At 71.4% G+C, this 54833-nt stretch carries 58 protein-coding genes (1 of these 58 only partly in view); 22 read left to right on the plus strand and 36 right to left on the minus strand.

Annotation, left to right across the window (positions count from 1 at the left end):
• Positions 1-113: 113 nt before the first annotated feature.
• The 5 genes from ACFY5B_RS34115 to ACFY5B_RS34135 all read right to left on the minus strand — a co-directional run bounded on the left by ACFY5B_RS34115 (position 114) and on the right by ACFY5B_RS34135 (position 7131).
• Entirely contained in the window at positions 114-2132 is a 2019-nt protein-coding gene (locus ACFY5B_RS34115) for a HelD family protein (protein ID WP_389977289.1), read from the minus strand.
• 49 nt (positions 2133-2181) lie between these two features.
• Positions 2182-2796, minus strand: coding sequence for a TetR family transcriptional regulator (locus ACFY5B_RS34120; protein ID WP_389977292.1), 615 nt, complete (start codon positions 2794-2796; stop codon positions 2182-2184).
• A 269-nt stretch (positions 2797-3065) separates the two neighbouring features.
• The gene (locus ACFY5B_RS34125) at positions 3066-5255 is read right to left on the minus strand and encodes a phosphotransferase family protein (RefSeq protein ID WP_389977295.1); all 2190 of its coding nucleotides are present in this window, start codon (positions 5253-5255) and stop codon (positions 3066-3068) included.
• 281 nt (positions 5256-5536) lie between these two features.
• A complete protein-coding gene (locus ACFY5B_RS34130; protein WP_389977298.1) occupies positions 5537-6250 on the minus strand; it encodes an HAD family hydrolase in 714 nt (237 codons plus the stop codon).
• 29 nt (positions 6251-6279) lie between these two features.
• A complete protein-coding gene (locus tag ACFY5B_RS34135) occupies positions 6280-7131 on the minus strand; it encodes a winged helix-turn-helix domain-containing protein (RefSeq protein ID WP_389977489.1) in 852 nt (283 codons plus the stop codon).
• A gap of 185 nt (positions 7132-7316) precedes the next feature.
• Between ACFY5B_RS34135 and ACFY5B_RS34140 the strand changes: the two genes are divergently transcribed.
• Positions 7317-7505: a hypothetical protein gene (locus tag ACFY5B_RS34140; RefSeq protein WP_344466441.1), complete on the plus strand. Its 189-nt coding sequence runs from the start codon at positions 7317-7319 to the stop codon at positions 7503-7505.
• 36 nt (positions 7506-7541) lie between these two features.
• Here the strand turns inward: ACFY5B_RS34140 and ACFY5B_RS34145 are convergent, their stop codons facing one another.
• The 3 genes from ACFY5B_RS34145 to ACFY5B_RS34155 all read right to left on the minus strand — a co-directional run bounded on the left by ACFY5B_RS34145 (position 7542) and on the right by ACFY5B_RS34155 (position 10731).
• Positions 7542-8444 (minus strand): winged helix-turn-helix domain-containing protein, encoded by a 903-nt coding sequence (locus tag ACFY5B_RS34145; RefSeq protein ID WP_389977301.1) that lies wholly within the window; start codon positions 8442-8444, stop codon positions 7542-7544.
• Between the two features lie 264 nt (positions 8445-8708).
• Positions 8709-9962, minus strand: coding sequence for a GNAT family N-acetyltransferase (locus ACFY5B_RS34150; RefSeq protein WP_389977492.1), 1254 nt, complete (start codon positions 9960-9962; stop codon positions 8709-8711).
• A 136-nt stretch (positions 9963-10098) separates the two neighbouring features.
• The gene (locus ACFY5B_RS34155; RefSeq protein ID WP_389977304.1) at positions 10099-10731 is read right to left on the minus strand and encodes an aerial mycelium formation protein; all 633 of its coding nucleotides are present in this window, start codon (positions 10729-10731) and stop codon (positions 10099-10101) included.
• A gap of 211 nt (positions 10732-10942) precedes the next feature.
• Here ACFY5B_RS34155 and dtd point away from each other — a divergent pair, with 211 nt between their 5' ends.
• Positions 10943-11368, plus strand: a complete 426-nt coding sequence (gene dtd / locus ACFY5B_RS34160; protein ID WP_389977307.1) for a D-aminoacyl-tRNA deacylase — start codon at positions 10943-10945, stop codon at positions 11366-11368.
• Positions 11369-11387: 19 nt separating this feature from the next.
• Here dtd and ACFY5B_RS34165 read toward each other — a convergent pair whose 3' ends face one another.
• From ACFY5B_RS34165 to ACFY5B_RS34190, 6 genes are all read right to left on the minus strand, one after another.
• On the minus strand, positions 11388-12353 hold the full coding sequence (locus tag ACFY5B_RS34165) for a YgfZ/GcvT domain-containing protein (RefSeq protein WP_389977310.1): 966 nt from the start codon (positions 12351-12353) through the stop codon (positions 11388-11390).
• 10 nt (positions 12354-12363) lie between these two features.
• Positions 12364-12801, minus strand: coding sequence for a Fur family transcriptional regulator (locus tag ACFY5B_RS34170; RefSeq protein ID WP_389977313.1), 438 nt, complete (start codon positions 12799-12801; stop codon positions 12364-12366).
• A 51-nt stretch (positions 12802-12852) separates the two neighbouring features.
• A complete protein-coding gene (locus ACFY5B_RS34175) occupies positions 12853-13428 on the minus strand; it encodes an FABP family protein (protein ID WP_389977316.1) in 576 nt (191 codons plus the stop codon).
• 218 nt (positions 13429-13646) lie between these two features.
• Complete coding sequence (locus ACFY5B_RS34180; RefSeq protein WP_389977319.1) at positions 13647-14501, minus strand: hypothetical protein; 855 nt, start codon at positions 14499-14501, stop codon at positions 13647-13649.
• Positions 14498-15325, minus strand: coding sequence for a hypothetical protein (locus ACFY5B_RS34185; protein ID WP_389977322.1), 828 nt, complete (start codon positions 15323-15325; stop codon positions 14498-14500). Before ACFY5B_RS34185 ends, ACFY5B_RS34180 begins: the two co-directional genes overlap by 4 nt.
• A complete protein-coding gene (locus ACFY5B_RS34190; protein ID WP_389977325.1) occupies positions 15322-16053 on the minus strand; it encodes a hypothetical protein in 732 nt (243 codons plus the stop codon). The genes ACFY5B_RS34185 and ACFY5B_RS34190 overlap by 4 nt, the downstream gene beginning before the upstream one ends.
• 124 nt (positions 16054-16177) lie before the next feature.
• Here ACFY5B_RS34190 and ACFY5B_RS34195 point away from each other — a divergent pair, with 124 nt between their 5' ends.
• On the plus strand, positions 16178-16540 hold the full coding sequence (locus ACFY5B_RS34195) for a DsrE family protein (RefSeq protein WP_344466453.1): 363 nt from the start codon (positions 16178-16180) through the stop codon (positions 16538-16540).
• Here the strand turns inward: ACFY5B_RS34195 and ACFY5B_RS34200 are convergent.
• From ACFY5B_RS34200 to ACFY5B_RS34240, 9 genes are all read right to left on the minus strand, one after another.
• Positions 16534-16911, minus strand: coding sequence for a VOC family protein (locus ACFY5B_RS34200; protein ID WP_389977328.1), 378 nt, complete (start codon positions 16909-16911; stop codon positions 16534-16536). The two genes, ACFY5B_RS34195 and ACFY5B_RS34200, sit on opposite strands and share 7 nt — an antisense overlap.
• 37 nt (positions 16912-16948) lie before the next feature.
• Complete coding sequence (locus ACFY5B_RS34205; RefSeq protein ID WP_381459646.1) at positions 16949-17209, minus strand: DUF3099 domain-containing protein; 261 nt, start codon at positions 17207-17209, stop codon at positions 16949-16951.
• Between the two features lie 86 nt (positions 17210-17295).
• A complete protein-coding gene (locus tag ACFY5B_RS34210) occupies positions 17296-17583 on the minus strand; it encodes a DUF1416 domain-containing protein (RefSeq protein ID WP_003991226.1) in 288 nt (95 codons plus the stop codon).
• Between the two features lie 39 nt (positions 17584-17622).
• Complete coding sequence (locus tag ACFY5B_RS34215; protein ID WP_361310641.1) at positions 17623-18468, minus strand: sulfurtransferase; 846 nt, start codon at positions 18466-18468, stop codon at positions 17623-17625.
• A 137-nt stretch (positions 18469-18605) separates the two neighbouring features.
• A complete protein-coding gene (locus ACFY5B_RS34220; RefSeq protein WP_350310325.1) occupies positions 18606-18686 on the minus strand; it encodes a putative leader peptide in 81 nt (26 codons plus the stop codon).
• A gap of 203 nt (positions 18687-18889) precedes the next feature.
• Positions 18890-19627, minus strand: coding sequence for a DUF2993 domain-containing protein (locus ACFY5B_RS34225; protein WP_389977332.1), 738 nt, complete (start codon positions 19625-19627; stop codon positions 18890-18892).
• A gap of 139 nt (positions 19628-19766) precedes the next feature.
• On the minus strand, positions 19767-20828 hold the full coding sequence (locus tag ACFY5B_RS34230; RefSeq protein ID WP_389977335.1) for a hypothetical protein: 1062 nt from the start codon (positions 20826-20828) through the stop codon (positions 19767-19769).
• A gap of 2 nt (positions 20829-20830) precedes the next feature.
• Complete coding sequence (locus ACFY5B_RS34235) at positions 20831-21085, minus strand: MoaD/ThiS family protein (protein ID WP_107456736.1); 255 nt, start codon at positions 21083-21085, stop codon at positions 20831-20833.
• Positions 21086-21123: 38 nt separating this feature from the next.
• On the minus strand, positions 21124-21975 hold the full coding sequence (locus ACFY5B_RS34240) for an alpha/beta hydrolase (RefSeq protein ID WP_389977339.1): 852 nt from the start codon (positions 21973-21975) through the stop codon (positions 21124-21126).
• A gap of 172 nt (positions 21976-22147) precedes the next feature.
• Between ACFY5B_RS34240 and ACFY5B_RS34245 the strand changes: the two genes are divergently transcribed.
• The 6 genes from ACFY5B_RS34245 (at position 22148) to ACFY5B_RS34270 (ending at position 27742) form a co-directional block, all read left to right on the plus strand.
• Positions 22148-22936, plus strand: a complete 789-nt coding sequence (locus ACFY5B_RS34245; protein WP_389977342.1) for a winged-helix domain-containing protein — start codon at positions 22148-22150, stop codon at positions 22934-22936.
• 127 nt (positions 22937-23063) lie between these two features.
• Positions 23064-24086: a LacI family DNA-binding transcriptional regulator gene (locus ACFY5B_RS34250; RefSeq protein ID WP_389977345.1), complete on the plus strand. Its 1023-nt coding sequence runs from the start codon at positions 23064-23066 to the stop codon at positions 24084-24086.
• A 110-nt stretch (positions 24087-24196) separates the two neighbouring features.
• The gene (locus tag ACFY5B_RS34255; RefSeq protein ID WP_389977348.1) at positions 24197-25216 is read left to right on the plus strand and encodes a S1C family serine protease; all 1020 of its coding nucleotides are present in this window, start codon (positions 24197-24199) and stop codon (positions 25214-25216) included.
• 31 nt (positions 25217-25247) lie between these two features.
• Positions 25248-25433 (plus strand): hypothetical protein, encoded by a 186-nt coding sequence (locus ACFY5B_RS34260; RefSeq protein WP_389977351.1) that lies wholly within the window; start codon positions 25248-25250, stop codon positions 25431-25433.
• A 93-nt stretch (positions 25434-25526) separates the two neighbouring features.
• Positions 25527-26264 (plus strand): response regulator transcription factor, encoded by a 738-nt coding sequence (locus tag ACFY5B_RS34265; RefSeq protein ID WP_389977354.1) that lies wholly within the window; start codon positions 25527-25529, stop codon positions 26262-26264.
• Positions 26261-27742: an ATP-binding protein gene (locus tag ACFY5B_RS34270; RefSeq protein WP_389977357.1), complete on the plus strand. Its 1482-nt coding sequence runs from the start codon at positions 26261-26263 to the stop codon at positions 27740-27742. The genes ACFY5B_RS34265 and ACFY5B_RS34270 overlap by 4 nt, the downstream gene beginning before the upstream one ends.
• Here ACFY5B_RS34270 and ACFY5B_RS34275 read toward each other — a convergent pair.
• The 3 genes from ACFY5B_RS34275 to ACFY5B_RS34285 are packed head-to-tail and all read right to left on the minus strand — an operon-like array spanning position 27732 to position 28510.
• A complete protein-coding gene (locus ACFY5B_RS34275) occupies positions 27732-27782 on the minus strand; it encodes a hypothetical protein (protein ID WP_389977495.1) in 51 nt (16 codons plus the stop codon). The two genes, ACFY5B_RS34270 and ACFY5B_RS34275, sit on opposite strands and share 11 nt — an antisense overlap.
• A 45-nt stretch (positions 27783-27827) precedes the next feature.
• The gene (locus tag ACFY5B_RS34280; RefSeq protein WP_389977360.1) at positions 27828-28226 is read right to left on the minus strand and encodes a hypothetical protein; all 399 of its coding nucleotides are present in this window, start codon (positions 28224-28226) and stop codon (positions 27828-27830) included.
• Positions 28223-28510: a hypothetical protein gene (locus tag ACFY5B_RS34285; RefSeq protein WP_389977363.1), complete on the minus strand. Its 288-nt coding sequence runs from the start codon at positions 28508-28510 to the stop codon at positions 28223-28225. Before ACFY5B_RS34285 ends, ACFY5B_RS34280 begins: the two co-directional genes overlap by 4 nt.
• 140 nt (positions 28511-28650) lie before the next feature.
• On the opposite strand from ACFY5B_RS34285, the gene ACFY5B_RS34290 reads away from it, so the two are divergent.
• On the plus strand, positions 28651-30717 hold the full coding sequence (locus ACFY5B_RS34290; RefSeq protein WP_389977366.1) for a pectinesterase family protein: 2067 nt from the start codon (positions 28651-28653) through the stop codon (positions 30715-30717).
• A gap of 67 nt (positions 30718-30784) precedes the next feature.
• On the opposite strand, the gene ACFY5B_RS34295 is transcribed toward ACFY5B_RS34290, so the two are convergent.
• The 3 genes from ACFY5B_RS34295 to ACFY5B_RS34305 all read right to left on the minus strand — a co-directional run bounded on the left by ACFY5B_RS34295 (position 30785) and on the right by ACFY5B_RS34305 (position 35137).
• On the minus strand, positions 30785-31822 hold the full coding sequence (locus ACFY5B_RS34295) for a glycoside hydrolase family 5 protein (protein WP_389977369.1): 1038 nt from the start codon (positions 31820-31822) through the stop codon (positions 30785-30787).
• Between the two features lie 203 nt (positions 31823-32025).
• Positions 32026-33261 carry a DUF2993 domain-containing protein gene (locus ACFY5B_RS34300; protein WP_389977372.1) on the minus strand — a complete coding sequence of 412 codons (1236 nt, stop codon included), beginning with the start codon at positions 33259-33261 and terminating at the stop codon, positions 32026-32028.
• Between the two features lie 58 nt (positions 33262-33319).
• Complete coding sequence (locus tag ACFY5B_RS34305; RefSeq protein ID WP_389977375.1) at positions 33320-35137, minus strand: bifunctional metallophosphatase/5'-nucleotidase; 1818 nt, start codon at positions 35135-35137, stop codon at positions 33320-33322.
• Positions 35138-35282: 145 nt separating this feature from the next.
• On the opposite strand from ACFY5B_RS34305, the gene mshD reads away from it, so the two are divergent.
• Entirely contained in the window at positions 35283-36209 is a 927-nt protein-coding gene (gene mshD, locus ACFY5B_RS34310; protein WP_389977378.1) for a mycothiol synthase, read from the plus strand.
• 136 nt (positions 36210-36345) lie between these two features.
• On the opposite strand, the gene ACFY5B_RS34315 is transcribed toward mshD, so the two are convergent.
• The 6 genes from ACFY5B_RS34315 to ACFY5B_RS34340 all read right to left on the minus strand — a co-directional run bounded on the left by ACFY5B_RS34315 (position 36346) and on the right by ACFY5B_RS34340 (position 41761).
• Positions 36346-37287, minus strand: a complete 942-nt coding sequence (locus ACFY5B_RS34315) for a LysR family transcriptional regulator (RefSeq protein WP_389977381.1) — start codon at positions 37285-37287, stop codon at positions 36346-36348.
• 107 nt (positions 37288-37394) lie between these two features.
• Positions 37395-38021, minus strand: coding sequence for an ABC transporter (locus ACFY5B_RS34320; protein ID WP_389977384.1), 627 nt, complete (start codon positions 38019-38021; stop codon positions 37395-37397).
• The gene (locus tag ACFY5B_RS34325; protein ID WP_389977386.1) at positions 38012-39523 is read right to left on the minus strand and encodes an ABC transporter permease; all 1512 of its coding nucleotides are present in this window, start codon (positions 39521-39523) and stop codon (positions 38012-38014) included. Before ACFY5B_RS34325 ends, ACFY5B_RS34320 begins: the two co-directional genes overlap by 10 nt.
• Positions 39520-40380: an ABC transporter ATP-binding protein gene (locus ACFY5B_RS34330; protein ID WP_389977389.1), complete on the minus strand. Its 861-nt coding sequence runs from the start codon at positions 40378-40380 to the stop codon at positions 39520-39522. The genes ACFY5B_RS34325 and ACFY5B_RS34330 overlap by 4 nt, the downstream gene beginning before the upstream one ends.
• Positions 40377-41213 (minus strand): zf-HC2 domain-containing protein, encoded by an 837-nt coding sequence (locus tag ACFY5B_RS34335; protein WP_389977392.1) that lies wholly within the window; start codon positions 41211-41213, stop codon positions 40377-40379. Before ACFY5B_RS34335 ends, ACFY5B_RS34330 begins: the two co-directional genes overlap by 4 nt.
• Complete coding sequence (locus tag ACFY5B_RS34340) at positions 41210-41761, minus strand: RNA polymerase sigma factor (RefSeq protein WP_351628267.1); 552 nt, start codon at positions 41759-41761, stop codon at positions 41210-41212. Before ACFY5B_RS34340 ends, ACFY5B_RS34335 begins: the two co-directional genes overlap by 4 nt.
• 110 nt (positions 41762-41871) lie before the next feature.
• Here ACFY5B_RS34340 and ACFY5B_RS34345 point away from each other — a divergent pair, with 110 nt between their 5' ends.
• From ACFY5B_RS34345 to pstB, 11 genes are all read left to right on the plus strand, one after another.
• Positions 41872-42264 carry a GntR family transcriptional regulator gene (locus ACFY5B_RS34345; RefSeq protein WP_104787686.1) on the plus strand — a complete coding sequence of 131 codons (393 nt, stop codon included), beginning with the start codon at positions 41872-41874 and terminating at the stop codon, positions 42262-42264.
• Positions 42261-43145: an ABC transporter ATP-binding protein gene (locus ACFY5B_RS34350; protein ID WP_389977397.1), complete on the plus strand. Its 885-nt coding sequence runs from the start codon at positions 42261-42263 to the stop codon at positions 43143-43145. The genes ACFY5B_RS34345 and ACFY5B_RS34350 overlap by 4 nt, the downstream gene beginning before the upstream one ends.
• On the plus strand, positions 43142-44149 hold the full coding sequence (locus ACFY5B_RS34355) for an ABC transporter permease (protein ID WP_389977400.1): 1008 nt from the start codon (positions 43142-43144) through the stop codon (positions 44147-44149). Before ACFY5B_RS34350 ends, ACFY5B_RS34355 begins: the two co-directional genes overlap by 4 nt.
• The gene (locus tag ACFY5B_RS34360) at positions 44146-45072 is read left to right on the plus strand and encodes a hypothetical protein (RefSeq protein WP_389977403.1); all 927 of its coding nucleotides are present in this window, start codon (positions 44146-44148) and stop codon (positions 45070-45072) included. Before ACFY5B_RS34355 ends, ACFY5B_RS34360 begins: the two co-directional genes overlap by 4 nt.
• Before the next feature lie 273 nt (positions 45073-45345).
• On the plus strand, positions 45346-47712 hold the full coding sequence (locus tag ACFY5B_RS34365; RefSeq protein WP_389977406.1) for an RNA degradosome polyphosphate kinase: 2367 nt from the start codon (positions 45346-45348) through the stop codon (positions 47710-47712).
• A complete protein-coding gene (locus ACFY5B_RS34370) occupies positions 47693-48820 on the plus strand; it encodes a CHAD domain-containing protein (protein ID WP_389977409.1) in 1128 nt (375 codons plus the stop codon). Before ACFY5B_RS34365 ends, ACFY5B_RS34370 begins: the two co-directional genes overlap by 20 nt.
• 32 nt (positions 48821-48852) lie before the next feature.
• Complete coding sequence (locus tag ACFY5B_RS34375) at positions 48853-49287, plus strand: NUDIX hydrolase (RefSeq protein ID WP_389977412.1); 435 nt, start codon at positions 48853-48855, stop codon at positions 49285-49287.
• A 244-nt stretch (positions 49288-49531) separates the two neighbouring features.
• On the plus strand, positions 49532-50659 hold the full coding sequence (gene pstS / locus ACFY5B_RS34380) for a phosphate ABC transporter substrate-binding protein PstS (RefSeq protein WP_389977416.1): 1128 nt from the start codon (positions 49532-49534) through the stop codon (positions 50657-50659).
• A gap of 103 nt (positions 50660-50762) precedes the next feature.
• Entirely contained in the window at positions 50763-51764 is a 1002-nt protein-coding gene (gene pstC, locus ACFY5B_RS34385) for a phosphate ABC transporter permease subunit PstC (RefSeq protein WP_389977419.1), read from the plus strand.
• Positions 51761-52822 (plus strand): phosphate ABC transporter permease PstA, encoded by a 1062-nt coding sequence (pstA, locus tag ACFY5B_RS34390; protein WP_389977422.1) that lies wholly within the window; start codon positions 51761-51763, stop codon positions 52820-52822. The genes pstC and pstA overlap by 4 nt, the downstream gene beginning before the upstream one ends.
• A 70-nt stretch (positions 52823-52892) precedes the next feature.
• Positions 52893-53669, plus strand: a complete 777-nt coding sequence (gene pstB / locus ACFY5B_RS34395; RefSeq protein WP_031105672.1) for a phosphate ABC transporter ATP-binding protein PstB — start codon at positions 52893-52895, stop codon at positions 53667-53669.
• A 278-nt stretch (positions 53670-53947) separates the two neighbouring features.
• Here pstB and ACFY5B_RS34400 read toward each other — a convergent pair whose 3' ends face one another.
• A protein-coding gene (locus ACFY5B_RS34400; RefSeq protein WP_389977426.1) for an anion permease crosses the window boundary here: on the minus strand, positions 53948-54833 show its 3' portion. Its footprint extends 113 nt past the window's final position; the window shows 886 of its 999 coding nt (coding positions 114-999); its start codon lies off the right edge, out of view; the stop codon is at positions 53948-53950.

Here is a 54833-nt window from a genome sequence, read left to right on the forward strand (position 1 = left end):
GTCGAACGAGTGCAGAGTACAAGCCGTCCACGACAGCAGCTCAGCTCCTGACGTCACGGATCCCCAACCCGGTGAACGTATACGGTCACAGCACCGGCCGCCGGAAAAGTCCCCTAGAACGGCAGTGGCCTCCCCCGCACCACCTCCAGCCGTGACACCGCCCGGGTCAGCACCACGTACAGCCGGTGCAGCCCCCGTTCCTCCGCCTCGGCGATCGCCGCCGGCTCGACGGCCACGACCTGGTCGTACTCCAGGCCCTTGACCACGCCCGCGCCCACCAGCGCGACCCGCGCGCCGAGTTCGTCCGGGCCCGCCGCCTCGATACCGGCGGCGTCCAGTGCCGCCCGCACCCGGGGGACGTCCGCGTCGGCCGCGACGACCCCGACCGAGCCCTCCCGCCCGAGTGCCTCCCGTACGGCCGCCACGACCGCCCCGGCCACGCCGTCCGCCGTCGTCTCCCGCATCCGCAACTCCCCGTCCCCGCGCAGCGAACGGGCGGCCGGCACGTCCACCTCCAGCCGCTCCAGCAGCCGGTTGGCCAGCCCGACGACCGCCCGCGGCACCCGGAACCCGGTGGTCAGGGCGACCACGGCCGCGTCCGGTTTCCCCAGGTGCGTGAGGACCGTACGCCACGACCGCGCCGCCCACGGTGTCGTGCCCTGCGCCAGATCGCCCAGTACCGTCAGCGAGCCGAAGCGGGCCCGGCGGGCGATGGCCCGGCACTCCATCGGGGACAGGTCCTGCGCCTCGTCGACGACGACGTGCCCGTACCCCTCCGGGTGCTCGATCAGCCCCGCCACTTCGTCGAGCAGCACCAGATCGGCGGCCGACCAGCGTGCCGACTTCCAGGACCGGGGCGGCCGCTCCCACAGCAGCGACCGCTGCTCACCGGCGTCGAGAAGCCCCTCGGCAGCCGCCGCCAACGCACCCTCGTCACCGAGCAGTCCGGCCACGACCTCCTCGGGCCGCACCCGCGGCCACACGGCGTCGACGTACGCCGACACCGGCCGCGCCCGCTCGATCCGCCGCACCCAGGCGTTGGTGGGCGGCCCGGCCCGTCGCTCGGCCTGCTCGCGCAGACACCGCACGATCCGCGCCCGCACCCGCTCCCGCCCGACCCCGTACGGCGGCTCCTCCTGCCGCACCCGGTCCACGATCTCCGCCAGCACCCCCGCCGGGACCCGCCACCGGTACGACCCGTCCGGCACGGCGAGCGACGCCCCGCCGCCGTCGGCGCGCACCCGCGCGTACAGCGCCCGCCGCAGCACCTCCGCCATCCGCGCGTCGTGCTTCACGACCGCGGCCGGCTCCTCGTCCACGCCCCGGACCGGGCACCGGGCGATCTCCTCCCCCAGGGTCGACTGCCGCACACCGGTCTCCCCGAGGGCCGGCAGCACCTCGGCGATGTACGACAGGAAGGTGCGGTTGGGTCCGAGGATCAGCAGCCCGCCGCGCCGGATGCGCTGCGGGTGCGTGTAGAGCAGATACGCGGCCCGGTGCAGCCCGACGGCGGTCTTGCCGGTGCCCGGCGCGCCCTGCACACACACCGACACCGCCAGGTCCGCCCGTACGAGGTCGTCCTGCTCGGGCTGGATCGTCGCGGCGATGTCCCGCATGGGCCCGACCCGGGGCCGTTCGATCTCCCGGGTGACGATCTCGCTGTCGCGGGTCTCCCCACGCTCCAGGTGTTCGTCCTCCAGGCCGGTGAGGTCCGCGGAGTCGCCCCGGCTGCCGGGCGCCCAGCCGAACCGCCGCCGCACGGCGACGCCCTGCGGGTCGCGGGCCGAGGCCTGGTAGAAGGCGCGCGAGACGGGCGCACGCCAGTCGACGACGAGGGGCGGTTCGGCCGGGTGCTCGGAGATCCGCAGCCGCCCGATGTGCAACGGCCCGTCCCCGCTCTCCAGGGCTCCGAAGAACAACGGCCCCTCGGGCAGTTCCCGCAACGCCTTCGCATGGCTGCGCAGCCGGTACCCGAGGACTTCGGCGTCGGCCCCGGACGCGGACACGTCCTCCCCGATGACGACCTGTTCACCGGCGCCCTCGACCATCCCAGCGAGGGCGGCCCGGCAGCGCTCGTGACGGGCGCGTTCGGTGGCGAGGGCGTGCTGGAGGGCGGGCTCGGTCGAGGTCATCCACCGAGCGTACGCGAAAACATAACCGAGTTAAATAAATTACCGAGTTTCAGCGTGAGAGGTGCGACGGCAGCCCGGCCGCGAGCCGGCCGAACGCCCGCTCCGCCGCCGCCACCGCGTCCGGCCGCACGTCCGCCACCCGCTCGCCCGCCGCGATCCGCCGCCAGTTCTCCAGGGCGAGCACCCGCAGCACGGCCATGATCTGCCCGGCCGCCAGCCGCGCGTCCAGATCACCCCCGAGCACGTCGGCGAGCGCGGCCTCCGACCGCTCCTGGTGCGCGTGCGCCCGGGCGACCAGGGAGGGCGTCCCGTAGAGCAGGGCGTGGAAGGCGAGCACGTCGGGATGGTCGTTGAGCCCGGTCACCGGATCCCCCCGCTCCAGCCCGTCCACGAAGTGCCGCCGCAACGCCTCCACAGGCGCGGACCCGGCCTCCGCCACCACCCGGGCGGCCTCCCCCTCGTGGTCGGCGATCCGGTACAGCACCAGATCCTCCTTGGCCGGGAAGTACCGGAAGAGCGTCGGCTTGGAGATCTCGGCCGCCGCCGCCACCTCCGCGACGGACACCGCGTCGAACCCCTTCTCCAGGAAGAGCCGCACCGCGATGTCCGACACGGTCTCGTACATCCGCTGCTTCTTGCGCTCGCGCAGACCGGGGGTGCTCATGCCTGGGAGCCTACGCAGTGCCGGGGAGCTGTCACACAGGCCTAGGGCCTGTCGTTTGGATCATGCCGGCGTCGCGGGGGGGGGCGTGGCACGCACATCTGCCGCGTTGTCGTCGGTTGTCAACTCCCCCACGCTCGGCTGCGCTCGCGCGGGAGGGACCCCCATCGCGTTGACGCCCTCCTCCGCCTTGCATCTGCACGCACCACGCCCCGCTCGGGTCGGCCGAGAGGCGCTGTCACTCCTGGCCGACCCGATCCAAACGACAGGCCCTAGGCGAAGGCGCGGGCGAGGTACGGGTTCGCCGTGGAGCGTGTGGGGAGGCCGAGGGAGGCGGTGGCGGCGGCGAGGGTCACCGCGTAGGAGTCCACCGCTCGCCGGACGTTCGGGGCGTCCCGGCTCGCTCCGGTCACGATGCGGTCCAGGTCGACATAGGCGGAGCGCACGATCTCCAGCCAGCGGTACACCTGCCAGTCCCGGCGCCAGTCGTGGGTGTACTCGGCCGGCAGCCGGCGTTCCCAGCGGCGGAACATCCGCTCCCTGATCTCCGGCCGGGTCGGCGTGAGGTGCATGTGCCGGACGAGGTCGTAGAGGGGGTCGCCGACGACGGCCATCTCCCAGTCGATGATGGTCAGCGCCAGGTGGTCGTCACGGCGTACGAGGTTCCAGGGGTTCAGGTCCCCGTGCAGCAGCGCGGGCTCGCGCTCGCTCACCTCGTGCCGGGACAGGATCAACCGCAGGCGGTCCGCGTCGGGCAGCCCGAGATGCCGCGCCAATTGCTGCGACTCCTTCGGCAGATCACGCACCAGCGCGACGAGCTGCTCCCGCAGCCAGCGGTGGAACCGGCCGTCGCCGGCCGTCGGATCGACCTGTTGGTACCGCACGCGCGTCAGGGCGCACAGCTGGTCCACCAGGCTGTCGGCCTCGTGCGGCAGCAGGCCGTGGACGGGGTGGTCGGGGGGCCGGCCGACGTCCCGCGGCCCGACGTAGGTGTGGAAGGCGACGGTCTCGCCATGCGACGTCTCGCCGAGTGCGAGCACCCTCGGAGCCGCCACCTCGGCGGAAGAGTCCTCGATCGCCCTGAGCACGGCGTGCTCGCTGAGGAAGCCACGCTCCCGCCTGCACACCTCGGACAGCTTCCGCCGGACGACCACGGGTGAGTCGACGCCCGGCACCGTCACCACCGTGTTCAGGTGGGCGGTCCCCTTGAACACCCTGCCCGCGGGAGCGGCTCCCTCCGCCAGCAGGGCCCCCCGCACCGCGGTGGGCGGGAAGTCCGGGCGCTCCGGAACGCGCCGGTCGGGCCTCCACTCGAACGCCTTCGCGATCCAGGCCCGGCCGCTGAGGTCCCCGTTCATGCGCGACGCCAGCCACCGGAAGAGGGCCCGCCCGATCTCGCCCTGGCGCGGCAGGCGCGTGAGGCGCAGCGGTTCCGCCGCCGCCTCGAGGGCCCGGCGCACCTCCGCGGTCGCCTCGTCCAGGCTCGTCTGCGTGAACGATTCCTCCAACGACCGGGCGGCCCTCATCACGTCCGGGAAGACGGACTGGGCCCGCTCGAAGGCAAGGTAGTGCCGGAGGTCCTTGGCCAGGCCGTTGACGGCGGCCGGACGGACGTCCTGCATGGCACCGGCCCACGCGTCGACCACTTCACCCCACTGGTCGGCCGGATACCGCATACGGATGAGGTGCGTCGCGAGGTCGTGCAGCGGGTCGCCGTAGGTGGCGAGCTCCCAGTCGACACAGACGAGGGGCGGGTCACCCGCGTACGACACGATCACGTTGTCTCGGTGCAGGTCGGCGTGGAGCAGGCTGTAGGGCCGCCGGGCCATCGCGGGAACCCGTCCGCCCAGCTCGGCGAGCGCGTCCTCCGGAATGCCGAGCGCGGCGAACAGACCGCCGAAGGCCGCCCAGTTGGGCCGTTTGATCTGCCGGTCGGCCAGGTGGACCAGCGTCTGGAGGAAGCCCTGACTGTCCGTGCCGTTGCGGGGCCAGACGGGCGGGAGGGCGGGCAGCGCGCCACGCCGTACGTGTGTCATCCGGGCGAGCAGACCAGCCAGGGCCTGGATGAGCAGGGTGTCGACGGGCTTGCCGTTTCCGCAGACGCTGGAGAGCGGAACGCCTTCCACAAAGCTGTGGACGGCGAACCCGTCCAGCTCGACCAGGCACTCGGGCGCGTGCGGCAGGACTCCCCGGACGGCATTGAGGATCTCCGCCTCGTTCTGCCAGGTCCGGATGACGACGGGCAGCGCGTCCGGACGCCGGATGCGGACGGTCACCGACGTCCCGGCTTCCCGCCCGATCAGGCGGGCCATGTCCTCCGTGAGCGGTAGGACGTAGTTCCGGTTGTGGTGGCCGCTGGTCGCCTGCCCCAGCTCGGCGGCCTGTTTCACGAAGGCCCGGCAGATGGCGTCGTGCGAGGCGCGCTCCCCGTGAAGAGGACGGGGAAGAGGGGGTGCGCCCACTGGCCGCTCCGGAAGTACGAGAAGGGGGGACGGTAAGGCAAACCGTAAGTTCGCGGCCGGTGCCGCGCATGGCGGAGTGAGCCGATACGGGCGGTTTTGCCACCCATCTGCATGAGGTGGCGCGCACCAGTTCGATGGCGGGCCGGTTGGCCCTTTCACATACGAACGAGGACGAGCGTTTGACTCAATCGCTGCACGGTGCGGGAATGCTACACCCAGCCGCCCCTCGTCCCTCTCCAGCCTCCTTGGCGCCTTTCGCCTCTCAGGGCAGTCGGACTCACCTAAGAGCGCAGCAGGCTCAACAGCGGCTCCAGGGACTCCAGCACCACGTCGGCCCCGGCCGCCCTCAGGAGCTTGGCCTTCCTTCCGTTGCGCGCGTAGCCCAGGAAGGGCACCCCGGCCCGTCCGGCCGCCTCGTGGTCGGAGGGCGTGTCTCCTATCATCAGGGCATCGCCCGGTGCCGCCCCCATCGCGTTCAGCGCCCGGTTCAGGCAGTGCGGATCGGGTTTCAGGTGACGGAGTTCCCGGGTCCGGCCGTAGATGTGGGGAGCGAAGCAGGCGACGAGACCGCGGCCCGCGAGGTACGTGCGGACCACGCGTGGGGAGTTGTTCGTGGTGATCGCCAGGCGGGAGCCCACGGCCGTCCAGGTGCGGATCAGCGGGTCCGCGTACGCGGTCGGCCACGCCGAGGAAGCGGCCCGCAGCTCCTCCTGGGTGAGACGTTCCTCCAGCTCGGCGACCAGGTCGCTGCCGGGGTGCCGGCGGTCCACAGCCCGCAGGACCACCTGCGGGTCGAGGGACTCACGCTCGGCATCGGTCAGCAGACCGTGCAGGCCCCGGCTCTCGAGCCAGGAGACCAGGTCGGTCGCCACCTGCTCCGCCGAGTGCCCGGCGAACAGGCGGCAGATGGGCCCGTCGAAGTCCCAGAGCACGACGCGCGCACGTCTGGCCAGCTCGCGAAGTTCGTACGGATCGTTCTCGGTCTCGATTGTCACCGCATCAGTCTGCGCCGCATCAGGAGTCACTAGGAGAGTGTCAGGTCCGTCGTGATGGTTTCCCAGAGGGCGTTGAACCACTTCTGGGATTCCTTCACGAACGCCGCGTCCCGTCGGCCCGTCCGCTGCACGAACGAGAAGAGCAGGGACTGGGAGCCGAGGACGTCGTACATGTCCAGGGTCTGACTGCCCCATTCCTCCTCGCGCCTGGTCAGCATGTAGTAGCCGATCAGGGCTTCCTCCTCGTTGAGGAGATACAGCTTCACCGGCGGGGTGAAGGGCAGCGCCCGGAACGTGACGTGCACGTCGATGCCGTGCGTCGAGCGCAGCGCCCGCAGATTGTGCTGGAGGACCTGCCCCTGGGCGTTGCGCATGGCCAGCCAGCGCTGGTGGACCGGGTTGTCGTCGCCGTGGGCCTCGACCGGTACGGGGAACGCCAGCTCGATGTCCCGGGACGGGACCAGGATGCGGACGTCGATCGACTCGGGGTGGATGCGGCCCTCGTGGATCAGGCGCAGCGGCTCGCCGATGGCGACCATCAGCGTCTCCGCCGTGTGGCAGACCACGTCGACGCGGACGCGCGGGGCCGAGAACGCCTCGGTCAGCCGCGGGGCCAGGCCCACCATGGTCGGCTGCGGTTCGCCACGGGCGGGCGCCGGGGCGGCGATCCGCGGCGGGCTGCCCTTGCTGACGTCGGTGAGGAGACCGTCCTCCTGGAGGACCCGCAACGCCTGGCGGACCGCGCCGCGCTCCACGCCGAACCGCTCCGCGAGTTCGGCCTGGGTGGGCAGGCGGTCTCCCGGCCTGAGCTCGCCGGCCCGGATGCGTTCCCGCAGGCTGTCGGCGATCTCCTGGGGCGATGACCTTCTGCTGCCGTTCACTGCCACGTTCTCCGCCACGCTCTCCTGATCACGACCAAACGCTACAACTCTGATCCATCTGGCGGGAGTTGCTTGAGAGTTGTTTATAACTAGGGGCCAAGTGGGGACAACTTAATCAGAGTTGGTTGCCAACTTCTCGAAGTTGGCGGAAGTTTTGCTTCCGGACTTCCGAAGGGGGAACACCGATGCCCGCCCTCGCTCTCCTCTCCGCCGCCTTCGTCGTCGCCTTCGAACAGCTCGTCCAGTGGAAGTACGGTCCGGCCGGCCTCGTCGGCCTGATCCTTCTCACCGTCGGCGTCAAGGCCAAGAGCCCGGCCGTCAGCTCCGCGGGAGCCGTCGTGCTCGCGCTGCTGATCACGGGCCCCGCCCGATGAGACACCGCACCACCCCGGAACGACCCGTGGGGGACGTCAGCTCGTGAGCACCAACTCCGAACTGATCGTCTCCCACAGTGCGTTGAACCACAGGTGCGACTGCTCCACGAACGTCGTGTCGCGCAGCCCGGCGCCCTGCCGGAAGGCGAACAGCATGGACTGGGTGCCCTGGGCGTCGTACAGCGCCGGCTGCTCGTGATCGGTCTCGGCCTCCCGACGCGTCAGCGTGTAGTACGCGAACAGCGCCTCCGTGCCGTTGAGCAGGTACAGCTTCACCGGCGGGGTGAAAGGCAGCGCCCGGAACGTGACGTGCACGTCGATGCCGTGGGTGGCGCGCAGGGCCAGCAGGTTGTGCTGGAGGACCTGCCCCTGGGCGTTGCGCATCGCCAGCCACCGCTCGTGCACCCAGTCGTCACCGCGCCCCTCGACCGGCACCGGGAAGGCCAGGTCGATGTCCCGGCTCGGCAGCAGCACCCGGACGTCGACCTTGGCCGGTTTCAGCCGTCCGGCGTGGATCTGCCGCAGCGGTTCACCGATGGCGAGCGTGAGGGAGATGGACGTCAGGCACACGGCGTCGATCTCGACGTGCTCCGCCGCGAACGCCTTGGCTATCCGGGGGGCGAGGGCCACCGTCGTGGGCCGCGGCGGCGCTTGCGGGCCGGTCAGCGCACCGACGGGGTCTGGCGCGACGGTCGCCGGACTGCCCTTGGACACATTGGTGAGCAACCGCTCGGACTGCAGGATCCGCAGGGCCTGCCGCACGGCGCCGCGCTCGACGCCGAACTCGTGAGCCAGCTGAGCCTGGGTGGGCATGCGCTCACCGGGGCGCAGCGCCCCCGACCTGATCCGGGCGCGCAGCTCGTCGGCCACCTGGTGATGTGTTCTCTGTGGCCGTCCTGACCTCTTCCGTCCGTTGACGGAGTCATGTTCCGGGTCCACAACCGAACAGTATAACTTCCCGCCATCTTTGGGCAGTTCAGGGAAAGGTGGTTATGAGCCGCTTCCAGGCGGAGATAACTACAGAGAAGTTGGTAGCCAACTTGGGGAACATGGTCAGACCTTCTAGGGGTTGGCCCCCGCTCAGGGACTCCCTTCCGGAGGGGAGCCGGGAGTCCCGCCCGGCCGGCACGGCCGCACGACAACCACAACTGAACAGCTCGCTACGGATGCGGGTCCCCAGCACACCGGCAGGAAGGGAGCGGCTCAGAACATGTCCGGGCACCAAGGCCGCCTGGACGTACGCAGCAGGGCGTCGGCCTTCCGGGCGGCGCCCACTCGTTCTTCGTGCACCCGACCCAGCGCCGCCAGCCGCACCGCCGACTCGTCCCCGAGCCACAGCGCCGCCAACTCGCCCAGCCCCAGCTCCAAGTCCGCACCCTCGGTGGTCGGCGTGCAGGACGCCCCCTCGGGCGAGGCCTCCAGCCGGTAGCGCCCGCCGGTCAGCCCGTCCACACCGGCGACCTCCAGCACCAGGGCTCCCTGGCCCTCGTACGTCCGCGCCTCGAGCGCCCGCTCGACGTCCAGGATCCGCACCCACAGCCAGTCCGCGAGCGAGGTGATGCGGGCCGCCCTCGGGTCGGGCAGGAGATGCGGGAGCAGGTCGTCGGGCGCCCGCCAGCCGCTCTTCACCTTCACGACCCAGTCGACGGAGCAGACGAACTCCCACAGCGCGCGTTCGGCGACCGGTGTCGTGCCGATCAGCCACCGCACGGTCGCCGTGTTCAACGGCTGCTTGCCGTCGCCCCAGTTGTCGTCCACCTCGTAGGCGGCCATGCCCTCGACCTCGCCGGACGCCGAGCGGTACACGGCGTAGAAGGGCTCCTTCCACGACGGCTCCCAGCGCAGGACGCCGGTGTTCGCCTTCCACCACGTCTCGTCACGGTCGACGGCGCCGGGCAGGCCGCGGCGCAGCCGCTCGTGCAGTTCGGGGCCGAGCTTGCGGACGTCCTCGCCCTCCGCCAGATCGATCCGGCCGCCGTCCGCCGGGCCCGCCCAACGGGCGTCGAGACCCGCGCGCGGCACGTCCACCGTCCACTCCGCCATCCAGGTCGCCGGCCCGAAGCCGTAGCGGCCGTAGATCGGGTACTCGGCGGCGATCAGCGTCGCGACGACATCCCCGCGGTCCTTCGCGGCCGCCAGGTCCTTCGCCATCATCCGGCTGAGCAGTCCGCGGCGCCGGTGGGTGGCGGTGACGGTGACGCCCGAGATCGCGTCGGCCGGCACAGCGGCCCCGCCGACGGCCGTGAGCTCCTGGTCGAAGGAGCGGAAGGTCGCCACGCACCTGCCGTGGTCGAAGGCCCCGAGGTAACGACCCTCGACGAACCGTCCGCGCCGGCTCTCGACCTCCTCCTCGGTGAGGGCGGACGCCCGCAGGAAGCCGGTGTTCACGGCCCGCAGCCAGTCGGCGAACTCGCCTTCGGTGATCGGGCGTATGTCGATGTCGTCGGCACGGGACATGGGGGTCATGACTTCACGCTAGGCACGGGACCGGTCGGTGTCGCGTGAATATCCGACCGGCCCTCCCCTCGGCCCCGGAGCTCGGCCCCGCAGCTCAGCCGCGCAGCTCAGCCCTTGGGCTCGGCCCCGAAACGGCTCACACCAGCAGGTCGTCGACCTGCGCCTCCCCCTCGCGGTAGCGGCGCGCGATCTCCGCGCTGCACTCGTCGGCCTTGCGCTGGAGCCGCTGACGGCGCCGGGAGACCTGCTGCTCGTGCCGCTCGAGCCGCCCCATCGCCGTGTTCAGCTCCAGGTCCGTGCGCGCACCCAGGTCGGACAGCTGGACCTCGGCCAGCATCTCCGCGGCCAGCCGCCGGTACTCCTCGCCCTGCGGGGTGCCCAGGGTGACGTGGCGGGCCGAGGAGCGGTGCCGGGCCGGGGCGTCCCGCAGGATCTCCGCCAGCCGCTCCACCACCGAGGTCTCCTCGGTCGCGGTGACGGAGGCGGCGTCCGCCGGGGCACGCCGGGTCACCTCGGCGCGCAGGATGTCGATACGCCCTTGGAGCAGCCGCCGCAGATAGCTGAGGTCGGCCTCGTCACGCTGGGCATCGCGGCGCAGCGTGCGCAGCTCGGGCAGGCTCAGCGCGGGCAGCTCCGGATCGGAGGTGTCCGAGGGCAGCCGGGGGCTGTCCGTGCGCTGTGTGGGCGGCCGGTGGTACTCCGACGCGCCGATCCCCGTGTACGTCGACCGGAAAGCCGCCTGCTGCTGTCCGGTGCTTGATGTGCTCATGTGCCTCAACCGTCCCCTCGACCGGTGTGTGCAAGCATCGTGCCACCCCAAGTGGCCGCTATGGGAACGAGTGCCCCCGATAGACCCCAGATGGGCGGTATAGCAGCAAAATACGGCCGTGCAGGGGCTGTTGGCGCCCACGCAAACCACCCTTTCGGGCCATGCGCCGACCGGCCGCGGCGCCGATGTCACCGCCCTGCATGATGGACGTATGCGAGCTGTGGTGCAGAGGGTGGACGGCGCGAGCGTCGTCGTGGACGGCGAGACGGTGGGCGCGATCGAGGGCGAGGGACTGTGCGTCCTCGTCGGCGTCACCCACGAGGACACCAAGGAGAAGGCGGCCCAGCTGGCCCGCAAGCTCTGGTCGATCCGCATGCTGCACGACGAGAAGTCGTGCAGCGACAACGACGCACCGCTCCTGGTGATCAGCCAGTTCACCCTCTACGGCGACGCCCGCAAGGGCCGCCGCCCCACCTGGAACGCCGCCGCCCCCGGCGACGTGGCCGAACCGCTGGTCGACGAGGTCGTCGCCCAACTGCGCTCCCTGGGAGCGACGGTGGCCACGGGCCGCTTCGGAGCGGCGATGAGGGTATCGCTGACGAACGACGGCCCGTTCACCGTGCAGATCGAAATCTGACCCGAAAGATCTACAAGTCCTACGGCTCGACGACGACTTCCTGAGCCGCGGCGGTGTCCCCGGCCACCAGCGGGGCGTCCACCGGCACGTTCCGCTTCACCAAGGCGAGGGCGACCGGCCCGAGCTCGTGGTGGCGCGCGGAGGTCGTGATGAAGCCGATCTTCCGGCCGTCGGGCCCGTCCTCCGCGAGGCGGAGCTCGGTGCCGGCCACCGGCAGGTGGACCTCGCTGCCGTCCAGGTGCAGGAAGACCAGCCGACGCGGCGGCTTGCCCAGGTTCTGCACCCGGGCGACCGTCTCCTGCCCCCGGTAGCAGCCCTTCTGCAGGTGCACCGCCGAGGCGATCCAGCCCAGCTCGTGCGGAATGGTGCGGTGGTCGGTCTCGAAACCGAGCCGGGGCCGGTGCTGCTCCACGCGCAGCGCCTCGTGGGCGAGGATCCCGGCGGGCGGCCCGGCCTGCGCCGCGTAGGCCTCCAGGTCGGCGCGCGGCAGGAACAGGTCCCGGCCGTGCGGTGTCTCCCGCACGACGACGCCCTCGGGGACCTCGGCGATGGAGCCGGCCGGGAGGTGCACGACCGCGGTGTCCGCCGTGCGGTCGGCGACCTCGACCTTGTAGAAGAACTTCATCGACTCCAGGTAGGCGATCAGCGCCTCCTGGGTGCCCGGCTCCACATGGGCCCAGACCGTCCCGCCGTCGTCGACGAGGTAGAGCGCGTGCTCGATGTGGCCGTTCGCGGAGAGGATCAGCGCCTCGGTCGCCCGGCCCGCCGGCAGGTCGCTGACGTGCTGCGTGAGCAGCAGGTGCAGCCAGGCCAGCCGGTCCTCGCCGGTGACGGCGACGACCCCCCGGTGCGAGAGGTCCACGAATCCGGCGCCGTCGGCGAGGGCGCGCTGCTCACGGAACAGGTCGCCGTAGTGGGCGGCGACGCCTTCGTCCACGCCCTCGGCGGGGACGGCGCCGGGCAGGGTCAGCAGGGGGCTCTTCATATCCGTAAGCCTACGACTCGGTAGTTGAAGCCTTGAGCGTGCATTCCTCACACCGGCCGAAGATCGCGAAGTGCTTCATGTCGGTGTCGAACCCGAAGGTCTGCCGCAGCTTGTCGGTGAACTCCGCGGCCACCGAGACGTCCGCCTCGATCACGTTCTGGCAGTCCCGGCAGACCAGGTGGATGTGGTGGTGCCGGTCCGCGAGGTGGTACGTCGGCGCCCCGTGCCCCAGGTGCGCGTGACTGACCAGGCCGAGCTCCTCCAGGAGCTCCAGTGTCCGGTACACCGTGGAAATGTTGACCCCCGACGCCGTCTTCCTCACTTCCACGAGGATGTCGTCGGGGGTCGCGTGCTCCAGGGTGTCCACGGCTTCGAGCACGAGTTGCCGCTGCGGGGTCAGCCGGTAGCCGCGCTGCCGCAGATCACTCTTCCAGTCGGTGCTCACCACACCCAAGAGTCTAGGACCACTCGCACAGGACTGGTCGAGGAAGGCGTGCGGCTACTTGAAGAAGGCGATGCCGTCGTCCGGCATGTCGTCGGGCAGGGCCTTGGCCCAGCGCTCGACCTCCTCCGGGGTGACGACCTTCTTCAGGTGGGCGGACATGTACGGGCGCAGCTCGACCTCGGGGGTCTGCTTCTCGCCGACCCACATCAGGTCGCTCTTGACGTAGCCGTACAGCCGCTTGCCGCCGGTGTAGGGCTGGGAGGCGGCCGTGCGGGCCACCGCGTCCGTCACGAGGTCGATCTGGGGCTTCTTGTCGGCCAGCTCGCCGTACCAGATCTCGATGACGCCGTCGTCGCGGGTCATCGTCACCTCGACCTTGCGGCCGGCGTCGATCCGCCAGTAGCCGTGCTCGGACTCCAGGGGACGGACCTTGTTGCCGTCCTTGTCCAGCACCCAGCTGTGCGACTGGTACTCCAGGAAGTCCCGGCCGTCGTGGGTGAAGGTGACCTCCTGCCCGAAGTTGCACTTCTCGGAGCCGGGGAAGTCGTGCACGCCGGCGCCCGCCCAGTTGCCGAGCAGGAAGGCGAGCGGGACGAGGTCCTTGTGAAGGTCGGACGGGATCTCGATCATGGGAACTTCCTAGACGTGGGTCAGCGCTGGCCCTGGTACAGCTTCTTCACGGTCAGTCCGGCGAAGGCGAGGACGCCGACGGCGACCAGGACCAACAGGATTTCGAAGAAGATCTCCACGGGGTGCTCCTTGAGCGGGGGTGCGAACGGTTGCACAGGGCCGAGCCCAGCTTACGCGGCCGGTATCCGGGCCTCTTGGTGAGGTACGACCGTGCGACGTCAGCCGAGCAGCCGGCTCTGCAGCGTCACCGTCTGCTGGAAGGGCACGGCCCGCGCGCCGCCCTTCCGGGACTGCACGACCAGCGCGAGGGTGTCGCCGGCGGCGAGGTAGGCGTGGCGGACCTGCTCGCCGCCGTGCGGCCTGGCCTCGTCGTAGACCACGCGCTGAACGTCCCTCACCAGGGCCTCCTGGGGGAACGTCTTGTCGTTGGCTGAGATCGCGGCGCCGCGCAGCGGGAACTTCGGCGCGCTGAAGGGGGCGAGATAGGGCCCCAGCAGCGCGTCCACGACCGCCGCGGTGTCGAACTGGAGCAGATAGATCCGCGTACGCGTACCGTCCGGCATGCTCCAGCCGCGAGCGGCGATGTGCCGCAGCCCATGATCGGTGAGGTGCCGCCCGAGTTCCGCGCGGTCGTCCTTCGCGGCGTATTCCGCCAGGAAGTCCTTCCGCGCCAGCCAGCCGTCCGTGCCCCGCAGTGTCCTGTCGTCCTGGGCGTCGGCGGGAGCGGGCAGAAGCAGGGCCCGCAGGTCGGCGTGGTGCGTGCCGGCCCTGTTGGCCTCGGCGAAGGGGCCCGGGCTGCCGGAGGGCAGCGGCGGCCTGGTGAGCGCCGGGTACTCCCAGCGCCCGTCCGAATCCGTCGCGAGCCCGGGTACGTCGGTCCGCTCCAGCCTCGTGAGGCCGTACGCCGTGGCCGCGCCGACCGCCGCGAAGACGGCCACGGCGGTCGTCCAGCGCAGGGCGGCCCGCAGAGCTCCGCGGCCCTTGTGGTCCTGACCCCTGTGCACAGGCGCCGGGGGCGCCTCCGGCACCACCTGCTCCGCGGGCCGTACGGCGGTCCGCTGCTCCTCGGTCATATCGCCTTCCCCGGCTCGGTGATGCGGTCGAGCTGCTCGCGGAACAGCGCCGCGGCCCCCTTGGTGTCAAGTGGCTTCGCACCGTCCGCGAGGGTGGTGACCAGGACGTTCCCGACATGCGCGAAGCAGAGCATCGTCTCCAGCTCCTCGTCGTCGTCCTTCGGCGGCAGGAAGCAGGAGGCGTCCTTGTGGCCCTTGATCTTCGGGCCCGGACGGAAGACGTCCAAGGAGCCGAGGAACGCGCTGCGCACCCGCGAGGCTTCCCGGACGGCGTCCCGGTTCTCCATCCGGGACAGCTGCACGCGCACGGCGACGGCCCCGTCGGTGAAGCCGTCGGAGAGCTTGGTCGTGCTGAGGTAGCTGCGCATGGCGACGCCGGTGATGCGCTGCTGGTCGACGGCCTTCTCCAGTCGTTTGCGCTGAGTGCGAGGCAGGCCGCTCAGTGCCTCCTTGCGCAAGGCCGTGGCCTCCTGCCCGCTCAGCGCGGTGTCCGGCCCGTACTTGCCGAGATCGGGGCCCGGCCCCCAGCCGTCGGTCCCGTACGGCACGAGCATGCCGGCGAGCCCCGAGGGGGCGGCCTTCTTCTCCGTCTCCGGCTCGCTCCTGGCCTCGGGGGAGGCCCAGACCGGCGCGCCCGCGTCACGGTCGGCGCCGTTCACGGCCACGACGGTGTACCCCACGCCGCAGACGACGGCGCCCGCCAGCAGCACGGCGGCAGCGGCGGCCCGGGCACGGCGTGCGGGCTTCTCGGGGACCCGGGGGACGGGCTGGGACACGGTCCCCGCCTCCACCGGCTCGACCGGCTCCACGTGGTTGTCACTCACAGCCGCTCCATCTGCCGCTCGGCCAGGTCCATGATCCTCGCCTTGGAGATCGGCTTGGTGTCAATGATCCACATCTCCAGGCCGATGTCGCCGCGCCAGGCGTGTGCCTCGGCGGTGTACACGAGCGGGTAACCGGGCTTGCTCTCGGGCCGCGTATGGACGTAGGCACGCCCGTTTCCGGAGCCGGGGATCGCCCAGCTGTCGGCGCCTCCCTCGTCCTCGACCCAGTACTGGGTGTTCTTCACGTTCTCGGCGGCGGCGAGCGTCTCCTCCTGCCGGAACTGCACCAGGCGAATCTCCACCTCTTGGGTACGGCCGACCAGCCAGCCGGTGACGGCCGCGCGCCGGAACTCGTCGCCGACGAGCTCTCCGAACATCTCGCCCGGCTTGTCGTAGAACTCCGCGTAGTCCGCCAGGCCCAGCCAGCCGTCCTCACCCATCAGGTGGGTGGCGTCCCGCGTCCCGCGCGGCTTCTCCAGCAGCAGCTTGCGCAGGTCGCCGTCGGTCTTCACCCGCCGGTCACGCGCGGCAGACAGCGGCTCGGGCCCCTCTCCCCTCGCCTGTGCGACCACCTGCTGCGCGAGCGAGGGCAGCTTCGTGGGCGCGCGGTGCGCCTGTACGAGGTAGCCGGCGCAACCGCCGGCGATCAGCCCCAGCACGGCGGCGCCACCGATCAGCACGGCCGTACGCCGCCGCCGACGCGGCCCGGGCCGGGGCGCGGCGTCCACTTCTTCGTCTGCTTCCAAAACGTCCCCCCACACACAGCACGTGAGTCGCGCATTCCGTATGCGCGCGCACAGGAGACCCTCGGTCGACGCCCACGGTTGCACGGGCGTTGATTACGATTCGACCATGGCGAAGAAGCTGGTGATCAAGGTGACGGCGGGGGCCGACGCCCCCGAGCGGTGCTCCCAGGCGTTCACGGTGGCGGCGGTGGCCGTCGCCAGCGGCGTCGACGTCTCCCTGTGGCTGACCGGCGAGTCCGCCTGGTTCGCCCTGCCCGGCCGGGCCGCCGAGTTCGAGCTGCCGCACGCGGCTCCCCTGCCCGACCTGCTGGACTCCCTCCTCGCGGGTGGCCGCGTCACCCTGTGCACGCAGTGCGCGGCCCGCCGCGACATCACGGAGCAGGACGTCATCAAGGGTGTCCGTATCGCGGGCGCGCAGGTCTTCGTCCAGGAGGCCATGGCGGACGGGACCCAGGCGCTCGTCTACTGAGGCGTTTCCGTATAGAGGCAGAACGGGTGGCCCGCCGGGTCCAGCAGCACCCGGACGTCGTCCTGCGGCTGGAACTCCGCGAGCCGCGCGCCCTCGGTGACGGCCCGCGCGGTCTCCCGCTCCAGGTCGTCGACCTCGATGTCGAGGTGGATCATCATCTGCGGACGGTCCGGCTCGCTCGGCCAGACCGGCGGCCGGTAGTGGGGTTCCGTCTGGAAGGCCAGCCCCGTGCCGCCGCCGGGTGGGCGGATGTGCACCCAGTCGGGGCCGTCCTCGTCCCGCCAGACGCCCCAGCCGGGCAGCAGCCGCAGATAGAACCGCGCGAGCTCCCGGGCGTTCGGGGCGTCCAGAACCGCCGCTGTCAGTCTCATGGGGCCGGGATACCCCGAGCGGGCGGGAAGACGCCGCTCAGTGCGGTCGCTTCTTGCCGTCCAGCTCGTCCCACCACTCGTCGGACTCGGGATCCCCGGAGGGATCGTCCCACCACCGGTCCTCGGGCCCGCGCCGGTTCGCGACCATGGCCGCGACGGGCGGGATGACCATGGCGACGACGCACATCCCGACGGCGACGGGGACGGACCACAGCCGCACGACACCCCAGGCCAGCACGAAGAGGCCGATGCAGAGGCCCATCATCGCGAAGTAGGTGTGACGCCGGCGTGCGTACATACGTCCAGCGTAGGTCCGGGCAGGCCGAAGGGCCGCACCCCAGGCGTCCAACCCGGGGGGTGCGGCCCTTCGCGATCCGGTCGCCGTCAGACGGCGATCGCGACCTCCGCCAGGCCGCCCTGCTGGGCGACGACCGTGCGGTCGGCGGTGGCGCCGGGCACGAGGGCACGGACGGTCCAGGTGCCCTCGGCCGCGTAGAAGCGGAACTGTCCGGTCGCCGAGGTCGGCACCTCGGCCGTGAACTCGCCGGTCGAGTCCAGCAGACGGACGTAGCCCACCACGGGCTCGCCGTCCTTGGTCACCTGACCCTGGATGGTGGTCTCACCGGGCTTGATCGTCGAGGCGTCGGGGCCGCCGGCCTTCGCACCGCACATGTCGTACTCCTGAAGTCTGGAAAGGTCGGTGGGGGTTGGTTACTTGTTGGCGCCGAGCTCGATCGGCACGCCCACGAGGGAGCCGTACTCGGTCCAGGAACCGTCGTAGTTCTTGACGTTCTCCACACCGAGGAGCTCGTGCAGCACGAACCAGGTCAGCGCGGAGCGCTCACCGATGCGGCAGTAGGCGATGGTGTCCTTGGCCAGGTCGACGCTCTCCTCGGCGTAGAGCTCCTTGAGCTCCTCGTCCGACTTGAAGGTGCCGTCGTCGTTGGCGTTCTTGGACCACGGGATGTTGCGGGCGCTCGGCACGTGGCCGGGGCGCTGCGACTGCTCCTGCGGCAGGTGGGCCGGGGCGAGCAGCTTGCCGGAGAACTCGTCGGGCGAACGCACGTCGACGAGGTTCTGCGAACCGATGGCGGCCACGACGTCGTCGCGGAAGGCGCGGATGGACGTGTCCTGGGCCTTGGCCTTGTAGTCCGTCTTCGGACGCTCGGGCACCTCGTCGCCGGCGACCAGCTCGCGGGCGTCGAGCTCCCACTTCTTGCGGCCGCCGTCGAGGAGCTTGACGCTCTCGTGGCCGTAGAGCTTGAAGTACCAGTAGGCGTACGAGGCGAACCAGTTGTTGTTGCCGCCGTAGAGGACCACGGTGTGGTCGTTGCCGATGCCCTTGTCGGACAGGAGCTTCTCGAAGCCCTCCTGGTCGACGAAGTCACGGCGGACCGGGTCCTGCAGGTCCTGCGTCCAGTCGATCCGGATGGCGTTGCGGATGTGGTTCTTCTCGTAGGCGGACGTGTCCTCGTCCACCTCGACGATGGCGATGGTCGGGTCGTCCAGGTGCTCCTGGAGCCAGTCGGCGTCAACCAGGACGTCGTTGCGGCTCATGCTTCTTCTCCTCCGGGGCAGTTACGGCGGGGCGTGCGAGGTCTGCAGGGCGCGCCCTTGAGGCAGGGCGGCGCACGGGTGCCCGTGATGCGGGGCTGCGGGGATGCGCGCGCCGGCGCGACTGCCGACGCGATCGCTCAGAAGGTGCGACAGAGCATGGCGGCGACGCGGCACAGGTCTACTGCCCGCCGCTTCGTGAGGTCCGCCTGTCGCTTCATAGCGTCGATCGTAGGGACGGTCGGGCGGGCATGTCACCGGTGTGTCGCATGCTGAGACGAGATAATCCGCAATGTGGGACCCGAGAGCTGTGCGAGGCCTGGGGGCAAGGGCCGTGACCCGATGTATCGGCCGTCACCTCTGAGTCGCGGACACCACCGTCTCGCCCACCGGACACCCCTGGTCCGCCGCCCTGCGCCCCTGTCTACCCGGCCAGCCGGACGTCGGAACCCTTCACCGTGATCTCGACACCGTCCGGGGCGGCCTCGACGGTGTCCACCTTGATGCCGCCGGGCAGGCCGTCGATCTTCTGCTGGAAGTCGGTGATCGCCCGCACCCGGTCCTCGGCGATGTCGACACCGCCGAAGCTGGGCAGGCCGTCGGCGTGCACGCGGACGGTGCCGTCGTCCACCTTCACCGAGCTGAGCACGGAGACCGGCTCCGGGAGCTTGGTGCCGAGGACCGTGGCCTCGACGGTGACCTTGATCTTGCCGTTGCCGCCGTCGGAGAGGCCGATGACGTTGGCGGTGACGCCCGGGGCGACCTGGGTGGGCTCGGACTTCGCGGTCTTCAGCAGCTCGTCGTAGGCGATGGTCGCGGTGCCGGTGGCCGTGGAGGCGGTGGCGGAGCTGTAGTCGCCGGAGAACTCGACGCCCTTCATGTCGGCCTGGAGGTCGTCGATACGGATCTTCCGGCCTCCGTCGCCCGCGGCGGCCTCGTAGTCCTTGATGCCGACCTCGATGTCGTCCAGGGAGCCGCCGGCGACCTGGGTGAGGAACGGGAAGCCCTTGATCGACACGTCCGGGGTCGCCGACAGGTTCTCGGTGGTCTTCAGCCGTTCGGCGGCCTCGTCCTCGGCGAAGTCGACCGCGACGCGGTCGGCGATCACGAAGAGGCCGCCCAGGATCACGACGAAGATCAGCAGTATTCGCAGTGCGCGCATGCGTTGTGTCCCCCACCGGTCCGGTGTTTCGACGACCCGGTGGCCGTCCCTTGCGCGAGGGTAACGCCGGGCGGAAGGGGGACCGGAGGATTGTTGATCATCTGTGACAGAGCGGAAGCCCGGCGTCCGGGCCTGAGCGCTACGCCAGCGCCCGGCCCAGGACGTACACCGCCGGGGCCGCCGCGGCCAGCGGCAGGGCCACGCCCGCCGTGAAGTGGACGAACCGCGACGGGTAGTCGTAGCTCGCGACCCGGTGGCCGATCAGGGCGCAGGCGGCGGCGCCCGCACCGAGGAGGGCCCCGGAGGTGCCGAGGTCCGTGACCTGCCCGGCCGCGATGCCCGCGCCCGCCGCGGCGAGCAGGGACACCACCACCGAAGCCGGGGTCGGCAGCGGCAGCGCGCGGGCCAGGACGGCCACCGCCACGGCCACCGCACCCACCGTCACCGCGTCCGCGGCGGCCGCGAGGTACCCGCCGGCCACGATCGCCAGCGCCGAGGCCGCGACCGTCGCCATCAGGCCGTACATCCGCTCGTCCGGGTCGGCGTGCGACCGCAGTTGCAGGACCAGCGCGAGCAGCACCCACACCCCGATCGTGCCGAGGATCGCCGACGGGGAGCGGCCCGAGGCCAGCAGCGCGGCGTCGGCGGCCAGCGCGCCCGCGAAGCCCAGCGCGATGCCCTGCCGGGCCGGCCACATGCCGTTCAGGCGGAACCAGCCCGCCGCGGTGACGGCCTGGAGGACCACCAGCGGCACGAGCAGCGCGTACGTCCCGACCGCCGCCGCACCGGCCAGCATCAGCCCGAGCAGCGCCGTCAGCGCGGCCGGCTGCATCCCGGGCTCGATGATCGGGGAGCGCCCCTCCGCACGGGCTCGCTGGGCATCGGTGAGGCGGGTGTTCCCGCCGACGGTGGCGGGGCCGTAGCCGGGAGCGGCGGCGTCGGCTCCGGCCGGGGCCGCGGGTCGCTGCGGCGGCGACTGGGGGGTCAGGATCGCCGTCTCCGGATCCGGCGCCTGCGCGGACGGCACCGCCTGGTGGTTCTGCGTCTCCCAGGTCTGCCCCTGCCACTGCTGCGTGTACTGCTGAGCGGCCTGCGGGTCCTCGTACCCCTGGTACCCCTGCCCGGGCCACGCCTGCGGCGCCTGCGGCTGCTGTCCGTAGGGGTCGTACGGCTGGTGGGGCCGGTTCGGCTGGTCGTTCATCGTCATCCTCCTGCGAACGGCGGGAGCACCTCGACCGTGCCGCCGTCGGCCAGCCGTACCGTCTCATGTCCGCGGGTGCCCACGGGGTCGCCGTCCACGAGGAACGAGCACCGGAGCAGGACGCGCTCCAGTTCGCCGGGGTGCCGCTCGCGCACCCCGGCGAGCGCCTCGGCGAGCGTGGCCGCCTCGTACGGCTCCTCGGCCACCCCGGCCGCGGCCTTGGCGGCGGCCCAGTAGCGCACCGTGACCTTTGGCATCTGCTTCCTCAATGAATTCGGCGGTGAACCCCGTCAGGCTAGCCCGCCCGGCCGGCGCCCCACTCCCCGATCCGGGCCAGCAACGCGTCGCCCGCCGCGTGCTCGGCGTGCCCCATGCCCGGCTCCAGCCACAGTTCGCCCTGGTCACCGGCGGCCGCGGCCAGCATCCGCGGGTGGTCGACGGGAAAGTAGCCGTCGGCGTCGCCGTGCACGATCAACAGCGGGGTCGGGGCGATCCTCGGCACCGCCTCCACCGGGGAGAGGGGCACCGGGTCCCAGTCCCGGTGGTGGATGCGCGTACGGAATCCGTAACGGCCCACGACCCGCCCCTCGGGCCGGGTCACCAGCCAGTGCAGCCGCCGCATGGGCGCGGTACCCCGGTAGTACCAGCGGGCCGGGGAGCTGACCGACACCACCGCGTCGGTCTGCCCCGGGTGCAGCGCCGCGTGCCGGAGCACCACCGAGCCGCCCATGGAGAAGCCCACCGTCACCACCCGCGCGTGCCCGTGGCTCCGCGCCCAGGCCACCGCCGCCGCCAGGTCGAGCACCTCCCGGTCGCCGACCGTGGAGTGCCCGCCGGACATCCCGTGCCCGCGGAAGGAGAAGGTGACCACACCCCCGTACCGGGCGAACGCCTCCGCGATCCGACGCACGTGCGGGCGGTCCACCGCGCCGGTGAACCCGTGGGCGACGACGAACACGGGATGAGCGGAAGGCGTCCCGGAGGTGTCGTCCCCGGCCGCTCCCGGCTCGTACACGGCGTCGATCGCGACACCGTCGGACGTCCGCAGAAACGTCCGCGACGACATCCGCACACGCTTTCCCCCATTCGTCTCGGGATGCGGACGATCGGTGGAACGCGCCACATGACCTGCCGAACCAGAGCTCATGTGGGCTATTCTGCTGGGCAGAGGACTCGGGCAACGTAGCCCCCGGGTCCTTTTGTGCTTTCGGAAGCGTTGTATACGACGCGGGAAACCGCAGGTGTACGGGGCCTTCGGGATCGCAGAGCGGTGCTGTGCCAACAAACGTCCTCGCAGGGACCGAGGAGGAACCAGACGTATGAGTTCTCTGCTGCTCCTGACCAATGCCCTCCAGCCGTCGACGGAGGTGCTCCCCGCCCTCGGCCTGCTCCTGCACAACGTGCGTGTGGCTCCCGCGGAGGGCCCGGCCCTCGTCGACACCCCCGGCGCCGACGTCATCCTCGTCGACGGCCGGCGTGATCTGCCCCAGGTCCGCAGCCTCTGTCAGCTGCTGCGCTCCACCGGACCGGGCTGCCCGCTCGTCCTGGTCGTCACCGAGGGCGGCCTCGCCGCCGTCACCGCCGACTGGGGCATCGACGACGTCCTGCTCGACACCGCCGGCCCGGCGGAGGTCGAGGCGCGGCTGCGCCTCGCCATGGGCCGGCAGCAGATCGTCAGCGACGACTCCCCCATGGAGATCCGCAACGGCGACCTCTCGGTCGACGAGGCGACGTACTCGGCCAAGCTCAAGGGCCGCGTCCTCGACCTCACCTTCAAGGAGTTCGAGCTCCTGAAGTACCTCGCGCAGCACCCCGGCCGGGTCTTCACCCGCGCCCAGCTGCTCCAGGAGGTCTGGGGTTACGACTACTTCGGCGGTACGCGCACGGTCGACGTGCACGTACGGCGGCTGCGCGCCAAGCTCGGCCCGGAGCACGAGTCGCTGATCGGCACCGTCCGGAACGTCGGTTATCGATTTGTTACGCCGGAGAAGCCGGAGAAGATGGAACGCGCCGCCGAGGAGGCGAAGGCCAAGGCGGCCAAGGCAAAGACGGACAAGGCGGACGAGTCGGCCGCCCTGGACGCCACTGAGGCCCGCGCCAAGGCGTGAGAGGCGTAGTGCGGCGCCGACCTGGGCATCGCTTCCCGTACGGGGTGCCCCGGACGGCGGTCGGGATATCGTACGGAACCTCCTTTACGCCCTGCCCGGAGCCGGTATATCCGCGTAGACTCCGCGCGTGGCCAAGGTGACTCGGGATGATGTGGCGCGGCTGGCAGGGACTTCCACTGCCGTGGTCAGCTATGTCATCAACAACGGACCCCGGCCGGTCGCCCCGGCCACGCGCGAGCGTGTCCTCGCCGCGATCAAGGAACTGGGGTACCGGCCCGACCGGGTCGCCCAGGCGATGGCGTCCCGCCGCACGGACCTCATAGGCCTGATCATCCCGGACGCCCGCCAGCCCTTCTTCGGGGAGATGGCGCACGCCGTCGAACAGGCCGCCTCCGAGCGCGGGAAGATGGTGCTCGTCGGCAACACCGACTACGTGGGCGAGCGCGAGGTCCACTACCTGCGCGCCTTCCTGGGGATGCGGGTCTCCGGGCTCATCCTCGTCAGCCACGCGCTCAACGACCTTGCCGCCGCCGAGATCGAGGCCTGGGACGCCCGCGTCGTGCTGCTGCACGAACGGCCCGAGGCCATCGACGACGTCGCCGTCACCACGGACGACCTGGGCGGCGCCGAGCTCGCCGTCCGCCACCTGCTGGAGCACGGCTACGAGTACGTCGCCTGTATGGGCGGCATAGCCGAGACGCCCGCGGTCGGCGACCCGGTCTCCGACCACGTCGAGGGCTGGCGCCGCGCGATGGACGACGCCGGGATCTCCACGGAGGGCCGCCTCTTCGAGGCCCTCTACAACCGCTACGACGCCTACCAGGCCGCCCTGAAGATCCTCTCCGGCCCCGACCGCCCGCCGGCGATCTTCTGCTCCACCGACGACCAGGCGATCGGCCTGCTGCGCGCGGCGCGCGAGCTGCGCATCGACGTCCCCGGCGAGCTGGCGGTGGCGGGCTTCGACGACATCAAGGAGGCGGCCCTGGCGGACCCGCCCCTGACGACGGTCGCGTCCGACCGTCCGGCGATGGCCCGTGCGGCCGTCGACCTCGTCCTCGACGACGGGCTGCGGGTCGCGGGTGCCCGGCGCGAGCGGCTGAAGGTGTTCCCCTCGCGGCTGGTCACCCGGCAGTCCTGCGGCTGCCCGTAGGCCCCTGACTCCGGGGCGGCGGACTTCTTTATATCGGGCATACGAGGTTCTGTCGGGCTTCTCAGCAAGCACTCAGGAAGCTCTCATGGTCGGGCGACAAGCTCTGTTCCATGACCGAGAGCTTCCACCGCAGTGGCGAGTACGAGAACCCTTACGAGGGTCAGCAGCAGGCCCCGGTGAACCCCGAGTGGCCGCCCCCGCCGGCGTACGCCCCGGCACATGCTCCGCATCAGAAGAAGCGCAACCGTGGCCCCATGGCCCTGATCGCCGCCGTGGCGATCGTCGCGGCGGCGATAGGCGGCGGCACCGCCTACGGCATCCAGGAACTGACCGGCAACGACACCGTCGCCTCCAGCTCCACCAGCACCAACGTGGTCCCGTCCAGCCAGAAGGGCACGGTCGCCGGGGTCGCGAAGGCGGTGAGCCCGAGCATCGTCGAGATCAAGGCCGCCTCCAACGCCGGCTCCTCCACCGGCTCCGGCGTGATCATCACCAGCGGCGGCGAGATCATCACCAACAACCACGTCGTCGCCGGGGCCTCCCGGATCAAGGCGACGACCAGTGACGGCAAGTCGTACACCGCGAAGGTCGTCGGCACCGACAGCAAGAAGGACCTGGCGCTGATCAAGCTGGAGAACGCCTCCGGCCTGAAGGCGGCCACGCTCGGCGACTCGGCCGGGCTCCAGGTCGGCGACCAGGTCGTGGCGATCGGCTCCCCCGAGGGGCTGTCCGGCACCGTCACCAGCGGCATCATCTCGGCCCTCGACCGCGACGTCACCGTCCCGACCGAGGAGGGCCAGGACCAGGGCCAGGGCCAACAGCAGTGGGGCCAGGGGCAGGGCGACGAGTGGCCGTTCGAGTTCGGCGGACGCCAGTTCAACGGCGACACCGGCTCCGACACGACGACGTACAAGGCGCTCCAGACCGACGCGTCCCTCAACCCGGGCAACTCCGGTGGTGCGCTGATCGACATGAACGGCAACATCATCGGGATCAACTCCGCGATGTACTCGCCGACGAGCCAGGCCTCCTCGTCCTCCGACGCGGGCAGCGTCGGCCTGGGCTTCGCCATTCCGATCAACACCGTCAAGGCCGACCTCGCGAAGCTGCGGGCGGGTTCGACCGACTGAGTCCGAGCACCTGACAGTGAGGAGAGCGGCGATGATCCAGCAGATGGTGCACACGGAGCCGGGCGGGGACCCGGCGGGCGTCGGACTGGCCCTTGCGGTGGCGCGCGAACTGCACGCACCGGCGGGCCGGGCGCCGGAGGTGGCGCCGACGGCAGCCACGGCGACCCGTGCGGCGAGCCGGCCGGCGCGGGCCCGGCGCCGGGCGGCACGGCGCTGACACTCCTCCCGGCACCGCCCGTCGGCGTGCGACGCTGAGACCGTCAGAGCAGCAGCACCCCCGTCCCCCTTCACACCCGAGGACCTCCGAGCCATGAGCCCCGCAGACGGCGACCGTGACCCGCAGCGCATCCTGATCGTCGACGACGAGCCGGCCGTACGCGAAGCGCTCCAGCGCAGCCTCGCGTTCGAGGGGTACGGAACCGAGGTCGCCGTCGACGGTGCGGACGCGCTGGACAAGGCGGCGGCCTACCGGCCCGACCTGGTCGTCCTCGACATCCAGATGCCGCGCATGGACGGTCTGACGGCGGCGCGCCGCATCCGCGCCACCGGCGACACCACGCCGATCCTGATGCTCACGGCCCGGGACACCGTCGGCGACCGTGTCACGGGCCTCGACGCGGGCGCCGACGACTACCTGGTCAAGCCCTTCGAACTCGACGAACTCTTCGCCCGTATCCGAGCCCTCCTCCGCCGCAGTTCCTACGCGGCGGCCGTGGGCGCGGCCGACCCGGCCGACGAGGACGCGCTCACCTTCGCCGACCTGCGCATGGACCTGTCGACGCGTGAGGTCACCCGGGGCGGGCGCCAGGTGGAGCTGACCCGGACGGAGTTCACACTCCTGGAGATGTTCATGGCCCACCCGCGCCAGGTCCTCACCCGGGAGCAGATCCTCAAGGCCGTCTGGGGCTTCGACTTCGAGCCGTCGTCGAACTCCCTCGACGTGTACGTGATGTACCTGCGCCGCAAGACCGAGGCGGGCGGGGAGCCGCGGCTGGTGCACACGGTGCGGGGCGTGGGCTACGTGCTGCGGCAGGGCGGCGCGGAGTGAGTTCCCGGACGCCCCGGCTCGTACGGCGTTTCCGCTCGCTGCCGATCCGCTCCCGACTGGCCCTGCTGGTGGCGGCGGCGGTGGCGTTCGCGGTGGCGGCGGTGTCGGTGACCTGCTGGTTCATCGTGCAGGGGAAGTTGTACGACGAGATCGACAACGACCTGAAGTCGTCGGTCGCGCCGCTGCGTTCAGGCGAGTTCCAGGCGCTCACCCACGAGTGCCGCCAGACGACGTCCGACTCGCTGGGCATGGGGTCGCGGCCCAAGACCTACGGGCAGCTGGTCCGCGTCGACGGCAAGCTGTGCCTCTTCCCGAGCTCCACGACCCAGGTGCGGGTAACCGGCGACGACAAGGCCGTGGCCAGGAACCCCGACCCGAACCAGGGCCGCATCCGCGACGGCACGGACGACCACGGCAACAAGCTGCGCGTCCTGACGACGGCGGTCGTCATCAAGGACCCCGACGACCTGCTCCCAGGCGTCGCCGCCGACTACTCCCTCGTCATCGCCCTGCCGCTCAAGGGAACCCAGTCCACGCTCAACGAACTGGCCCTGATCCTCCTCCTGGTCTCCGGCGTGGGAGTGCTCGGCGCCGGAGCCGCCGGCCTGGCCGTCGCCCGGGCCGGGCTGCGCCCCGTCGACAAGCTGACCGATGCCGTCGAGCACGTGGCCCGCACGGAGGATCTGAACATCCGCATCCCCGTGGAGGACGACAGCGAGGACGAGATCGCCCGCCTGTCGCACTCCTTCAACTCCATGACCTCGGCCCTGGCCAGCTCCCGTGACCTCCAGCAGCAACTGATCGCGGACGCCGGCCACGAACTGCGCACGCCGCTCACCTCTCTCCGCACCAACATCGAGCTCCTCACCCGCAGTGAGGAAACGGGCCGCCCCATCCCCGAGGCGGACCGCAAGGCACTGCTCGCGTCGGTGAAGGCACAGATGACGGAACTCGCCACGCTCATCGGCGACCTCCAGGAACTGTCCCGCCCGGACCCGGGCCAGCACTCGGACCGGACCCAGATCGTGGCCTGGCAGGACACGGTCGAGTCGGCGCTGCGGCGGGCCCGGCTGCGGGGCCCCGAGCTGACGATCGCGGCGGACATCGAGCCCTGGTTCGTCCGCGCGGAGCCCTCCGCGCTGGAACGGGCGGTGGTCAACATCCTGGACAACGCGGTGAAGTTCAGCCCGGAGGGCGGCCTGATCGAGGTCCGCCTCACCGAGGGCGTCCTCACGGTCCGCGACCACGGCCCGGGCATCCCCGCCGACGAACTCCCCTACGTCTTCGACCGCTTCTGGCGCTCCCCCGGCGCACGGTCCCTGCCGGGCTCGGGCCTGGGCCTGTCGATCGTGGCCCGTACGGTGCAGCAGGCGGGGGGTGAGGTGTCCCTTTCCCCGGCGGAGGGCGGCGGCACTGTGGCGACGGTACGACTGCCGGGGGCGGCGGTACCTCCGCCGGAGGCTCCCCCTACTTCTTGACGCAGGTGAGGAACGACGCCCAGGGGCTCGCGCCGAACACGAGTATCGGACCGTCGGGGCGCTTGCTGTCGCGACACGTGACAGGTCAGTGGAAGCCGAGCATCCCGGGGGAGTCGATGTCCACCGTGACGACTCCCGGCGGATACGCGTCCTCCCGGTCCGTCAGCAGGATCGACATCCCTGTGAACTCAGCGCGAGGCAGCGCACAGTACAGGGCGTGACACCTGTCCGAGCCGCCGTAGCCGTCCCTGACCATCGTTCCGACGGTGACCGCGGCAACCGTCGTGAGGTCGTCGACGACGACCGACGAGAAGGCGAGTACCCGCCGTGCCGCGCCCTCGTCCTCCGACTCGGCCTGCACGAGGCAGAGGGCGGGAATCCGGAGGAGGTCACCCGGGGTGCGCGCCATGTTCCCGGCGAGGAGGTTCAGCGTCTTGTGGCCGTCGGCCAGCGCCCGAGTGGCACCGGTGTCGAGAATGATCACGCGGCCGCGCCCCGGGCCGCGCGAGCCTTCTCGGCGGCGATCTTGTAGATGTTGCCGAGGACGTCGGGTGCCCTCTCGAACTCCTCGTCACTGATGTCGACACCGATCACGTCCCGGACGACCTGCCGGTCAGCCGCGACGCGCTCCGCAAGCTGCGCCGCCGTCGGCTGCTCGGAAGCCAGCTGCTCCACAAGCTGCCCCAGAGTCACCCCGCGCTCCTTGGCCACCTGCGCGAGATGGTCCCGGGCCTGGCGTGACACCTGGATGGTCGTATTGTCTGCCATGGTCTCACTGTAGCCGCACCACAGCAGGGTGCACACCGGCCTCCACCCCCTTGCACCCGATCGTGTTCGGACCCGGCAACCTTTCCGTGCGGAGCGGCGACTGATCAGCGGTCATTCCCCCACACGGAACGGATCGCCGTATGAGTGAGCCGCGTAGCAAGGCCCGCCCCCGTCACCGCAGAAGCCGCACCGCCCTGGCGGTCGGGGTCCCCCTGGCCCTGACCGCCGCCGGTACGTTCGCCTACGGCGGCGGCCTCGGCGTCCTGGGCTCCACCGCACTGCAGGCCTCCGCCGCCACCCCCGCCTGGGCCACCGACACCGCCGACGGGTTCGCCTCCGTCAACTCCCTCGGTCAGAACGGGACGTACGGCGGCCGGGGCGGGAAGACCGTCACCGTCAAGACGCTCGCCGATCTGGAGAAGTACGCGACCGCGGCCGAGCCCTACGTCATCGTCGTCGCCGGCACCATCACGATGAACCCGGTCGGCAAAGAGATCAAGGTCAAGTCCGACAAGACCATCGTGGGTCAGGGGACCGCCGGGCACATCGTCGGCGGCGGGTTCTTCCTCGGCCAGGGCGTGCACAACGTGATCATCCGGAACCTCACCATCCGGGACGCGTACCAGGGCATCTGGAACGACAAGGACCATGACTTCGACGCGGTCCAGATGGACGGCGCCCATCACGTCTGGATCGACCACAACGATCTGCGGCACATGGCCGACGGACTCATCGACGTCCGCAAGGACTCGACGAACGTCACCGTCTCCTGGAACAAGCTGAGCGACAACAACAAGACCTTCGGCATCGGCTGGACCGAGAACGTCAAGACCGACATCACGATCCACCACAACTGGATCCGCGAGACCGAGCAGCGCAACCCCTCCACGGACAACGCCGCGCACGCGCACCTCTACAACAACTTCCTGGAGGACGCCCCGGGCACCGCCATCAAGTCGGCGTACGGGAACTACTCGCGCGGCGGCACGAAGATGGTCCTGGAGAACTCCCTCTTCCAGGGCGTCGACAACCCCGTCATCAAGGACAGCGGCGCGGCCGTGGTCCAGCGCGGCAACTCCTTCTCCGGCACCAGCGGGCGCAACGAGAGCGGCGGGACCGCCTTCGACCCGAAGACGTACTACCCCTACACCCTCGACAAGGCCGCCGACCTCCCGGCGGTCCTCAAGGCCGGCGCCGGTCCCCGCGCCTCCATCGGGACGACCTCCGCCTCCACCAAGACCGCGGCCGCGACCACCCTCACCGTCGCCCAGGACGGCAGCGGCCAGTACCGCACCGTGCAGGCCGCCGTGAACGCCGTACCGGCGAACAACCCCGCGCGCGTCGTGATCGCCGTGAAGCCGGGGACGTACCGGGAACTGGTGAAGGTGCCCTCCAACAAGCCGCACGTCACCATCCGGGGCACCGGCGGCAGCCGCAAGGACACGACGATCGTCTACAACAACGCCTCGGGCACGCCGAAGCCCGGCGGCGGGACGTACGGCACCGGCGGCAGCGCGACCGTCGCCGTCGAGGCCGACGACTTCCAGGCGCGCAACCTGACCATCTCCAACGACTTCGACGAGAAGGCCAACCAGAACGTCATCAAGGACCAGCAGGCCGTCGCCCTGCGGACCGCCGCCGACAAGGTGTTCCTGGACGGGATCATCGTCAGCGGGGACCAGGACACGCTGCTGCTCGACACCGCGTCGAAGGACCGCCTCGGCCGGGTCTACGTCAGCAACTCCTACGTGATCGGCAACGTCGACTTCATCTTCGGCCGGGCCACGGCCGTCGTCGACAAGTCCGTCATCACACTGAAGAAGCGCTGGGACGGCAGCTCGGCCGGGTACATCACCGCACCGAGCACCGCGGCGAACCGCAAGGGCATCCTGATCGCCAACTCCACCGTGAACGGCGACGTCTCGGCCGGCAGCTTCTACCTCGGCCGGCCCTGGCACGCGGGCGGGGACGCGTCCCTCGATCCGCAGACCACCGTCCGCAACACCAGCCTGAGCAATGCGATCAGGTCCACCCCGTGGACCAACATGGGCGACTTCTCCTGGAAGGACGACCGGTTCGCCGAGTACGCCAACTACGGCGCCGGTGCCGGCCAGGCCAGCTCCAACCGCCCCCATCTGAGCGACGCGCAGGCCGCGAACCAGGAGGTCGCGGACTGGCTCGCGGGCTGGACGCCTTCGGCGTCCTGAACGGCTCCCTTCCGGGTCCGGCTGACGAGCGGCGCCGGACCCGGAAGGGCCACCACCGTCCGGATGCTTACTGCTGCTTCCAGGCGTAGTGCAGCCGGTCCAGGCCACTCTGGTTGTTCACCGTGAGGCTGAGGTTCGTGCCCGTGCCCTGGAGCGTGGTCAGGGAGTAGGTGTCACCGTTGCGCAGGCCGGGCCAGTAGACCGAGCCGAGGCCCAGCTCCCGGATGGTGTCGGTCGCGGCCTGGATGTAGGCGATCTCGTTGGAGGTGCCCACCGGGCCGTTGTAGTCCAGGCCGGTCGTCATCGAGGCGCCGAACTCGTCGAGGATCGTGCGGGAGGCACAGTCGCCGATGCGGCTCTTGAAGTCGGCCTTCCACTGGTCGACGCTGGTCCAGTCGGTGTGCCAGAAGCCGTAGTTGTGCAGGGCCAGGCGCGTGCCCTTCAGGCGGGGGTCGGCGCAGACCGGCTTGACGTCCTCGCTGTACTTGTACCCGCCGATCAGGATCCGGTCGCGCGGTATGAAGCGGTGGGTGCTCACCCACTTGGCCGCGATGTCCGTCCACTCCTGCGCGGTGTAGCCGAACGGTTCGTTCATCGGCTCGAAGTACACCCTGGAGTTGCCGGCGTAGGCGGAGGTGATCCGCGCCCACATCCGGTCCCAGGACGCCTGGTCGTCGATCTTGCCGTCCTTGGCGTTGTCGGCCTCCCAGTACCCCAGGACGACCTTGAAGCCCTTGGCGGTGGCGGCGTCGATCGCGCCCCGGTACGACTTCCAGAACGGGCCGTTCACCGAGGTCGGGTTGACCGGCAGGCGGACGGTGTTGGCGCCGAGCTTGGAGAACCCGCCGATGATCGCCTTGGACTTGGCGTAGGTGGTGGCGTAGCTGTCGGAGGTGGACAGACCCGAGGGCACGACCGCGTCGTCGGCGTAGTTGTCGCGCGGGTCGGCCCAGTTGACGCCCTTGAAGTCGCTCACGGGCGGCGGGGTGGCGGGACGGTGGGCGGGAGAGGCGGCGGCGGGGGAGGCGAGTGCTCCACCGAATGCCGTGACGCAGGCCAGCAGCGCCCCCACGCAAGCTGTTCCGCGATGGGTCTTGTGAGACACGACATCCCCTTCTGAGCAGGTGCGAAGGTGAGCAGCCAACAGACGGACCGCTCAGTGGAGCACGAAACTAGAAGGAGACTCGAACAGAGGTCAACACATCAGCACACAAAGTTTCACCCACGGCTTCGGGGCCGGGCGGTTCAGGAGGACTTCTCCCGGTCCGTGGACGACGACATGTCCTCCGGGTTCCCGCGGGCCCGTCCTCAGCCGCCCACCGACAACCCCGAGCCCGACAGCCGCACCCGGATGCCGTCCTCCTCCACCCGTACGTCCTCCAGCCTCACGTCCCCCTGCTCCGGCTTCGGCAGCTCGAAGGCCAGCGCGAGCCGGTCGGCCAGGACCGGGCGGGTCAGGCGCGACAACTCCCCGAGGAGGTCGGGGTCGAGGCCCAGGCTCCTGAACACGTCGGGGTTGTCGAGGGCGAGGTCGATGAGGTTCAGGCGTTCTGCCTGGCGGGCGAAGCGCGGGGAGCCGGTCAGTTCGGCGAGCTTGCCGTCGTCGGCCAGGGCCTGGTCCACGGTCGCCTCGGGCACGCCCATCCGCTGCACGATGGCCGGGACCGACAGCAGCGCCTTGGCCTTCCGGGTCTCCCGGGCCAGATCCGCGGACGCCTTGGGCGTCAGGTGCAGCCCTTCCGAGGCGCGCTTGCCCGGGCGGTAGGTCGCCAGGTCCCCGATGTCCAGGCGCATGCCGCCGATCTCGGTGGTGATGCCCCGCTCGCCCTGCCGCTGGATCCGGGCCTCGGCCCGCAGCTTCAGGTCGTGCCCGGCGACCGGCAGGGTGCCACGCGCCCGTACCCGGTCCCGGCCCTCGCCGGTGAAGGTCACCTGAGAGGCGCCGAGTTCGCGGTTGAGGTCCTCGAAGGACAGCATGACGTCCCCGTCGAACCGGGGAACGTCGGCGCCGCGCACGGACGTCGGCCCGTCGGCTTTGAGCCGTACGTCATGGGCCGTGGCCGACACCTTCGCGAGCGAGACGCGGTCGGCGGCGACGTCCGGGACGGTCAGCTTCACCGACTCCAGCCGCTTGTCGGCGAGCTGGGTGAGGAAGGGGAAGCCGCCGATCTCCACCTCGGGCGCGGCGGCCAGGTCGAGGCGGTCCTTGAGGGTGTCGGCGGCCCGGTGCTCGGCGTACAGCACCGCCCAGCGGTCGCCGAGGGCGGCGAACGAGGCGAGGACGACCAGGCCGACGACGGCCTTCACGGCGAGCGGCAGTCCGGCGAAACGATTCTTTCGACGTCGGCCGCCGCGGCGGTGGTCGGGCGGCGACCACTCCGGCTCCGGCTCGTGCCGCTGCTCGGCGTCCTCACCGAGGAAGTCCTCCAGAGGGGTCGCCTCCAGAGGCCCGTCGTCGAGTGCGCCGAGTTCCTCGTAGGGGTTGCGGGGCTGCTCGGAGCGGTCGTCGGGATGATGCGTGTCCATGCGGTGGGGGGTGCGCATCGTCTCATCCGACCATGCGCACCGCCCCGTCCCGCAACTCGAACCCCCGGTATGCGACTTACTTCACGATCGTGATCCGGTCCGCCTTCGGCGGAGCGATCGGGTTCGCGGCCGAGGAGTTGGCCGTCAGGTACTGCTCCAGCGCGGCCAGATCATCGCTGCCGACGACGTCGTTCGTGCCCTGGCCGAGGGTCGGGAAGCCGTCGCCGCCGCCCGCGAGGAAGCTGTTCGTCGCGACGCGGTAGGTGGCCGACGGGTCGATGGCCGAGCCGTTCAGCTTGATGCTGTCCGTGACCACCCGGTCGGCGCCGGACTTGGTGAGGTCCAGCGTGTAGGTCAGACCGGACGAGACCTGGAGGATCTTCGGAGCCGCCGCGTTCGGGCCGGACACCTGCTCCTTGAGCGCCTGGATGACCTGCGCGCCCGTGAAGCTCTGGAGGTTCACGGTGTTCGCGAACGGCTGGACCGTGAAGCCCTCGGCGTAGGTGACGACACCGTCGCCCTCGGCGGCCTTGGCCGCGTAGGTCAGCGGCGCGCGGATACCGCCCGGGTTCATCAGCGCCAGGTCGGTCTCGGGGTCGAGCTGCTTGCCGTGGGCGAGCTGGGCGTCGGCGATGAGGTCGCCGAGCGGGGACTCGGTGCCGGTGTTGCCGATGTCGCCGGAGATGTAGCCGATCGGCCGGTTGCCGATGGGCGCGGCCAGCGTGTTCCACTTGCTGATCAGCTCGGTCATGTCGGGCGCCTTGGGGACGTCCCGGGTGACCACGCGGTTCGCGGACTTCACGGCCGTACGGGCGATGTCGCCGGTCCTGCGGTCGTACGTCAGCGTCGTGTCGGTGTAGAGGCGGCCGAAGGAGGCGGCCGAGGTGACCATGCGGGGCTTGCCCGCCGGGTCGGCGATGCTGCACACGTACGCGTTGTGGGTGTGGCCCGTGACCAGCGCGTCCACCTGCGGCGTGACGTTCTTGGCGATGTCGACGATCGGGCCGGAGACGCCGTCGCCCGCTCCCGGGGAGTCACAGTCGTAGTTGTACGACGTCGACGCCGGGAAGCCGCCCTCGTGGATGAGGGCGACGATCGACTTCACGCCCTGCTTCTGCAGCACCTTGGCGTACTTGTTGATCGTCTCGGTCTCGTCCTTGAAGGACAGGCCCTTGACGCCCTCGGCGGAGACGATGTCCGGGGTGCCCTCCAGGGTCACGCCGATGAAGCCGACCTTGACGCCGTTCTTCTTCCACACCCAGTAGGGCTTGAGGATCGGCTTCTTCGTCTTCTCGTCGAGGACGTTGGCCGCGAGGTAGGGGAAGTCGGCGCCCTCGAACTTCTTGTCCGAGTAGCAGCCGTCCTTCGGGTGGCAGCCGCCGTTCTGGAGGCGGCCGAGCTCCTTGGCGCCCTCGTCGAACTCGTGGTTGCCGACGGAGGTGACGTCGAGGTCGAGCTTGTTCAGCGCCTCGATGGTCGGCTCGTCGTGGAACAGCCCGGAGAGCAGCGGGGAGGCGCCGACCATGTCGCCGCCGGCGGCCGTGATGGAGTACTTCTCGCCCTTGCGGGCCTGCCGCAGATGCGTGGCGAGGTACTCGACACCACCGGCGTCGATGGTCTTGGTCGTCCCGTCGGGCTGCGTCTCGGTGACGCGGCCGGAGGAACCGGCGGGCGGCTCCAGGTTGCCGTGCAGGTCGTTGAAGGACAGCAGCTGGACGTCCTGGTAGCGGCCGTGGCCGTACCCGCCCTCGCTGTGCTCCTCCCCGGCGGAAGCCGAGCCAGGCAACCCGGCCGCGGCCAGCGCGCCGACGGTGACGACACCGGCGGCGAGAGCGGCGAAACGGTTCGTACGACGTCTGCGGCGGTCCGGGTGCGCCGGTGAAGTGGCTGGCATACGCCCCCCTTTAGGTCTGCTGGGACAGTGATGTCGTCCGGCGCAGCCTAGAGTCAACGCGCGTAGCGCAACAGGTGTTTCATGGTTACGGCCTGGTTGCTTCTTTGCCGCCGATTTGCCGGTGGTGCCCCGTACCCTCGTACGCATGACCAGCGACGACACCGTAAGGCCGGGCCACCCCCGCTCGATCGAGACCCTTGCCGCGCTCTCCGCGGAGCAGACCGATGCCGTGCTCGGACTGCTCGACGAGGCGGCCCGGACCGACGGGCAGCAGGCGGTGTCCGAACAGGGCCGGTTGCAGCTGCGCGGCGGGGAGCGGGAGGGCGTGTCCCATCTGCTGCTCACCGCCGGTGGGGAACTCGTCGGTTACGCCCAACTGGAGGACACGGACCCGGTGGAGCCGCCGGCCGCCGAACTGGTGGTGCATCCCGGGCATCGCGGACACGGGCACGGGCGGGCGCTCGGCTCGGCGCTGCTGGCCGCCTCGGGGAAGCGACTGCGGGTGTGGGCGCACGGCGGGCACTCCGCCGCCCGGCACCTCGCGCAGGTCCTCGGCCTCACACTCTTCCGGGAACTGCGGCAGATGCGGCGCTCGTTGACCGACTTCGACGCGCCCGAGCCGGTGCTCCCCGAGGGCGTCTCCGTCCGCGCCTTCGTCCCCGGCAAGGACGACGCGGCCTGGCTCGCGGTGAACGCCGCCGCCTTCGCACACCACCCCGAGCAGGGCTCCCTCACCCAGCGCGACCTCGACGACCGCAAGGCCGAGCCGTGGTTCGACCCGGCGGGCTTCTTCCTCGCCTTCCGCGGCGACGAACTCGTCGGCTTCCACTGGACCAAGGTGCACGCCGAGGAGGGCCTGGGCGAGGTGTACGTGCTCGGCGTCGGCCCCGGCGCGCAGGGCGGCGGCCTCGGCAAGTCCCTGACCACGATCGGGCTGCGCCACCTCGCGGGGCAGGGGCTGCCGACGGCGATGCTGTACGTCGACGCCGACAACTCCGCGGCGGTGTCGGTGTACGAGCGGCTGGGGTTCGTCACGCACGAGGTGGACCTCATGTACCGCACGGAGACGTGACGGAGCCGTCGGGAGGTTCCGGGTCAGGTCGTCGCCGGTGGGTGATGCGCTCGCCCCGGCTCGTCGCGACGCGCAGCACCTCCCCCAAAGCACGACACTGGCCGAGAAGCGAGTGGCCCCGACAGTCTCGGTCCGCTCACTCGGGCCTTGGTGACTCCGCCCAGGACGGGCGCCAGGTCCTGCCCTCCGTGAGCCGGGGCTGTGCCGCCAGGTGGGCGCGCAGGGCGGTCAGGCCCGGGTGGGGGTTGTCCGCGCGCCAGAGCAGGGAGTGCGGATAGGCCGGGACCGGGTCGCGCAGGGGAACGAGCCGCAGGTCGTGGCCCACGGGCCAGACATGCGGAGTGCGTTCACTCAGGAAGGTCGCCACGGTCGGGGAACCGGCGATGGTGTCCAGGAGCGCTTCGAGGCCGAAGTTGGGCCCGATGGTGTCGATGACCGGCCCGAACTCGGCGGCCAGCGCCTCGTAGTAGGCGTGCCACTCGGTGCCGGGCACGTTGCCCGGCATCCAGATCCGGTGCCCGGCCAGTTGCTCCGGCGTCACCCAGGGGGCCCGGGCGAACGGGTGGTCGGGGCCGACGCACAGGTGCATCGGCTCGTCGAGGACCGGGAGGGCGGCGATGCCGTCGGGGACCCGGTGTCCGGGCATGGTGACGGCACGGAACGTGGCATCCACGGCTCCGTCCCGCACGGCGGCCACGGCCGTCTCCACGTCGAAGAGCGTGACGACGTCCAGCGCGATCTCCGGGTGCGCCCGGTGGAATTCCTGCACCAGCCCGCCGGGGGCGGCCCGGCGCCCGACGACGTCCACCCGCAGCGCCCGGCTCCCGGGCCGCACGGCGGCCGCCGCCCGCTCCTCTGCCTGGAGCAGTACCCGGGCGTGCGGCAGGAGCGCCTGCCCGTCGATGGTGAGCTCCGCCCCGCGCGGCGTCCGGACCAGCAGCCGCACGCCGAGGTCCTTCTCCAACGCGGCGATCCGCTTGGACACTGCCTGCTGGGTGAGGGCCAAGTCCACGGCGGCCTTCTGGAACTGCCCGGAGTCGGCGATCGCGACGAAGGCGCGCACAGCTTTGAGATCCACGGCGGCAGACTAGCCCCACAACCACTGGTTGTCGGAGAGCCTCGGCGATCACGGCCCACAAGGACGGATGCGGCCTTCTGCACAACCACTCGATGTGCCCGGCCCTTCTAGAGCCGCACCCGCCGCCGCAGAGGTTCGATCGCGCACACCGCGCCGAGGACCACCGCCCCGGCCAGCACCACGCCCCACCGCTCGTGCGCCGCCGCCCACCGCTCGTCCTCCACCGGCACGAACAGGGCCCAGCGGCCGGGCCAGAACAGCATCGCCAGGACGGCCGTGGCCAACAGCCCGACCGCGACCGGCAGTCCGGGCCGGGTGACCTCGCTGAAGCGCACCGCGGCCGCCGCCCCGGTCACCGCCAGGACGAAGGCGGCCCCCGCCTCCAGCGTGAGGGCGCCGACCGGGGGCCGTACGTCCGGCGGCACGAGCAGCAGTGCCACCGTCCACCAGGTCACCGCGGCCGGGACGGCGAGGGCCGTCCGCAGGGCGACACGGACCGGGCGCGGGGTCGGCACAGTGGACGTGGTGTGCCGTGCCGGGTCGTCCAGGAGGAAGGCCAGGCCCACCGCGAAGGCGAGGATCGCGGCCCGCAGCAGGTACAGGGAGAGCCGTTCCGCGCTCTCACCGGTCCGGGTCAGCGCCGCGAGCAGCAGTCCCGCCGCCCCGGCCGCGCCGACCGTGCCCCACGGCACCGTCCGGTGGACGGGGAGCACCAGCTGCCGGGTCAAAGGCACTTGTCCTCCCCCTCGGGGGCGGGCAGGCCCAGCAGCTCGGCGGCCCGGGCGGCGGTGATCTTCGGTGCGGTGAGTTCGTCCCACCGGTCCTTGACCCGTGCGCCTGCCTCGGCGTGGGGCAGGTCGAGCAGCGCGCGCAGCACCTCGGTCTGGGCCTCGGTCATGTACAGCCCGTCCGTGGGCTGGAGCACGGAGTCGGAGCCGGTGACGGTGTCGTTGAGGCGGACCCTGCGCAGCGCGTCGAGCGGGTCGGACTCCCAGCCCACGGCCAGCCACATGAGGGGCACGATGCGGCCGTCGCAGATGGAGGTCGCGGCCTTCTCGTCGCCCGCGATGAGCACACCGGCCACGGCGGCCGAGAACTCGGGGACGCGGTTGCCGCCCCACTGGGTGCCCACCGTCACCTCGTGCGGGCGCTTCAGGGGGTCCAGAGCGGCGTCACCGGAAAGGCCGTAGCGCGCGTCGACCCGCTGCCGTACGACGACGTCCTGTTCGTGGGCGCCACCCCCGGCCAGGGACCGGACCCGGTCCACCACCCCGGCCCAGTCCGCGACCCGCGGCCCCCACTCGGGGAACGCGCAGTAGGTGGAGCCGTCCCGGCGGACACAGGACTGCACCTGCTCGGGGTGCACGGTGGCGCGTTCGCGCGCCTTGACCAGCTCGGGGGATTCGCCCGCCGACTGGACCGCTCCGCCGACCAGCGTCATGGCGAGCGCTCCGGCGGCACCGGCCATGACGACCGGCTTGCGGCCACCGGCGACCAGGACCGCCATCAGGCCCAGGAACAGGGCCAGTCCGGCGAGGTACAGGGCGTGCCAGGCGGCGGGCCGGCCCATCACGTCCGACGGCAGGGTGTTGGAGGCCCCCTCCTCGACTGCCGGCAGCAGCCACCTCGCCCCGGAGTCCAGGCCCGGGAAGAAGAGGAACAGGAACAGGAAGAGCACCACCAGCAGCGGCGCGGCGAGAGGGGACCGCACCAGCCCTGCCACGAGCAGCCCGGCCAGTCCGAACAGCAGCACCGTCAGCGGCCCCACGAGCAGTTCTCCCACCGAGCCGTGCCCGACCGCCCCGGGCCGCAGCGCCTCCCGGCCGAACTGCCCGGCCACGCACACGGCGGTGACCAGGGCCGCGGCCACGACCGACAGGGCGTGGGCGACCGTACGGCACCAGTGCGGGAGCACCAGCACCGCGAAGTGCCGCTCGGTGCCGTGCCGTCGGGAGCGCAGGGCGGCCTGGTTGACGGACAGCAGGACCGCGAGGCCGACGAGCATCGGCGCGCTCTGGGTGGCCCGGTCGGCGTCCTGGAGGGCCGGGTAGTCGCCCCAGGCCTTGCCGGCGCGCCACACGGTCCAGCCGAGGTACACGGCGAAGGCGAGGAGCACCGGGATCCGGGTCAGCAGCCGACGGGACTCGAACAAGGCCAGAGCGAGCACGGCCTTGAAGGACCCGCCGGGCGCGTTCCGTATCGCGGACGCGACCGGCTTCTCCACGAGCGTGGTCACGCCGCCACCTCCGCTCCGGCGTCGTCGAGGGTGAGCAGGTAGCCGTCCTCCAGGGTGGGTTCGAGCAGTTCGGCGCCGGCCGGCGGATCGCCGACGTTCCGGAAGGAGCCGGTGCCCGTGCGCCACCCCGCCTTCGCGCCCGGGTCCCGCTCGGTGCTGCTCCACACGCGCCCCGCGGCCCGCGCGGTCAGCTCGGCCGGAGTGCCCTCGAACCGCATCCGGCCACCGGCCATGACGATCACGCGGTGGCAGAGCATCGCCACGTCCTCCGTCTGGTGGGTGGACAGCAGGACCGTCCGCCCCTCACCGGCGTCCGCGATCAACTCGCGGAAGCGCATGCGCTGTTCGGGGTCGAGCCCGACGGTCGGCTCGTCGAGCACCAGGAATCCGGGACCGCCGACGAGGGCCGCTCCCAGGGCGACGCGCTGCCGCATGCCCCCGGACAGCTTGCGGATGCGCTTGCCCCGCACGTCCGCCAGACCGACCTCGTCGAGCACCCGCCGCACCTCCCGGTGCCGGACGCTCCGGTCGGTCATCTCCTTGAGGATCGCCACGTAGTCGACGAACTCGAAGGCGGAGAAGTCCGGGTGGAAGCCCGGCGTCTGCGGCAGATAGCCCAGCCGCCGCCGAACCTCCTGCCGGCCGCGGGCGGTGGCCGGGTCGTGCCCGAGGACGGTGAAGGCGCCCCGGTCGGCGGGCAGGGCCGTGGCGAGCACCCGCAGCAGCGTGGTCTTGCCGGCGCCGTTGGGCCCGAGCAGCCCGGTCACGCCGGCGGTCAGCCGCAGCGACACGTCGTCGAGGGCCCGGGTACCGCCGTAGCGGAGGCTCAGCCCGGAGGCGGACACGGTCGTGGTCATACGGCACGTCCCTGGAAGAGGTCGAATCGGTCACGAAGCAGGAAGAGCAGCCCGGTGGCGAGAGCGGCGACCACGGCCGACACGCCCTGCCCGGCCACGGTGAACGGCGCGAGCGGCACATCCGCCCCCGTCCGCAGCGCGTCGGCGGTCAGCAGCAGCCCGGCCCACGCCCCGCCCACCAGGGCCGGTGCGAGCACCGGCCCGAGACGGGGCATCAGCGCGAGTCCGGTCGACGTCAGCGCCAGCCCGGGCAGCAGCCAGGCCAGCGCCCGCAGCCCGTAGGCGGGCAGGGCGAGGGTCGCCAGCCCGTTCAGCGCGAGCACGACGGCGAGCACGGCCACGGTCCGGATCATCAGCAGCCGGAACCCGTGCATCGGCGCGACGACGGCCATCTCGTACGTCGGGTCCAGCGCGGGCCCGTACGACAGCGCCACGCCCGCCAGCGGCAGCAGCGGCGCGAGGGCCAGGAACAGCGTGGGGAACTCCCCGTCGCGCACGGCATGCCCGGCCGCCACGCTCAGCAGCAGCACGGCGACGACCGCCCCCAGCCAGGACCGCCGCAGCACCGGCGTCGCCGCCAGCAGCCGCGCGGTGTGCCCGGCCACGCCCATCCGCACGAGCAGCTTCTCCAGAAGCCCCGTCCGGGGCGCGTCCAGCTCGGCGTCGAGCCGTTCCCACCCGGCGTCGAGGGCGACCGGGTCACCGACCTCGGCCAGCGCCCCGCGGCACCGGGCGCAGGAGGTCAGATGCGCGTCGGCGGACCAGAGCGCGGGAGCCGCCAGCTCCCCTCGGACGTAGGCCCGCAGGTCCTCTTCCGGCACGTGCCAGCTCATGCCAACGCCTCCCTCAACTGCTTCCGGGCCCGCATGGCCCGCGTCTTGACCGTCCCGGGCGGTATCCCGAGCAGCACGGCCGCCTCACGGGTGGTCAGCCCGTCGATGACGGTCGCCTGCAGCACCGCCCGCAGCTCCGGCGACAGCCGGACCAGCGCGCCGGCGAGGTCCCCGTGCTCCACCCCCGCGAGCACGCGTTCCTCCGCCGACACCTCGTCCCGGTGCCGCAGCCGCGCCAGGGCCTGCCGCAGCCGCCCCCGCGCCCCGTCGCCCCGCAGCGCGTCCACCAGCCGCCGCGAGGCGATGCGCCACAGCCACCCGGCCGCGTCCGGGGAGTGGCCCTCCTGCCGGTGGCGGGCCGTGCCCCGCCACACCGCGAGGAACGTCTCCTGCACCACGTCGTCGACGACCCCGAGATCGGCGCACCGCCCCCGCAACCGGGCCCGGAGCCATGGCGCGTAGCGCCGGTACAGCTCCTCGAAGGCACGCCGGTCGGCGTCCGCGGCTATGGCCCGCAGCAGCTCCCCGTCGCTTCTCGTATCGCTCACGTCTCCTCATCGGACGGCCCGGTCCGAACGGTTCACGAAAGCACGCTTGACTTTCCCCACCCCCTTGCACCACCCTTTCACTACTCAATTAGTGAAAGGGTGGTGCAGCAGTGGTCGAGTACCGCATCGACCGGCGCAGTGGCGTCGCCACCTACGTCCAGATCGTCCAGCAGACCAAACAGGCCCTGCGCCTGGGCCTGCTGGAGCCGGGCGACAAGCTCCCGACGGCCCGTGAGGTCGTGGAGGCCACCGCCATCAACCCGAACACGGTCCTCAAGGCCTACCGGGAGCTGGAGCGCGAGGGCCTGGTCGAGGCCCGCCGCGGACTGGGCACGTTCGTCCGCAAGGCCCTGAGCACCGCCCCCGCCGACTCCCCGCTGCGCGCCGATCTGGACGCATGGGCGGTCCGGGCCCGCGAGGCCGGGCTGGAGCGCGAGGACGTGGCCGCCCTCTTCACATCCGTACTCGACGCGCATTTCGCAGACTTCAAGGGGGACGCATGACCGACACCGCCATCGAGGCGGCGGGGCTGGGCAGGAGGTTCGGACGACGCCGTGCTCCGGCCCTGGACGGCTGCGCCTTCCGGCTCCCCGCGGGCCGCGTCTGCGCCCTCACCGGCCCCAACGGCGCGGGCAAGTCCACCCTGCTCGCGCTGGCGGCCGGGCTGCTCCGCCCCACCGAGGGCAGCATCACCGTGCTCGGCACGACCCCGGCCGCGGCCCGCGAGCGCCTCGCCTACGTCGCGCAGAACAAGCCGCTGTATCCCCAGCTCACCATCGCCGGGACCCTGCGGCTGGGCCGTGACCTCAACCCCCGGCGCTGGGACGCCCGGGTCGCCGAACGGATCGTCGCGGAGGGCGGCCTCGACCCCGACACGAAGATCCGGGCGCTCTCCGGCGGCCAGCGCACCCGCGTCGCGCTCGCCCTCGCCCTCGGCAAGCGCCCCGAACTGCTGCTGCTGGACGAGCCGATGGCCGACCTCGACCCGCTCGCCCGGCACCAGCTGACGGCCACGCTCATGGCCGACGCCGCCGACCACGGCACCACGGTTGTCATGTCCTCGCACGTCGTCGCGGAGCTGGAGGGCTCCTGTGACCACGTGCTGCTGCTCGGCTCGGGCCGCGTCCGGCTCGCCGGGCCGCTCGACGACCTGCTGGCCGCGCACACCCTGGTCACCGGCCGGGCGGGCGAGGCCCTCGACCCGCACACGGTGGTCGAGTCGCGCACCACCGGCCGCCAGCTGACCGCCCTGGTCCGGCCCGCGGGCCCGCTCGGCGACGGATTCCAGGGCGACCGCCCGTCCCTGGAGGAGGTCGTCCTGGCCCACCTGCGCTCCCCCGACGCCCCGCCGCTCCTGCTCGACGCGCGGGAGGCCGCCGTATGACCGCCCTGGACACCGTGACGGCACCGGCCGTCACCCGGCACACCTCGCCGTCGCGCGGCCTGCTGCTGGCCATGCTCCGGCTGCACCGAACGGCACTGCTGTTCTGGCTGGGGCTGGTGGCGGTGGCCGCCGGGGCGCTGCTGTGGGCGATGGGCCCGGGTGTGGACGCCGCGTGGGCCGAGTACACGGCCATGGGCTGCGACCAGGCCAGCCCGAACCTGGGTTGCGACTCCCCCGGCCCCGCGAACAGCCGGTACCAGACGGCCGTGGCGGTCGCCATCGGCCTCGTCAGGCTCCTCCCGCTGCTCACCGGGGCCTGGGCGGGCGGCGCCCTCGTCAGCCGCGAGCTGGAGAACGGCACCGCCCAGCTCGCCTGGACCCAGTCGGTCAGCCCGGCCCGCTGGCTGGCCGCCAAGCTCGCGGTCCCGGCCCTGCTGCTCGTGACGGGCACGCTCACGCTGACGCTGCTGCACCGCATCCTGTGGTCGGCGGACCGCGCACCGATCAGCGTCATGGGCTGGCGCGGGTGGCACGACGACGGCACCTTCGAGATCAACGGCACCATCGCCGCCGCCGAGGCCCTCGCCGCCCTGGCCCTCGGCGTCCTGGCGGGGATGCTGCTGCGCCGGACGCTGCCCGCCCTCGGCGTCGCGGTCCTGACCGTCATGTCACTCGTCTACGTCCTCGGCGCACTGCGCCCGTACCTGTGGCCAGTGAAGACGACCATGACGAGCATCGACGACGGCACCCCCTTCATCGACAGCATGATCGTCGATACCGGCGCCCTGACCGCTTCCGGCGCCCGCGTCCCGATCCCGTCGTGCTCGGGTGAGCCCGGCTGCGACGCCAGGGCCAGCATCACCGACTACTACATCGACTACCACCCGGCCTCCCACTTCTGGCCCCTCCAGATCATGGAGACCGGCCTCCTCCTCGCCGTCGCCGCCCTGGCCGCCGCGACCGCCTTCGTTCTGCTGCGCCGCCGCACGGGAGCCGCCGTATGACCGCCCTCACCGCGGCGACCGCCTCCGCCGCACGCCCCGCCCTCCACCGGGGCGGCCTGCTGCGGGCGGTGCTGCGGACCCACCGCACGGCCCTCGTCCTGTCGCTGCTGGCGCTGGCCGCCGCGACCGCCGCCGCGGTCTGGCTGCACTCCCTCGGCGACGAGGCGCAGGCCGGCATGAGCGCCTGTGCCACGCCCCCCATGGACCGGCTCCCCTCCTGCGCGGCGGTCGAGGCGATCACCGCCGACGAGGTGTACGCGAACGGCATCGCCGTGCTCGCCACCGCCCTGTCCTGGGTGATGTTCCCCGTGGCCGCCTGGGCGGGCGGCGCCCTCATCGGCCGCGAGCTGGAGAGCGGCACCGCCCAGCTCGCGTGGACCCAGTCGGTCGGCCCCCTGCGCTGGCTCGCCACGAAGCTGGCCGCCCCGGCCGCACTGCTCACCGCCGGCACCGGCGGGCTCGTGCCGCTGAACGTCTGGGCGCGCGGGGACGGCGATCCCGACCTGGTCGGTGACTGGTACAACCCGGACGTGTTCGTGTCGACGGGCCCCGTGGCCGTGGCCTATGCCCTGGCCGGACTCGCCCTCGGCGCCCTCGCCGGACTGGTGTGGCGCCGGGCCCTCCCGGCCACGGGCGTAGCCCTCGCCGCCTCCCTGCTCCTCCACAGCCTCCTGGAACGGCACCGCGAGGACCTCTGGCCGACCGTCGGCCGTATCGCGCCCGGCAGCATCGAACTGCCCCGCTCGGTCTTCCAGGTCACCTGGGACACCCCCGCCCCCGACGGCGTCCAGATCAGCCACGTCACGTTCCACCCGCAGTCCCACTTCTGGCCGCTCCAGTACGTGGAGAGCGGCCTGCTGCTGGCCGTGGCCGGCACCGCGACGGCCGCCGCCTTCCTCCTGCTGGCCCGCCGCCTCCCGTGAGCCTGGTCCGCGCGTCCTTCCACGGGGGGATGGACGCGCGGACCGCCCTTTGGGGACACTCCGTGGCGCACGCCCCGACGCCGGCAACGGGACACCCCGTGGCGGATGGCGAAGCACGGCGGCGCACGGCGGCGCCGAGAAAGTGTCCACAGCCTGTGGGCAGCCGCCCCGGCCGCCCGCCCGGCCCTGTGGACGCCCGGGGGCCGCCCCCCGGTGTCCCGCACGTCATGTCTCCGTAACCATCGATTCAGACGAGCTTGCGAAGCTCGGCCAATGAATCCCGCCGTGCCCGAGCCTCCCCCGCCCCGCGAGGGTCCCGAGGGAAACGGGAGCACTCATGTGACGTCTTCGCTCCCGCCCGCGCTGTCCGACGCGCCCGTGATGCTCGCGGCGCGGAAGAATGGGTCCATGAGCCAGCCGAACACCCAGGCACAGGTCCAGCACGCGCAGCCCTCAGTGGGCTCCATAGCAGCCCACCGCCCCCACACGGTGGCGGCCGTCGTCTCCGATCTGGAACCCGACATCGACGCCGACCTCGACGCGTACGAGGAGTCGCCGTACGACGGGCCCCAGCTGCCCCAGGGACGCTTCCTCGACCGGGAGCGCAGCTGGCTCGCGTTCAACGAGCGGGTGCTCGAACTCGCCGAGGACCCCGAGACCCCCCTGCTGGAGCGGGCCAACTTCCTCGCGATCTTCGCCAGCAACCTGGACGAGTTCTTCATGGTCCGGGTGGCCGGACTGAAGCGCCGCATCGCCACCGGCGTGGCCACCCGCTCCGCGTCCGGCCTCCAGCCGCGCGAGGTGCTGGAGATGATCTGGGCCCGCTCGCGCGAACTCATGGCCCGGCACGCCGCCTGCTACCACGAGGACGTCGCCCCCGCACTCGCGGAGGAGGGCATCCACCTCGTCCGCTGGAGCGAGCTGCAGGAGAAGGAGCAGGCCCGCCTGTTCACCCTGTTCCGGCACCAGATCTTCCCCGTGCTGACCCCGCTGGCGGTCGACCCGGCGCACCCCTTCCCGTACATCTCCGGCCTGTCCCTGAACCTGGCCGTCGTGGTGCGCAACCCGGTCACGGGCCACAAGCACTTCGCCCGGGTGAAGGTGCCGCCGCTGCTGTCCCGCTTCCTGGAGAGCTCCCCGGGCCGCTACGTCCCCATCGAGGACGTCATCGCCGCCCACCTGGAGGAGCTGTTCCCGGGCATGGAGGTCCTGGAGCACCACGCCTTCCGCCTCACCCGCAACGAGGACCTGGAGGTCGAGGAGGACGACGCGGAGAACCTCCTCCAGGCCCTGGAGAAGGAGCTCATGCGGCGCCGCTTCGGGCCGCCGGTGCGCCTGGAGGTCGAGGAGTCCATCGACCGCGAGGTCCTGGACCTGCTGGTGCGCGAGCTGAAGATCAGCGAGGCCGAGGTCTATCCGCTGCCGGGTCCGCTGGACCTGACGGGCCTCTTCCGGATCGCCTCCCTGGACCGCCCGGAGCTGAAGTACCGCAAGTTCGTCGCCGGCACCCACCGGGACCTCGCCGAGGTCGAGTCGGCGTCCGCGCCGGACATCTTCGCCGCGCTGCGCGAGCGGGACGTGCTGCTGCACCACCCGTACGACTCGTTCTCCACGTCCGTCCAGGCCTTCCTGGAGCAGGCCGCCGGCGACCCGGACGTCCTCGCCATCAAGCAGACCCTGTACCGGACTTCGGGCGACTCCCCGATAGTCGACGCGCTCATCGAGGCCGCCGAGGCCGGCAAGCAGGTCCTGGTCCTGGTCGAGATCAAGGCCCGCTTCGACGAGCACGCCAACATCAAGTGGGCCCGCAAGCTGGAGGAGGCCGGCTGCCACGTGGTCTACGGCCTGGTCGGGCTGAAGACCCACTGCAAGCTGTCGCTGGTGGTCCGCCAGGAGGGCGAGACGCTCCGCCGCTACAGCCACGTCGGCACCGGCAACTACCACCCGAAGACGGCCCGCCTCTACGAGGACCTCGGTCTGCTCACGGCCGACCCGCAGGTCGGCGCGGACCTCTCGGACCTCTTCAACCGCCTGTCCGGCTACTCCCGCCGGGAGACCTACCGCCGCCTGCTCGTGGCGCCCAAGTCGCTGCGCGACGGCCTGGTCTCGCGGATCACCAAGGAAGTCCAGCACCACCGCGCGGGGCGGCCCGCGTACGTCCGCATCAAGGTCAACTCGATGGTCGACGAGGCCGTCATCGACGCCTGCTACCGCGCGGCCCAGGCGGGCGTGCCGGTGGACATCTGGGTGCGCGGCATCTGCGCGGTGCGCCCGGGTGTGGCGGGCCTGTCGGAGAACATCAGAGTCCGCTCGATCCTCGGCCGTTTCCTGGAGCACTCCCGGGTGTTCGCCTTCGGCAACGGCGGCGAGCCCGAGGTGTGGTTCGGCAGCGCCGACATGATGCACCGCAACCTCGACCGCCGGATAGAGGCCCTGGTCCGGGTCACCGACCCGGCCCACCGGGCGGCCCTGAACCGGCTGCTGGAGACCGGCATGTCGGATTCCACCGCCTCCTGGCACCTCGGCCCGGACGGCGACTGGACCCGGCATGCGACCGACGCGGACGGACAGCCCCTGCGCAACGTCCAGGAGATGCTCATAGACGCCCGGAGGCGCCGGCGTGGCACAGCAACACCTTGACCCCACGGACCCCCGGTCCAGGCACGGCGGGCCCGTCCCCACCGGAGACGCCCTCGCGGGCTATCTGCGGGCCCAGGCCACGGAGTTCCTCCGGGCGCTGCGCCTGCACCGGGAGACGGGGTCGGGGCCGAACGGCTCCGAGGGGTCCGCCGAGGCGGCCCGCGCCCTGCGCCGCTCGGCCCGCCGCATCAGCGCCAGCCTGCACTCGTTCCAGCCCCTCCTCGACGCGGACTGGTGCGAGACGATGCGCCCCGAACTGGCCTGGGTGTCAGGGACTTTGGCGATGGAGCACGCCTACACGGCCCGCCTGGAACGCCTGTTGGCGGCCCTGCACCGCTTGTCGGGCTCCACAGCCCTCCCGTCCCAGCCGGCCGCCCCGGCTGTGGGCGGTCGCGCCGCCGGGGCGGCACCCGTCGCACAGAGAGCGGTACCCCGCGACGCCGGGCCGCGCACCGCACCGGCCTCCGCACCGGAACGCGGCAACCTGACCGTGGGTGCGGCCAAGGCGGGCGCCCTGCTCGACCGCCAGCTCACCCTCGCCCGCACCCGGGCCCACTCCACCGCCCTGCAGGCCCTGGGCAGCAGCCGCTTCCACGCCGTCGCGGACAAGGTCGCCGTGCTGGCCAGCGAGGTCCCCCTCACCAAGACCGCCGGCACCACCGACCTGCGCCCCCTGGCCGGTGCCGCCCACGACCGCCTCGCCGACGCCGTGACCGCCCTCCCCCTGCTCACCGCGGGGCACCCGTACAACGCCACGGCCCTCGTCCACGGCCTGTCCCCGGACACGGTCCCGCACCCGCAGGACGCCCCGTGGCACCAGGTCCGGCTGCTGCTGCGCCTGCACCGCTACGCGCGCGAGGCCGTCAGCGGCCCGAAGGGCAACGCCGTGGTCGATCTGCGCCTGCTCTCCGCGGGCCAGGCGCTGAACCGGCACCGCGACGCCTCGGAGGCGGCGGCAGCGGCGGCCCAGGCGGCCCGTACCCCGCGCATCGCCCCGGCCACGGCGTACGCCCTCGGCGTGCTCCACGCCGACCAGCGGCACGAGGTGGAGGCGGCGCGCTTCGCGTTCCAGCAGGCCTGGCAGAAGGAGACCGTGGGCGCGTCATGACCGGGCCCGGCACCAGGAGGCGGTGAAACACGGTGAACACTCCCAAGGACACCACCGTCCGGGCGGCGGGCTGCGTCCTCTGGCGCCGCTCCCCGGCCACCGGGGAGCCGGAGCTCTGTCTCGTCCACCGGCCGAAATACGACGACTGGTCGTGGCCGAAGGGGAAACTGAAGCGCGGCGAGGACGCACTCGCCGGAGCACTGCGCGAGGTGGCGGAGGAGACGGGCTGCCGGGCCGTGCCGGGCCCCGAGCTGTCCACCCAGCGCTACCTGGCGGGCGGCCGCCCCAAGCAGGTCCGCTACTGGGCCGCCGAGGCGGTGAGCTGCGCGTTCTCACCGACGGACGAGGTGGACCGGGTGCTGTGGCTGGCGCCCGCCGCCGCCCGCGACCGTCTCACGCAGCCCCACGACCGGCCCCTGGTCGAGGAGCTGCTCGCCGTTCTGCACCTGCCCCGGGCGGGTGGTTGACCGGACGGTCCCGTTTCGTCCGAAAAAGCGGAATGCCGACGTGCTCTCCCCGTAAGCATTCCGTTACCTCACCAGGCCTTAGGCAGGGGTTCACCCCTCGTTCATTTGCGGCCATCGGCGCCTTCACCTGATCTGCCTAATTTCGGCCTTACCGACGCGAGCCGTCCTGCTGAGTGCGACCGCGTCCGCGACACCTCGTCTCGCACGCCGCCGATCAGGACGGCGGCTCCTGGAAGGAACTCAAGTGAAGCTTCAGCGCATGAACCGGCGGGCCCTCGCTCTCGGTGCTCTCGCCGTCTCCGGCGCCCTGGCCCTCACGGCGTGCGGCTCCGACGACACCGGCGGCGCCTCCGGCGGCGGTTCCTCCAACGCCGCCGCGCCGAGCAACGTCAAGTGCGACGACGCCAAGGGCCAGCTGCTTGCCGACGGCTCCTCCGCGCAGAAGAACGCGATCGACGCCTGGGTGAAGCAGTTCACCGCGGCCTGCCAGGGCCTCCAGATCAACTACAAGGGCGGCGGCTCCGGCGCCGGCGTCACCGCGTTCACCCAGGGCCAGGTCGCCTTCGCCGGCTCCGACTCCGCTCTGAAGCCCGACGAGGTCGCCGCCTCCAAGAAGGTCTGCAACGGCGGCCAGGGCATCGACCTGCCGATGGTCGGCGGCCCGATCGCGGTCGGCTACAACGTCAACGGCGTGGACAACCTCGTCCTGGACGCCCCCACCCTGGCGAAGATCTTCGACGGCAAGATCACCAACTGGAACGACGCGGCGATCAAGAAGCTGAACCCCGACGCGAAGCTCCCGGACCTCAAGATCCAGGCGTTCCACCGCTCGGACGACTCCGGCACCACGGACAACTTCACCAAGTACCTGATCGCCACCGCCAAGAGCGACTGGCCCTACGACGGCGGCAAGACCTGGCAGGCCAAGGGCGGCCAGTCCGCCTCCGGCTCCTCCGGTGTCGCCCAGCAGGTGAAGCAGACCAACGGCGCCATCGGCTACTTCGAGCTGTCGTACGCCAAGGACGGCCTGAAGACGGTCGACCTGGACACGGGCGCCGCCCAGCCGGTCAAGGCGACCGTCGAGAACGCCACCAAGGCGATCTCCGAGGCCAAGGTCGTCGGCACGGGCAAGGACCTCTCCCTGCAGCTGAACTACGGCACCAAGGCCGAGGGCGCCTACCCGATGGTCCTGGTCACGTACGAGATCGTCTGCGACAAGGGCAACAAGTCCGACACCCTGCCCGGCACCAAGGCGTTCCTGCGCTACATCGCCTCCGAGGACGGCCAGAAGGTCCTCTCCGAGAACGACTACGCGCCGATCCCCGCCGACATCATCTCCCAGGTCCGCACCACCATCGAGGGCCTGAGCTGACCCGAGTGCGGCCCGGCCCCCTCCCCGGGGCCGGGCCGCACCGTCCGGTGCACCGCCGCCAGTGGCCGTACCCCGCGTACGGCTCCGCAGACCGGAGAACCCGATGGGCACACCCACACAGATAACCGACGCACCTCCCCCCGCTCAGCAGCCGACCGTCGACAAGCGCGCCGCGCGCGGGGCCACCCGGCCCGGGGACCGCATCTTCCTCGGTCTCTCCCGCGGTTCGGGCATCCTGCTGCTGGTGATCATGGCCGCGATCGCGGTCTTCCTCACCTACCGCGCCTCCCTCGCGATCAGCAAGGACCAGGGCAACTTCCTCACGACCTTCCAGTGGGACACCAACCTCGTCCCGCCCAACTTCGGCATCGCCGTCCTGGCCTTCGGCACGGTCGTCTCCTCGATCGTCGCCATGGTCATCGCGGTCCCGGTCGCCGTCGCCATCGCGCTGTTCCTCACGCACTACGCCCCGCGCCGGATGCGCGGCCCCATCGCGTACGTGATCGACCTGCTCGCCGCCGTGCCGTCCATCGTCTACGGCCTGTGGGGCGCCCTCGTCCTCGTGCCGCACATGAACGGCCTCTTCGGCTGGCTGAACGACTACTTCGGCTGGACCGGCGTCTTCTCCTGGGAGGGCGGCGCCCCCCGCTCGATGCTGACCGTCGGCATCCTGCTCGCGATCATGATCCTGCCGATCATCACCAACGTGAGCCGCGAGGTCTTCCGCCAGGTCCCGCAGATGCACGAGGAGGCGGCCCTGGCGCTCGGCGCCACCCGCTGGGAAGTGATCCGCATGGCGGTCATCCCCTTCGGCCGCTCCGGCGTCATCTCCGCTTCGATGCTCGGCCTCGGCCGCGCCCTGGGCGAGACCATGGCCGTCGCCACCGTGCTGTCCCCGACCTTCGACATCCAGGCCAGCCTGCTGGACCCGGGCGGCGGCACGTTCGCGCAGAACATCGCCAGCAAGTTCGGTGAGGCCACCGAGTTCGGCCGCGACGCGCTGATCGCCTCCGGTCTGGTCCTGTTCGTCATCACCCTGCTGGTCAACGGCGCGGCCCGCGCGATCATCGCCCGCCGCAAGGAGTACTCGGGGGCCAACGCATGAGCACCGCGACCGTCACCCCGAAGGGCCCGAGCACGCTGCGCGGCGCCCGCCTGCCCAAGTGGTCCCCGTACGCCATCGCCGCCGGTTCGATCGCCCTCGCGGTCGGCATCGGCCTGGCCGGCGGCCTGCACAGCCGCGTCCAGTGGGGCCTGATCGCAGCCGTCCTCTACGTCGCCGGCACCTACGCCGTCGCCGCGGCCGTCGAGGGCAAGCGGCAGGCCAAGGACCGCATCGCGACCTCTTTCGTGTGGGTCGCGTTCCTGCTCGCCGTCGTCCCGCTGGCCTCGCTGATCTGGTCGACCGTCACGCGCGGCGTGAAGGTCCTCGACGTCTACTTCCTGACCCACTCCATGGGCGTCGTCGCCGACACCGAGCCCGGCGGCGGTATCTACCACGCCATCCTCGGCACCCTGGAGCAGGTCGGACTCGCCACGGTGATCGCCGCGCCCATCGGCGTGCTCACCGCGATCTACCTCGTCGAGTACGGCCGGGGCAACCTCTCCAAGGCCATCACGTTCTTCGTCGACGTCATGACCGGCATCCCGTCGATCGTCGCGGGTCTGTTCATCCTCAGCCTCATGCTGATGTTCGACATGGAGCCCTTCGGCTTCGCCGGCTCGCTGGCCCTGGCCATCCTGATGATGCCGGTCGTCGTGCGCTCCACGGAGGAGATGCTCAAGCTCGTCCCGAACGAGCTGCGCGAGGCCTCCCTGGCGCTCGGCGTCCCGAAGTGGCGCACCATCCTGAAGGTGGTCCTGCCGACCTCCATCGGCGGCATCACCACGGGCATCATGCTCTCGATCGCCCGTATCACCGGTGAGACCGCCCCGGTCCTGCTGCTGGTGTGGGGCAACGCGTTCATCAACGCCAACCCCTTCGAGGGGGCGCAGGCCTCGCTGCCGCTGTACATCTACCAGCAGTACGCGAACAGCGCGGGCTCCGGTGCGGCGTACGACCGCGCCTGGGCGGCGTCGCTCACCCTGATCGCCTTCGTGATGCTCCTGAACCTGGTGGCCCGCGGGATCGCCCGCTGGAAGGCCCCGAAGACCGGTCGCTAAAGCGTCAATTTGCGGCTACCGCCGCGCGGGGCCCCACAGCGACCCCCAGACTTTTGGAAGTGAAGTAGTAATGGCCAAGCGAATCGACGTAAGCGGACTGACCGCCTACTACGGCTCCCACAAGGCGATCGAGGACATCTCGATGACCGTCGAGCCGCGCTCGGTGACGGCGTTCATCGGCCCCTCCGGCTGCGGTAAGTCCACGTTCCTGCGCACGCTGAACCGCATGCACGAGGTGACCTCGGGCGGCCGCGTCGAGGGCAAGGTGCTCCTCGACGACGAGGACCTCTACGGCACGGGCATCGACCCGGTGTCGGTCCGCCGCGAGGTCGGCATGGTGTTCCAGCGGCCGAACCCGTTCCCCACGATGTCGATCTTCGACAACGTCGCGGCGGGCCTGCGGCTGAACGGCAACTACAAGAAGAGCGAGCTGGCGGACATCGTCGAGCGCTCCCTCAAGGGCGCGAACCTCTGGAACGAGGTCAAGGACCGCCTGAACAAGCCCGGCTCGGGCCTCTCCGGCGGCCAGCAGCAGCGTCTGTGCATCGCGCGTGCGATCGCGGTCGAGCCGAACGTCCTGCTCATGGACGAGCCCTGCTCGGCGCTCGACCCGATCTCCACGCTCGCGATCGAGGACCTGATCGGGGAGCTCAAGGAGCGCTTCACGATCGTCATCGTGACGCACAACATGCAGCAGGCGGCCCGCGTCTCCGACCGCACGGCGTTCTTCAACCTCGCGGCGGTCGGCCAGCCCGGCAAGCTCATCGAGATCGACGACACGGAGCGCATCTTCTCCAACCCGTCGGTCCAGGCCACGGAGGACTACATCTCCGGCCGCTTCGGCTGACCCGGCCGCTTCGGCTGATCCGCCCGCTTCGGCTGAGCTGATCCGCCCGCTTCGGCTGACCCGGCCGCTTCGGCTCATCCGGTCTGCCGAGTCTCCTCGCGGTGCTGCATGGCGGTGCCACCGCGAGGCCGAAAAAGGGCCCGCCCCTCTCCCAGGGGCGGGCCTTTTCGCGCTCAGCTGCGGGCATGCGTGCCGCTAAGGGCGGCACGGGTGGGCGCAGCGGCACCTCGTCGCGCCGAGCTGCGCAACGCCCCCGCTTTCAGCCCCGACGCCGAGCACTACAGGAACGCCAGATTCACGATCCCGAAGGACGCGGCGGCCACGAGCGCCGCGGCCGGCATCGTGATGAACCACCCCAGAATGATGTTCTTCGCGACGCCCCAGCGCACGGCGTTGACGCGCTTGGTGGCCCCCACGCCCATGATCGCCGACGTGATGACGTGCGTCGTGGAGATGGGCGCCTTGAACAGGAACGCCGTGGTGAACATGATCGAGGCTCCGGTGGTCTCCGCCGCGAAGCCCTGCGGCGGGTCCAGCTCGATGATCTTCCGGCCCAGCGTCCGCATGATCCGCCAGCCACCGGCGTAGGTGCCCAGCGACAGCATCACGGCACAGGCGATCTTGACCCACACCGGGATCGGATCGCCGTAGTCCTCGACATCGGCGATGACGAGCGCCATCACGACGATGCCCATCGTCTTCTGCGCGTCCTGCAGACCGTGACCCAGCGCCATGCCGGCCGCCGAGACGGTCTGCGCTATCCGGAAGCCGCGCTTGGCCTTGTGCGGGTTGGCCTTCCGGAAGATCCACAGGATCGCGGTCATCACCAGATAACCGGCCAGCAGACCGACCACCGGGGAGATGAACATGGGGATGACGACCTTCTCCAGCACCCCGCTCCAGTAGACGGTCGTCCCGCCGGCCAGCGCCGCACCGACCATGCCACCGAACAGCGCATGGGACGACGAGGACGGCAGCCCGAAGTACCAGGTGACGAGGTTCCAGACGATCGCGCCCACCAGCGCGGCGAAGAGGATGCCCATCCCCTTCGACCCGGTCGGTGTCTGGATCAGGCCCTCACTGACGGTCTTGGCGACCCCGGAGCCCATGAACGCACCGGCGAGGTTCATCACCGCCGCCATGGCCAGCGCGGCCTTCGGCGTC

The sequence above is a fragment of the Streptomyces sp. NPDC013187 genome (assembly GCF_042899705.1).
Taxonomy (GTDB): Bacteria; Actinomycetota; Actinomycetes; order Streptomycetales; family Streptomycetaceae; genus Streptomyces; species Streptomyces hawaiiensis_A.

Excerpts from the sequence above, each read along its gene's own strand:
- ACFY5B_RS34115 (WP_389977289.1), bottom strand. The coding sequence starts at position 2,132 with ATGACCTCGACCGAGCCCGCCCTCCAGCACGCCCTCGCCACCGAACGC.
- ACFY5B_RS34120 (WP_389977292.1), bottom strand. The coding sequence starts at position 2,796 with ATGAGCACCCCCGGTCTGCGCGAGCGCAAGAAGCAGCGGATGTACGAG.
- ACFY5B_RS34140 (WP_344466441.1), top strand. The coding sequence starts at position 7,317 with ATGCCCGCCCTCGCTCTCCTCTCCGCCGCCTTCGTCGTCGCCTTCGAA.
- ACFY5B_RS34150 (WP_389977492.1), bottom strand. The coding sequence starts at position 9,962 with ATGTCCCGTGCCGACGACATCGACATACGCCCGATCACCGAAGGCGAG.
- ACFY5B_RS34155 (WP_389977304.1), bottom strand. The coding sequence starts at position 10,731 with ATGAGCACATCAAGCACCGGACAGCAGCAGGCGGCTTTCCGGTCGACG.
- dtd (WP_389977307.1), top strand. The coding sequence starts at position 10,943 with ATGCGAGCTGTGGTGCAGAGGGTGGACGGCGCGAGCGTCGTCGTGGAC.
- ACFY5B_RS34165 (WP_389977310.1), bottom strand. The coding sequence starts at position 12,353 with ATGAAGAGCCCCCTGCTGACCCTGCCCGGCGCCGTCCCCGCCGAGGGC.
- ACFY5B_RS34175 (WP_389977316.1), bottom strand. The coding sequence starts at position 13,428 with ATGATCGAGATCCCGTCCGACCTTCACAAGGACCTCGTCCCGCTCGCC.
- ACFY5B_RS34180 (WP_389977319.1), bottom strand. The coding sequence starts at position 14,501 with ATGACCGAGGAGCAGCGGACCGCCGTACGGCCCGCGGAGCAGGTGGTG.
- ACFY5B_RS34195 (WP_344466453.1), top strand. The coding sequence starts at position 16,178 with ATGGCGAAGAAGCTGGTGATCAAGGTGACGGCGGGGGCCGACGCCCCC.
- ACFY5B_RS34200 (WP_389977328.1), bottom strand. The coding sequence starts at position 16,911 with ATGAGACTGACAGCGGCGGTTCTGGACGCCCCGAACGCCCGGGAGCTC.
- ACFY5B_RS34205 (WP_381459646.1), bottom strand. The coding sequence starts at position 17,209 with ATGTACGCACGCCGGCGTCACACCTACTTCGCGATGATGGGCCTCTGC.
- ACFY5B_RS34210 (WP_003991226.1), bottom strand. The coding sequence starts at position 17,583 with ATGTGCGGTGCGAAGGCCGGCGGCCCCGACGCCTCGACGATCAAGCCC.
- ACFY5B_RS34215 (WP_361310641.1), bottom strand. The coding sequence starts at position 18,468 with ATGAGCCGCAACGACGTCCTGGTTGACGCCGACTGGCTCCAGGAGCAC.
- ACFY5B_RS34220 (WP_350310325.1), bottom strand. The coding sequence starts at position 18,686 with ATGAAGCGACAGGCGGACCTCACGAAGCGGCGGGCAGTAGACCTGTGC.
- ACFY5B_RS34225 (WP_389977332.1), bottom strand. The coding sequence starts at position 19,627 with ATGCGCGCACTGCGAATACTGCTGATCTTCGTCGTGATCCTGGGCGGC.
- ACFY5B_RS34230 (WP_389977335.1), bottom strand. The coding sequence starts at position 20,828 with ATGAACGACCAGCCGAACCGGCCCCACCAGCCGTACGACCCCTACGGA.
- ACFY5B_RS34235 (WP_107456736.1), bottom strand. The coding sequence starts at position 21,085 with ATGCCAAAGGTCACGGTGCGCTACTGGGCCGCCGCCAAGGCCGCGGCC.
- ACFY5B_RS34240 (WP_389977339.1), bottom strand. The coding sequence starts at position 21,975 with ATGAGCTCTGGTTCGGCAGGTCATGTGGCGCGTTCCACCGATCGTCCG.
- ACFY5B_RS34245 (WP_389977342.1), top strand. The coding sequence starts at position 22,148 with ATGAGTTCTCTGCTGCTCCTGACCAATGCCCTCCAGCCGTCGACGGAG.
- ACFY5B_RS34255 (WP_389977348.1), top strand. The coding sequence starts at position 24,197 with ATGACCGAGAGCTTCCACCGCAGTGGCGAGTACGAGAACCCTTACGAG.
- ACFY5B_RS34260 (WP_389977351.1), top strand. The coding sequence starts at position 25,248 with ATGATCCAGCAGATGGTGCACACGGAGCCGGGCGGGGACCCGGCGGGC.
- ACFY5B_RS34265 (WP_389977354.1), top strand. The coding sequence starts at position 25,527 with ATGAGCCCCGCAGACGGCGACCGTGACCCGCAGCGCATCCTGATCGTC.
- ACFY5B_RS34285 (WP_389977363.1), bottom strand. The coding sequence starts at position 28,510 with ATGGCAGACAATACGACCATCCAGGTGTCACGCCAGGCCCGGGACCAT.
- ACFY5B_RS34290 (WP_389977366.1), top strand. The coding sequence starts at position 28,651 with ATGAGTGAGCCGCGTAGCAAGGCCCGCCCCCGTCACCGCAGAAGCCGC.
- ACFY5B_RS34300 (WP_389977372.1), bottom strand. The coding sequence starts at position 33,261 with ATGCGCACCCCCCACCGCATGGACACGCATCATCCCGACGACCGCTCC.
- ACFY5B_RS34305 (WP_389977375.1), bottom strand. The coding sequence starts at position 35,137 with ATGCCAGCCACTTCACCGGCGCACCCGGACCGCCGCAGACGTCGTACG.
- mshD (WP_389977378.1), top strand. The coding sequence starts at position 35,283 with ATGACCAGCGACGACACCGTAAGGCCGGGCCACCCCCGCTCGATCGAG.
- ACFY5B_RS34330 (WP_389977389.1), bottom strand. The coding sequence starts at position 40,380 with ATGACCACGACCGTGTCCGCCTCCGGGCTGAGCCTCCGCTACGGCGGT.
- ACFY5B_RS34335 (WP_389977392.1), bottom strand. The coding sequence starts at position 41,213 with ATGAGCTGGCACGTGCCGGAAGAGGACCTGCGGGCCTACGTCCGAGGG.
- ACFY5B_RS34350 (WP_389977397.1), top strand. The coding sequence starts at position 42,261 with ATGACCGACACCGCCATCGAGGCGGCGGGGCTGGGCAGGAGGTTCGGA.
- ACFY5B_RS34355 (WP_389977400.1), top strand. The coding sequence starts at position 43,142 with ATGACCGCCCTGGACACCGTGACGGCACCGGCCGTCACCCGGCACACC.
- ACFY5B_RS34360 (WP_389977403.1), top strand. The coding sequence starts at position 44,146 with ATGACCGCCCTCACCGCGGCGACCGCCTCCGCCGCACGCCCCGCCCTC.
- ACFY5B_RS34365 (WP_389977406.1), top strand. The coding sequence starts at position 45,346 with ATGAATCCCGCCGTGCCCGAGCCTCCCCCGCCCCGCGAGGGTCCCGAG.
- pstC (WP_389977419.1), top strand. The coding sequence starts at position 50,763 with ATGGGCACACCCACACAGATAACCGACGCACCTCCCCCCGCTCAGCAG.
- pstA (WP_389977422.1), top strand. The coding sequence starts at position 51,761 with ATGAGCACCGCGACCGTCACCCCGAAGGGCCCGAGCACGCTGCGCGGC.
- pstB (WP_031105672.1), top strand. The coding sequence starts at position 52,893 with ATGGCCAAGCGAATCGACGTAAGCGGACTGACCGCCTACTACGGCTCC.